Below are 56,480 nucleotides of genomic sequence, written 5' to 3'. Positions count from 1 at the left end.
ACACAGGTCAAGGACGTCTCATGGGACAAGGACAACCTGCACGTAAAATGGTTTGCCGATGGCACGCTGAACGTCACTGAAAGCTGCCTGGACCGGCAGCTGGAGACCCGTGGCGACAAGCCGGCAATCATCTGGGAGGGCGATGAGGCCGAAGATGCCCACACGCTGACCTATCGCCAGCTTTACAAGGCGGTCTGCCGCTTCTCCAATGTCCTCAAGGACCTTGGCGTCAGGAAGGGTGACCGGGTCACGATCTACCTGCCGATGATCCCGGAAGCCGCCATGGCGATGTTGGCCTGCGCGCGTATCGGCGCCATACATTCAGTCGTGTTTGGCGGCTTCTCGCCTGAAGCGCTCGCAGGCCGGATCACTGATTGTGAATCCAAGTTCGTTATTACGGCTGACGAAGGCCTTCGCGGGGGGCGCAAGGTCCCGCTGAAGACAAACGCCGACAAGGCCTGTCAGCTGGCGAATGGCATGGTCGAGAAAATGCTGGTCGTGCAACGGACCGGCGGCGACGTCCACATGGAAGAGGGACGTGATTTCTGGCTGCATGAGGTCGGCGCCGAGGTCTCCGACGAATGCGCGCCAGAGCCGATGAATGCAGAGGACCCGCTCTTTATTCTTTATACATCCGGCTCGACCGGCAAACCGAAGGGCGTCCTGCACACCTGTGGCGGCTATCTTGTGTGGGCTTCGATGACGCATGAATACGTCTTCGACCTGAAGGAAAACGATGTCTTCTGGTGCTCTGCCGATGTCGGCTGGGTGACGGGGCACACCTACATCGTCTACGGGCCGCTCGCGAATGGCGCGACGAGCGTGATGTTCGAGGGCGTGCCGACTTATCCGGACGCTTCCCGCTTCTGGGAAGTCTGCGACCGTCACCAGGTCACGATCTTCTACACCGCACCGACGGCCATTCGCGCGCTGATGCGAGAAGGCAGCGACCCTGTCGACAAGACGAGCCGCAAGTCGATCCGGTTGCTCGGGACAGTGGGCGAGCCGATCAATCCCGAGGCCTGGGAATGGTATTTCCACGTCGTCGGCGAAGGATGCTGCCCCATCGTCGATACCTGGTGGCAGACGGAAACCGGCGGCACGATGATTGTGCCGCTTCCGGGCACCACGGACATGAAGCCGGGTGCGGGCTCGCACCCCTTCTTTGGTGTAAAGCCCGAACTGGTGGATGCAGAGGGCAATATCCTGCAGGGCGAGACAGAGGGGAACCTGATCATTACCGATAGCTGGCCGGGCCAGATGCGGACCGTCTATGGCGATCACCAGCGCTTCGTGGACACCTATTTCTCAGCCTATCCGGGGAATTACTTCACGGGTGATGGCTGCCGGCGTGATGCCGATGGGTTCTACTGGATCACCGGCCGCGTCGATGATGTGATCAATGTATCGGGCCACCGTATGGGGACTGCGGAAGTCGAGAGTGCGTTGGTCTCGCACCATGCCGTCGCTGAAGCGGCTGTCGTTGGTTATCCGCACGACATCAAGGGGCAGGGCATCTACGCCTATGTCACCACGGTTGCTGGCGTCGAGATGGACGACGAACTGAAAAAGGACCTGATCAAGCATGTGCGTTACGAGATCGGGCCGATCGCAAGCCCGGACCTGATCCAGTTTGCACCGGGGCTGCCGAAGACGCGTTCAGGCAAGATCATGCGGCGCATTCTGCGGAAAATCGCCGAGGACAGTTTTGATGCTCTTGGCGATACGTCCACGCTCGCGGATCCGGAAGTGGTCGACCAGCTGATCGAGGGCCGGCAGAACCGGTCAGACTGATCGATGGAAACAAAAAAGAGCGCAGACCGGAAAGTCTGCGCTCTTTTCTGATGTGCGATCCTTCGCTCTGGAAGGATAAAGCCAGTTTCTATCCAAGCAGGGACAATTGCGTATGCGCCGGCTGCGCGGAAGGCTCTGCCTTCTGCTGCTTGTCAGCAGGCTCAGCCGAAACACCTAGCCAACCGATAAGAACGGCAATGAAAAAGTCCCGCAGGGCTACGAGAAGGGCAATCATGGTCAGACCCCTATTGAAAATCGATAAGGTTTTATACGCCTGACCGGTTAAGAAAGCAATTGCGTTGAATGCGAAGAATTCCGCGTTCGCCGGTATTTTAACGGCGGAGCAATGAGTTTGCCGCAAGAACATGCCCTGACAGGGATAGGGACGGACAAGCAGCCATGAGCACGGCGAGCGAAATCGACATTGATCACCTTCTCTCCATGACGGGAGGAGATATCGATCTCGCTGAAGAGGTGATCGACATTTTTCGCCAACAGGTCGACATCTGGTCCCGCATGCTGAATCCGGCCGCGCCAGCCTCGCAATGGGCCGATGCCGCGCATACGCTCAAGGGGGCCGCATTGAGTATCGGGGCTCATGAACTCGCCGAGCGCTGCCAGGCTGCCGAGACCGCTGGGCGGGACTTGCCGCCAAGCGCGGCGGGCGCAGCCCTGCTGCTCAACGACATAAAGGATGAAATCGCGGCGACACTCGAAGCGTGCAGCCGTGCCGTTCACACGCTGTCGCGACCGGGCTTGAGGGCGTCGAAGGCTTCAAACTCGTAGGCGATGCAGCGATCGATCAGTTTGCGCCAAACGGGTTCGGCGATGGACGGGGAAAGGCCTTGGCGTGCGGCTTCCTCGACAACTTTGGCAATGACATCCTCGATCCGCTCACGATCGTGAATGCGTGAGCGATCGCCCTTGATGCGCGCAGCGGCGTCCATGAATGACTGCCGCTCGACAAGAAGAGCGACCAGCGCCCGGTCGAGGCGGTCAACCTCGTAGCGGACATCGTCCATCGTCTTTGCCGTCTCGGCCGAGTGGCGTCGGGTATCGGGCGCGACCGCGTCAGTCATGATTGGCTTTCCAGGGTTGCTGCAGGCCTGCCCTATATGGACCAGCCTGCGCCGACAAGGCGTGTGGCGGCTCGTCGCGGATAGCCGCCTTCTCGGCCTATTTCTCGATCAGCAGTGGGCCGCGCGCCTGAACGGGTGAGGATTGCAGCATGCTGCCGCGCTCGATCAGGGCCTGGATGCGGGAATCCTCAAGGATTTCGGCTGCCCGAGCCAGCGTGCCAAGGTCCTCGGCGGACGCTTCTGCCATCGGACCAAAGCCCGGAATGCCGCCCTGCGGGACAGGGTAGAACATGATGCGGGATTTCTCGTCAGCAGGGATGTCGGCGAGATCACGGGCTTTCGAGATCGCATCGACGAGGCCGCCGATCTGGTCGACCAGGCCAACCTCCAGGGCATCCTCACCTGTCCAGACCCGTCCGCGGGCAATCTTGTCGACGTTTTCGACGCTCATGCCGCGTCCTTCTGCGACAAGGCTGGTGAAGCGGTCATAGCCACGTTTCAGCCAGGCATGCAGCATTTCCCGTTCGGTATCGGAGAAGGTGTCGATCGTCGTCATCGCGCCGGCAAACGGACCGCCAACCGAGATTTCGGACGTGTTGATGCCGATCTGGCGAAGTCCGTCTGCGATGGCCAGCTTGCCGCCAAAGATGCCGATCGAACCGGTCAGGGTTCCCTTGTTTGCGATGATCCAGTCGGCGCCGGTCGAGACATAGTAGCCACCGGAAGCGGCGTACGTGCCCATCGAAACGACGACGGGCTTGTCCATTTCCTGCACCATCTTCACGGCGTTCCAGATCTGGTCGGAAGCTGTCGGCGAACCGCCAGGGCTGTCGACACGAAAGACGATCGCCTTGACGCGCTCGTTGCGGCCCGCCTCGAGCAGGGCAGCAGCAATCGTGTCTGATGCGAACTCGGCCGAGCTTGAGAAAAAGTCGCCAGAGCCACCGCCGGTCACGATCGGGCCTTCACCGCCGACAATTGCAATGGCGGGCGCGCCGAGCGGCGCAGACGGGGGGTGATAGGACAGGACGTCTACGAATTCAGCGTCTTCGCCGGCGCGTTCCTTCAGCGATTCCTTTACGGCTTCCGGCCAGTTGATCGAATCGGCAAGTCCGGCCTCGACGAGCGCCTCAGGGCTGAGCGGCCCAGAGGTGAGGGCGGCTTCAACATCGGAAACATCCATCTGCCGGTCCTGAGCGATGTCGGCCAGCGACGTCTGCCAGATCGATTCGGCCAGCGCAGTCATCGCTTCGCGGTGTGCGGCTGTGTAGTCGGTTTCCTTGTAGACATTCGGCGCATTCTTGTACTCGTAGAACTGCTCGATCTCTGCCGACACGCTGAGGCGGTCCAGCAGGCCCTTGAAAAACATGGTCTCGAATGTCACGCCGCCGCCGAGATAGTCGCCGGCGGGCTGAATCACGATTTCATCTGCCGCGGCAATGGCTCGCAGGGAAGACGGGCCGCCGCCATAGGTACCTTGCGAATGGACAACAACAAACTTCCCGGCGTCGCGCAGACCCCGAATGGCGTTGCGCAGCTCTTCGGCCCGCGCTGACCCGACGGAGAATTCGCTGGCGCGAACGAAGACGCCTTTTACGCGCTCATCCGTCCGGGCCGCATCGAGGCGGGTGATGACGTTCACGAATCCCTTCTGGCCGAACAGGGCAGCGATGCCGCTGGTCGGCGGCTGATCGCTGAGGTCCTGGCGCAGGTCGAGGGTCAACACCATGGTCTCGGGATTCTCGCCTCCCGATAGCTGGGACCCGGCAGACTGCATGAACCCGCTGATCGCCATTGACGCGATGAAGAAGAGCAGGACAGCGCCGAGTATGGTGCCGAGAATCGCGCCGCCAAGCGCAGTAAAGAACGTTTTCACGACCGTTTGGCCTCCGAACCGGAATTTTTATCAATAAACGATATGACCCTTATCGAATAAAAGTAAAGGGCTGATGTGAGCCGCACCGATGATTCTCAACAATGCCAACGCATCGGAGAAACATGGGAATCGCTGCGAGCCCAGGGGGAGGTGCCTGTAGCAATCCTGCAAAAATGGAAATGGTCGGAACAGGAGGATTCGAACCTCCGACCCCCGCCTCCCGAAGACGGTGCTCTACCAGGCTGAGCTATGTTCCGAGCCAGAGCGGGCGCCTATATCTCAGCGGCTCCAGCCTGACAAGCGTCAGCCACCGATCTTGTGCAGATGCACCGGCACTGTGATTGACGCAGAACAGGAGTTGCAAGCCGCAAGCGGATTGAGTATGTCCCGGCCTTCCTCGCAGTTGGGGTGTCGCCAAGTGGTAAGGCATCGGTTTTTGGTACCGACATTCCCAGGTTCGAATCCTGGCACCCCAGCCACCTTCCTGTTTCAGTTTATCTTGGGCCATTCGCCCCGGGGCCTGTTCCGCTCGTTGCGGTTGCAGACTGACCGCATTTTGGTCGCTCTGCGGCCTGATCGAACCGTTCGGGCCGCAAACTGTGATGCGTCATTGTGCTTGCACATCAAAACGGTAAGCTTTTTAAACTGTTACCGGTCGGCCATTGATCAGCGAGGTTGCTACTGCTAGCGTCCCGCGCGATGGCTGCCTCGGCGGCCTTCAGGCTCTGCCGGGAAAAACAAGAGAGTGCCATAGAGCATTCCGTAAAATCAGGGAGGCGATGGGTGACAAACTCCGCCAGCCTCCATACTGACGCCCTGTGTGTGACGGGCATGACTGAGAGAGCAGCGGCTCGCCATTTCAGGGGGCATGGCCGCGTTGGAGTTTCACCGTGCTGTCCAAGGCACGACCATTCGGAGAGTAAGAGGCAAACCTCATGAAGAAAGTACTGACACCGGCGCGGGGTGCCATTGCGGCAGCGCTTGTTGCCGGCCTGGCCATGCCAGCTGTTGCACAAAGCCAGCTGCGCCAGGCACTCGATATCGGCGAAGACGCAACCCGCAAGGCTGAGCAGGTACAGGAGCGGATCAACCAGTTGGATGATCAACGCTCCGACATGGTCGCCGAATTCCGTACGCTTCTTCAGCGTACCCAGGCAGCGCAGCTTTACGCGCGCCAGCAGGAGAAAGTCGTCGAAAGCCAGCGCCGTGAGCTGGAATCGCTCCAGGGCCAGCTTGAGCGCGTCGATGAAATCACCGCACAGACCACGCCGATGCTGATCGACATGGTTTCCGATCTCGAAGCGTTCGTTTCGGCCGACCTGCCATTCAAGCTGGAAGACCGTCAGAACCGCATCGATACGCTGCGCGCGGCGATGGAAAACCCGCAGGTTCCGATCGTCGAGCAGTACCGCCTGATCATCGAGGCCTACAAGTCTGAGATGGAATATGGCCGGACGATCCAGACCTGGCCGGAAGTTATCGACATCGACGGCAGCCCCGTCATGGTCGATATGTTCCTCTACGGCCGCGTCGCGCTCGTCTATCTGTCGCCGGATCGCCGTTACGCCGCGCGTTACGATCGTGCCCAGGGTGCCTGGGTCCCGGTCGAGAACCGCTTCAAGGAAAACATCGCTAAGGCCATCAAGGTCGCCAAGGGCACGACGACGCCGAGCGTTCTCTACGCTCCGGCAACGCGTCTTTCCGTGACCGCACCCTAAGCGCCAAGTTCCAGAGGATTATCGAAATGAACCCGATCAAGAAATCTCTGCAGGCCTTCGGCGCAGCCGCGCTGGTCATGGGCTCTGCAATGGCTATTACCGCCCCCGCTGTGGCACAGGATGTGTCGCTGTCCGACATTCTCCGCCGCGTCCAGCAGGACTCCCAGCAAATGTCGGCTGAGGACCAGCGTCGTCTCCAGGAGTTCCGCTCCGACGCCGCCACTCAGCAGCAGAAAATGCAGCAGGCCCGTGCCGACCTGAATGCCGCTGAAGCTCGCGGCCGCCAGCTGTCTGCCGAATTCGACCAGAATGAGCGTCAGATCTCGCAGCTATCTGCTGAACTGGAAACCCAGGCTGGCGATTTCGGCGAACTGCTCGGTCAGTTCCGCAGCGCTGCGGGCGAGACCATGCCGATCATTCGCGAGTCGCTGTCGAACTACGAATACAGCGGCCGTGCCGAAAAGCTCGCCGAAGTGTCCGAAGCCCGTTCGCTTCCGACCCGTGAGGATCTCGACGCGCTGCCGAAGGCAATGCTTCGGGAAATGATTGCTCAGTCCGAAGTGAAGACCTTCACTGCAGATGTGGCTGGTGCAGGCCCGGAAGGCGAGGTGGTTAACACCGAGCTGATGCGCGTCGGTATCTTCACCGCTGCGACGACGGACGACGCCCGCTTCGTCGAAGTCATCACCGACAACACTGACGAACCGTATCTGCGCGTTCTCAAGGCGCAGCCGAGCGGTGACTTCCAGTCGGCCATGAAGAAGCTGATCAATGCTTCCGAAGGCGACGTCGTGATCACGCCGGTCGACCCGACCAAGGGCGACCTGTTCGCCGTTCAGGGTGAAATGCCCGGTATCGGCGAGCGTATCGGTCAGGGCGGTGTCGTTGGTGCCGTGATCCTGGTCCTGCTGGCGATCGGTGCTGCGTTCGCGATCTTCAAGATTGCCACGCTCTTCCTGATGGGCAGCGCGATGCGCAAGACCGCCAAGACCCGCCAGGCCGGTACGGGTAACCCGCTGGCCCGCGTTTTCGAGCAATACGAGAACAACAAGAACCAGGACCTGGAATCGCTTGAGCTGAAGCTCGACGAGCAGATTCTTCGTGAAACGCCGAAGATCGAGCGCTTCAACGATATCGTTAAGGTTCTTGCGGCTGTTGCGCCGCTGCTCGGCCTGCTCGGTACGGTTATCGGTATGATCATCACCTTTACCGCCATCACCAATTTCGGTGCGGGCGATCCGAAGCTGATGGCCGGCGGTATTTCGGTCGCGCTCATGACGACGGTGCTCGGTCTGGTGGCGGCAATCCCGCTGCTTCTCCTGCACGCCGTCGCTGCATCGCTCGCCCGCGGCAACCAGCAGATCCTCGATGAGCAGGCTGCCGGTCTCGTTGCCGAGCGTGCAGAGTCCAACACGGGAGCAGCCTAAGCGCTGCTCCCTCCTTCGGGAGGTGCTGCAATGGATCTAGGACTGAATGATCTTCAGGCCTTTCTTGAGCGCGGCGGACCCGTTCTCCTGGTCATCATGGTTGCCACATTCGTCATGTGGGCCCTGATCCTGGAGCGCCTGTTCTACTTCCGCTTCGCTCACCAATCGGTCGCCGATGAAGCGATTGCCGAATGGAATGCCCGGTCTGACCGCAAGTCGGTGCTGGCGCATTGGGTTCGCGACAAGCTTATATCGGAAGTCCGCGCCAAGGCTGAAGCCAATGTCAGCATGACCAAGGCGATGGTGGCGCTTGCGCCGCTACTTGGTCTGCTCGGCACGGTGACAGGCATGGTGACGGTGTTCGACGTCATGGCCATCACGGACGGTGCCGACGCCAAAGCCATGTCGGGCGGCGTGTCTCGCGCCACCATCCCGACCATGGCCGGCATGGTGGCGTCCATCTCGGGCATCATCTTCACGTCCGGCATGGACAGCAAGGTGAACCGGCTGGTCCAGAAAGTCGAAGACGAGATGGAGATTCGCTGATGCGAGGACGCCAACACAACGCGCCTGAAGAGGCGAGTGTCGACCTCACCCCGATGCTGGATGTGGTGTTCATTCTCCTCATCTTCTTCATCGTGACGTCGACCTTTATCCAGGAGAGGGCGCTTGGCCTCGAGCCACCGCCCCCGCCATCAAACGCGCCGACTGATCCGGACACCCAGGCGATCCTCGTCTATGTGGGTGCCGACAATCTGATCACGGTGAATGGCCGCTTCACCGACCTGAGTGGTGTGCGCGCCAACATGGAGCGGCTTCGGGCGGAAAACCCGGAGAGCTCGCTGATCATCCAGGCCCATCCGCGCGCCCGCACCGGCACGATCATCAAGATCCGTGACGAGGCGTACAATGCGAAGATGGAACGGGTGAACGTCGTCCAGAGTCAGGAATAGGAGGCAGGAATGGCACGAAAAAAACGCAAACTCGCCTCACAAAATTCTGCTGAGGATGATGTAAACCTCACACCGATGCTCGATGTTGTCTTTATCCTGCTGATCTTTTTCATCGTGACGGCCCAGTTCATCAAAGAGCCGGGCGTGGAAATAGAGCGGACTGAAGTTGATAATCTCGACAAGCAGAACCCGCTCGGCATCCTGATCGCGATTGATGAGAACAGCGATATCTACATCGACAAGCAGCAGGTGACGCTGCAGGAAATCGGTTTCCGTATCCGGGAGCTGCGCGAGGAAAACCCGAAGGGCAAACTCGTTCTGCAAGCGGACAAGGACTCGGAAGCGGGGGTGCTTATCTCCCTGCTTGAGACGATCAACAAGGAAGACGGTCTGACCGCTGTTCCTGTGTCGGTCGAGCAGGAATAGGAGGACTGATCCATGTTTAGCAATCCGATTATCCGGCTGGTTATCGGCGTCCCGCTTGCAGCGATCGTTGTCTATGCCCTCTTCACCTTCATGTACTCCATGATCAATCAGGACTACGAACAGCCTGAAGTTGAAGAGCAGCGTGTGCTGGAACGGATCACGCCGTCTGAAGAAGATACGGAAGTCCGGACCCGCAGCCGCAACAAGGCCCAGCGGATCGACTCGGCTGACAAGCCGCCGCCACCGCCAAAAATGTCGGCGTCCCGGTCGGATATCGATCTGCCCACGCCGAACATCCAGGGTGCGGCACCGACGGAACTCAACGTCGACCGTCTCGACTCGCTCGCGATCGATCCGGTCGCTATCTCCGACCGGGATGCGCAGCCGATCCGTCCGCCGGTTCCGACCTATCCGTCCCGCGCAGCCGAGCGCGGTATTGAAGGGTCATGCGACGTCCGCTTCGACGTGGACACGCGGGGCCGCCCTTACAATGTGCAAGCCGATTGCACCGACAGCATCTTCAAGCGTGAAGCCGAACGTGCCGTGAGCCGGGTGGAATTTGCGCCGAAGATTGTCCGGGGGCAGCCGGCCGAACGCCGCAACGTGGTGTATCCGCTGGAGTTCACTCTGCAGGATTGATCCTGAAACAGGCAATTGAAAATCAGAGATGGGCCCCCTTTCGGGGCCCATTTTTTTTGCCGGTAAGCGGGTATGGGGCAGGGGTGGAACCTATCTGCCCAGTCGCCAGGGCGGTCTTGAAGACGGGCCGCATGAGCTTCCGCTTTACAGTCGAAAATGCGCCAACAGAAAGCTTTATGGGCTGCGGAGCCTTTCCTTCGCGCGAGCACTCCGCCCCGCTTAAGCGACAAATTTCGCCCTTTGCTAGAAAACGGTCTTGACGCAGCGGAAAGAAAAATGCAATGATATAACATAAATATATATGGGAGAGTGCTATGTTCCATCACCTATTCATGCGCTCCGGCGTCGGTTTGCCGCTTGCGGCCGGGATCGTCTGGGGCTTGTTCGCGTTCATGACCGCTATGATCCGGGACGATTTCGCACCACCTCCTGCGAGCCCGCAGCCCGAGCTCAGTCCCTTCATCATGCCGCCAGTCGACGCAGAGCCCCCACGGCCGGAGCCTGACTTGCCGATGGAAACAAGGATTGTTCCTCCGCCTGCCATGCCGGCGATTGCGAGCGTCGCGGCCGATGTCGGCCTGCCCGATGTGAACTTCGGCGGGGCGGTGCCGATGACCATCTCAGGCAATCTGGGTGATATCCTGAATGTGACGCCAGTCGCCATTGGTGAGCGGGTGGCCGAGCCACTGGCGCCGCCAGTCGTGGTTTACCCCCAGAGGATGGCGAAGCTGGGCATAGAAGGGCGCTGCGATGTGCGCTTCAGCCTCGACACGATGGGCCGTCCCTTCGACGTCGAAGCCGAATGCACCCATGCCGGATTTTCGGGTGAGGCCGAACGCGCGATCCGCAAGGTCCAGTTCGTGCCAGAAATCGTCGATGGACGCCCGAAAATACGGCAGAATGTCGTGTATCCGCTGGAATTTGAATTGAACGAAGATTGATGCAGTCCGGGGCGAGCAAAGCGTTGACGCCACTCGCTCAACCGCTCATATCTTATTAGTGATTTTTCATGCGATGACGCGCCGTGAATAATAATAGCGACGACGCGGCGGATTCGTAGTTCAGTGTGGGGCAGGTCCGGTGCGATCTCCCCAAGCCAACAATCCGCCGTCACGGCGAAAGGAGTGAGACACCATGGGACTTAGGCCAATCCTGAAAGGCGCGATCTTTGCCGGCGCGATGACAGTTTTCGGCGCATCGGCTGCGATGGCCCAGAACGCGACCTGTGAAGAGACTCAGTTCAGCTCGAAGACGGGTGAAGTCTACCTCAAGGCTGAAACCGAGCTTCTCCAGAACGACAATCCGCAGGCAGCGCTGCAGCACATCAACAAGCTGCGCAGCATGGAACTGAACTGTTACGAGCAGGGCGCCGTCCTGAAGCTTGGCGCTGCTATCAAGATCCAGGCGAATGATTATGCCGGCGCCGCTCGCGACCTTCAGGCAGCCATCGACCAAGGCTATGTGCCGGAAGCCGAAAAGGCGAAAACCTATTACCAGATTTTCCAGATCTATCTCAGCCAGAACGATCTTCAGCGCGCGCTCGATTATTCCAAGCGCTGGATGAATGCAGGTGGCACGCCGGACCGTGATGACATGTGGCGCCTGGCTGTCATGAACCAGAAGCTGGACAATAATCAGGAGTCCCTGAAATGGGCTGAGCGCGTCTTCGAGATCGACGGATCGAATGCGGAACGCGAAGTGTATGACTTCCTGATCTATCTCTATGATGCGACCGGTCAGCGCGCCAAGAAGGCCGCTCTGCTCGAACAGCTGCTCGCCAAGAATCCCAACGAGCGCCGTCTCTGGGATGCGATTGCAGGTGACTACTTCCAGGCCAATGAAGAGCGCAAGGCGTTCGAGGTCCAGAAGGCGATGTATCTTGGTGGTATCCTGCAGAAGGAAGATGAGCTGATGCGCGTCGTGAACTTCTATAACCGGTTCAACGTGCCATATCACGCTGCTCGCGTTCTCGAGAAAGAGATGAACGCCGGACGTATTTCCAAGACTTATGACCGGATGGAGCTACTGGCGAACCTCTATCAGGTGGCCCGCGAATTCGACAAGGCGATCCCGGTCATCGAGGAAGCGGCCCGCATGAACGACAGCGGCGCCATGTATGAGCGTCTTGGCCGCTCCTATGCCGAGCTCCAGAACTGGGAGAAGACCGAAGATGCCATGGTCAAGGCCCTGAACGCTGGCGGTGTGAAGGATCGTGGCCTGGTCTGGGTCCTGATCGGCCAATCCCGCTATGAGCGCGGCGACCGTGATGGCGCCCGCGAGGCTTTCCGCAATGCCAATAATCGTGGCGGCCGCGGCTGGCTCCAGTTCATGGATTCCGAAGAGCGCACGGAAGCAGCGCTTGTGCGGTTCGAGGCCGAGAGCCTCGTACAGGATACCAAGAACGAGAAAGAGCGTTGTGATCGACTTTCGGTTCTTGGCGACGAAGGCCTGCCGGAAGCCTGCAACACGGTGGAGCAGCGCCTGAAAGACGCTCAGGAAGCGGTCAAGGCGCTTGGCAACAGCTAGGCAACCCTTCCAGAAGTATTCAATTCGAAGGAACCCCGGTCGCTTGGCCGGGGTTTTTTCATGCACGGCAAGCGGCACAAGGTTGCTTCGCTCGCGCAAATGGTTTCATTTGAAACCAATTAAAAGAAGGATCCTGACATGAGCAAGCCGAGCAAGCCCTATCGCAAGCGCAAGATTGGCGATCACGTCCTCAAGCCGGAATCCCTCGTCATGGGGTACGGGTTCGACCCGGCCATGTCGGAAGGGTCGATCAAGCCGCCAATCTTCATGACCTCGACCTTCGTCTTCAAATCCGCCCGCGATGGAGAGGCGCTCTTCAGGCGCCTTGCTGGCAAGCAGGAGGAGGGCGATCCTGAAGAGGCGGACCTGATCTATACCCGTTTCAACAACCCCAACATGGAGGTGCTTGAAGACCGGTTGACGCTCTATGATGCGGGCGACCACGCGCTTGTCTTCTCGTCCGGCATGGGCGCGATCACGACAGCACTGTTGGCCTGTGCCGGTGCAGGGACGAGCATTCTGCACTCCAGCCCGCTTTATGGCGGCACGGAAGTTTTCATGCGGACTTTCATGCCCGACTTCGGTGTTACCCCGTTCGAAATGGATGCCTGGGCTACCGAAGAGCAAATCCTGGCAAAGGCGCGCGAAGCCGCGAAGTCCGGCCCGCTCAGCGTCATCTTCACCGAGTCGCCGGCCAATCCCACCTGTGCCCTGGTCGACATCGAAGCCTGTGCGCGCGTTGCCGATACGATCGAGAAGGAGACCGGCCATCGCCCGATCATCATGTGCGACAATACGATGATGGGGCCGATCGGTCATGTGCCGCTCAAGCATGGGGCAGACCTCGCGCTGTATTCGCTCACAAAATACATCGGTGGTCATTCTGACCTCGTGGCAGGGGCGGCCATTGGCAATGAAGATGTCATCGCCAAGATCCGCCGCGTGCGTAACTATCTCGGTACAACGCTTGACGCCCATACCTGCTGGCTGGTGACGCGGTCGCTGGAAACGGTTCGTCTCCGGATGGAGAAGGCCTTCGACAATGCAAGGATCTGCGCGGAATTCCTGCGCGACCATTCGAAGATCGGAAAGGTCATGTATCCGGCCTTTCTCGAAGCGGACGACCCCCAGCGCAAGGTCTATGACGAGCAGTGTGAGGCTGCCGGCTCGACCTTCTCGTTCGATGTGAAGGGCGGAAAGGACGCCGCCTTCCGGATGCTCGACAACCTTCAGCTCATCAAGCTCGCGGTTTCTCTGGGCGGCACGGAAAGCCTGATGTGCCATCCCGGCTCGACAACCCATTCAGGTGTTGACGAGGAGATCCGTAAGCGGATCGGTTTCACCGATGGCCTTATCCGGTTCTCTGTCGGCATTGAGGCAGCTGAGGACCTGCTCGTCGATCTCGAACAGGCCCTTGAAAAGGTCTAGCCGTCCTTCTTGCCGAATGTGTAGACGACCGATGCACGCGTTACGGTGTCGGTCGCCTCGAAACCGGGCGGCGGGTTCGTGTCGTGGCGAACCTCAAAGGAAAAGCGGGCCGACAGCGTATTCGTCAGCGATGCGGTCAGCGCCGAGACGTTGCCGATCTGCGTTGACTCCTCAGCGTAGAGGATATCGGTATCGTTGGAAAAGCGCACTGAATCGTTGAACTGGTGCCTGAATTCCGAGCCGCCGACGAGCGAGAAGGATTCTTCGGTCGACGCCGGCGTCGTGACTGGTGTGCCGTTCACAGTGACGGTGGTTTCCTTCACTTCATCGATTTTCAGGCCCGGGCCGCCTTGGACAGACCAGGTCGTCTTCTCGCCGTCCAGGATCTCGTAGCCGAGACCGCCGCCGACGAACAGACGCGAATCGAAACCGGAAAACTCGTCGCTTTCATAGGAGGAGCGGACAAAGCCGAACAGACGGTCGCCCAGCTGGCGGTCGATCTCGCCGGCGAGAAACCAGCGATTCTTCGTTTCGACTTCGTCGGTCTCGCCATAATCGGCCGCCGCCTCCGCCGAATAGGTCCACAAGCCGGCTTCGCGGTCGAGCTTTACGGCGAGGCCAAGGTCGGTGGTTTCGGTGTTGCCTGTGGTATAACCGGCGCTGAAAGAGCCTTCACCGGACCAGCCATCCTGGGCCGACGCAACCAGGGCGCTACCCGAAAGGCACAGTGCGAGGGTCGCTGTGCTGCGAATCATCATTTCAAATCTCCTGAATGTCCCGGCCCTCATGGCAAAACGGAACGTTCGAGTCGATATGGTACATGGCTCTGAAAATAGGTGCGTCAAACTCGTGAGGCGGGCTTGCAGGAACACAATTCCCATGAAACCAAGAGACATGGCAGACCTGACACTCAAGACCTCTGAAGACGAGGCCATCTGCGAGCGGATCGCTGATGCCGAAGAACGCATGCAGTCGCGAACACTGGACTGGGCGCGGATTAACACAGGAAGCTGGAATCGCGCCGGGCTCGATGCGCTAGCGCCGAAGCTTGCCGATGCCTTTTCCGCGCTCGATGCCGACATCAAGCTGGATGCCTCGCAGCCTTTTGAGAAAGTCAACGCCAAGGGCGAGGCCGAGGATTTCGAGACCGGGCCGATCATCCGCGTTTCATCGCGTCCGGATGCGCCGGTCCAGGTTATCATGAGCGGGCATTATGATACGGTCTTTCCCGAGGGTACTTTTACCGACATCAAGGATCTCGGTGACGGTCGGCTGAACGGGCCGGGCCTCGCTGACATGAAAGGTGGTCTCTCGATCATGCTCGGCGCGCTGGAAGCGTTCGAGGCAGGGCCGCTCAAGGACAAGCTGGGCTATCAGATCGTCATCTCCCCTGACGAGGAGATCGGCAATTTTGCCAGCGCGCCTGTCCTGAAACAGGCCGCCCAGTCCGGTGCGATGATCGGGATGACCTATGAACCGTGCATGGAAACGGGCGCCATGTCCGGTGGGCGCAAAGGCTCGGCCGTGTTTGATGTGGTCCTGCATGGCCGCTCCTCACATGCGGGCCGGGCGAAAGAGGAAGGGCGCAGCGCCATCGAGGCGGCCGCGCACATGGTCGTCGATCTCGAAGCGCTGAACAATCGCCGCGAAGGCGTGTCGTTCAATGTCGGGGCGATCGAGGGTGGCGGGCCGGTCAACATCGTGCCCGATCTCGCCATCGTCCGGTTCGGGGCCCGCGCACCGGACGCCGACGCAGCGCAGTGGGCGACCTGGGAAGTCGAGCGCATCTTCCGAGAGGCCAAGGCGCGCGACGGGATTTCAGGCCACCTGCATGGCGGTTTCTACCGCCCGCCAAAGCCGCGCAACGAGGCACAGCAGGCGCTCTTCACGGCCGTTGCCGAAACCGGTCGCGCGATTGACCTTGCGCTGGAATTCGTCGACACGGGCGGCGTCTGTGAGGGAAACAACATCTTCGCAGCCGGTGTTCCCAATGTGGATACGCTGGGCGTGATGGGCGGGCGCATCCATTCAAATGAGGAATATGTCGTCATGTCGAGCTTCGTCCAGCGTGCAAGCCTTTCAGGGCTGTTGCTGAACCGCCTGGCGGATGGGCGTATTGACGCCAGAAAAATCAAGGCTCTGATGGAATGAGTTCGTCCTATGTCATGCGTCCGGCGCGGCTGGACGATTTCGACATTCTGATGCAATTGGCCGAGGAGTCAGGCCCCGGTTTTACCAGCTTGCCCGTGCACGAGCCGATCATCCGCGAACGGCTTGAAAAGTCAGAGAAGGCTTTTGCCGGCAAGCTTCCGCAGCCGCAATACGGCAAGTACCTCATGATGATGGTCGATCACGAGACCGGCGAGGTTGGCGGCTGCAGTGCCGTCAAGGCAGGTGTCGGCATCGACCAGCCTTTCTTTAATTATCGCGTGATCACAATAGCCCAGGCGAGCCAGGCCGCTGACCGGCGCTTTGACATGGACGCGCTGGTGTTGACGAACGAGTTCGTCGGCTACACCGAAGTCGGTACGCTTTTCCTGCGCAAGGCCCATCGGGGCGGTGGGGCAGGGCGGCTGCTGGCGCAGTCCCGCTACCTGCTCATGGCTGCTGGGCCAGAGCGCTTTGGCGATATGGTTCTGGCCGAGCTTCGCGGCGTCGTCGATCCAGAGGGACGGACCCCGTTCTGGGACGCGATGGGCGCGCACTTCTTCCGCATGGAATTCACCGAAGCAGACATCCTGTCGGCGACCACGGACAACCAGTTCATCCTCGACCTGATGCCGAAATACCCGATTTATGTGGATCTCCTGCCGCCGGAAGCGCGCGAGGTGATTGGCCGGGTGCATGCGGATGGTGTGGGTGCGCTGAAACTGCTTGAATGGGAAGGCTTCCGGTTCGAGCGCACGGTCGATATTTTCGATGGCGGTCCGCTGGTGGCGGCACCGCGCAGCCTTATCCGGACGATCCGGGAAAGCCGCCTTGTGACCCTGCAGGTCGGTGAGGCCAATACTGCAAGCGGGCTTGTATCGAACGACAAGGCCTCCGACATCCGCGTCACCATGGCGGATGGCGAGCTACGCGATGGCGCCGTCTTCGTGACGTCGCCGGATGTGCTCGACCGCCTGAAACTGTCACCGGGTGACACGGCAAGAATCTGGTTGAGGAGCTGATCGATGGCGAAGGGCGCCTACATCGCAGGAAAATGGGCCGCAGGCGACGGAGACTGGTTCGAGAAGACCTGCCCGGCCACGGGAGACACAAGCTGGGAAGGCCAGGCGGCGAGCGCGGCGCAGGTCAATCAGGCCGTCGAGAATGCCCGTGAGGCCGGCAAGTCCTGGCGCCACATGCCACAGCATGACCGGACCCGGATCCTCGAAGTGTATGCTGAGGAGGTCGGCGCGCGGGCGGAACGAATATCCGAAGCGATCAGCCGCGATATGGGGAAGGTGAAATGGGATTCGCTCGGCGAGGCCGCAGCGATGAAAGGCAAGATCGCGGTGTCCATCCAGGCGCAGGTTGAGCGCGCTGGCGGCAAATCCGGCGACACGGCGTTCGGCTCAGCGCACCTGACCCATCGTCCGCATGGCGTGATGGCTGTCTTCGGCCCGTTCAACTTTCCGGGCCACCTTCCCAATGGGCACATCGTCCCGGCGCTCCTGGCGGGCAATACCTGCGTATTCAAACCCTCTGAGTTGGCGCCGGCCGTTGCCGAGATCATGGTCGAATGTTTCGAGGCTGCTGGTCTGCCGCCCGGCGTTGTGAACGTTGTCCATGGTGGGCGCCATACCGGGGCAGCGCTGCTCGAAGCGGATATCAACGGGCTGCTCTTTACCGGCTCCGCCGGAACCGGAACAGCCTTTCACCGTCACTTTGCGGGTCGGCCAGATGTCATCCTCGCGCTCGAAATGGGCGGGAACAATCCGCTGATTGTCTGGGATCCGGCAGATGTCGATGCCGCTGCCGACATTGCCGCCCAGTCTGCCTATCTGACGACGGGCCAGCGCTGCACCTGCGCGCGCCGCATCTTCGTGCCGGACAATGGTTTCGGTGGAAAAGTGATTGATGCGCTGGTCGAGCGGGCCCGCGGTCTCAAGATCGGGGCATGGAATGAAGACGATGTCTTCATGGGGCCGCTCGTCTCCGAAAAGGCGGTTGAGGCGGCTGTCGACTTCCAGACCATGCTGTCCAAGGCTGGCGGCAAGCCGTTGCGCCGGCTCAAGCGGATGGACCGCGGCGGGGGCTTCGTTACCGCTGGCGTCATTGATGTCACTGATGCCTCAAGCATTCCGGATGAAGAGCTGTTCGGACCGCTGGTCCAGGTCACCCGCGTGAAGGATTTCGACACCGCGCTGGCCATGGCCAATGACACCCGGTTCGGCCTCTCGGGCGGCCTTGTGAGTGATGATGATGCGCTCTGGTTGAAGGTGCACAACGAAATGCGTGCGGGCATCCTGAACCGGAACCGGCCGACCGTGGGCGCGGCGGGCAATATGCCATTTGGCGGTCCGGGCCTGTCGGGCAACTCAAGGCCCGGCGCCTACTATGCCGCCGATTATTGTGCCTGGCCGCAGGCAAGCCAGGTCTCCGACAAGGCCGAGCGGCTGGAAGCAAAAGGATTTCCGAAATGACGCGACAGAACGCCAGCAATGCCGACCAGATCGAATACTGGAATGGCAAAGCCGGTGAGAACTGGGCCGCTCAGGCTGACCGTCTCGATGCGATGCTGTCGCCTTACATCGACATCGTCCTCAGTGCGGCGCAGATTGCCTCGGGGCAGCGTGTCCTCGATGTTGGATGCGGCTCCGGGGCACTCAGCCGGGCCGCGCTCGCAGCTGGCGCCGGGCATGTAACGGGTGTCGACGTATCAGGGCCGATGCTCGCGCTCGCCCGCAAACGCGCCGAAGGCCGCAGCGATGCCGAATTCATCCAGGCCGACGCTTCGGTCTGGCAGGCGGACGGCAAGTTCGACCGGCTCATCTCCCGCTTCGGCGTGATGTTCTTTGCTGACCCTCAGGCCGCCTTTGCCAATTTGCGGGCACAGATGGCTCCAGATGGGCGGCTGGCCTTCGTCTGCTGGCAGCCCCTTTCCAGGAATGACTGGGCAGTCGAGCCGCTCAAGGCTGCGCTGTCGCTGACCGATGAAGCGCCAACCCGGCCTGAGCCGGGTGCGCCCGGGCCATTCGCATTCGAGGATGCTGATCGCACAGTGGGCCTGCTGAGTGGTGCTGGGTGGAAAGATGCCACGGCCGCATCCTGGACCGGGAAGATGCGGCTGCCGGGCGATACGGTGGACGAGGCCGCTGCCTTTGCGGTCCGGATGGGACCGGCCGCCAGACTGATCGCCGAGAAGGAGCTCGATTCCGACAAGGTGTTCCAAGTCGTGCGCTCGGCACTGGCGGCGAAAGCGGATACTGACGGCCATGTCAGACTGGATGCCGCCGTCTGGATTGTCACCGCACAAGCCTAGAACGGATTGAGAAAGCGATCGCATGAGCAAAGCACGCGAAGTCAATTTTGATGGCCTGATCGGCCCAAGCCACAACTATGGGGGCATGTCCGAAGGCAATCTAGCGAGTGCGTCGAATGCGGGCGATGTCTCCAATCCCCGCGAAGCTGCGCTGCAAGGTCTGGAGAAAATGCGGTTGCTGGTGAAGGCCGGGCTGACCCAGGCGATCCTTCCGCCCTTGCCGCGACCGAATTTCGACCTGCTCGTCTCGGCCGGCTTTGGCGGGTCGGATGCCGATATTATCGAGAAAGCGGCAAAGACAGCGCCGCAGCTGCTGAAGGCGGCTTACAGCGCCAGCTCGATGTGGGCGGCGAACGCAGCGACGGTTTCGCCATCTGCCGATGCGGCCGACGGACGCTTGCATCTGACCGCCGCGAACCTTTCGACCATGCTGCACCGCTCGACAGAGCATCCCGATACAACCGCAAGCCTCGCGGCGATCTTCGAGGACGAGTCGCGATTTGCCGTTCACGGTGCCCTGCCTTGTCATGCGGACTTTGCCGATGAGGGGGCGGCCAATCATGTCCGTCTGTGTGCTGAGCATGGTGGGCCGGGTGTCGAGCTGTTTGTCTTTGGCCGCGAGGCTGGCGAGAGTCTGATCGGCTTCCCGGCGCGCCAGACAAGGCTCGCAAGCGAGAGCATTGCCCGAGCGCACCGGTTGAAGGACAACCGGACGGTTCTGTCGCGGCAGGCCAGGGCTGCCATCGATGCTGGCGCTTTCCACAATGATGTCGTCTGCGTGGGCGCGCTCGATACGCTGTTCTTCCATGAACTTGCCTTTGAAGACACGACGGGCACTTTAGATCAGATCCGCAAGGCGGCGGATGGATTGTTCGAGCTGAAGCCTGTGATGGTGCCTGAGGCCGAGGTGCCAATTGGCGATGCGATCCGGTCCTACCTCTTCAACTCACAGCTCCTGCAATGGCCAGGTGAAGACAGGCTTGTCCTGCTCGCACCGCTTGAGACGCAGGAGACAGACAGCACGCGGACATTCTGTGAGCGGATGGTGTCGGGAAATGGGCCGATCGGGCGCGTGCAGTACGTCGATGTGCGCCAGTCCATGCGCAATGGCGGTGGTCCGGCCTGCCTGCGCCTTCGGGTCGTGATGACCGATGAAGAGATCGCGGCGGCCCATCAGGGCGTGTTCCTCGACGACGACAGGATCGACGCCTTGCAGGATATTGTACGGCGAACCTATCGCGACCGGGTTGCGCCGGCTGATCTGGCCGATCCACAATTCGCCAGCGAGTGCCAGATCGCCCGTGAGGCGCTGCTTGAAGCGCTGGGTCTGACTGGACTGGTCTAGGAACTAGCTCGCGTCTGCAAATCGCCCGCCGGCTTTTGCATAGGCCTGCGTGCCGCGCGTGATCACCTCGTCGCTGTCCAGCACATCCTCAGGTCCATGGGCAAATTTGCCCTGCAGGCGCTCATAGATGGGCGCAAAGTCAGTATCGACCGTGGCGCGGAAAAGCTGGTCATAGGAATCGATGACAAAATAGGTCTGCTGGAAATCATCGATCCGGTAGTCGGTGCGCATCAGGCGCTCGAGGTCGAAACCGATCCGGTTGGGAGACGGGTCTTCGAGCGCAAAAATGCTTTCGGTCTTCGACGAGACGATGCCCGCGCCATAGATGCGAAGGCCCTCATCGGTACGGATGAGTCCGAATTCGACCGTATACCAGTACAGGGCGGCCAGATTCTTCAGGGCCGCATAGTTCAGGCTGCGAAGGCCGCCCTTGCCGTATGCTTCCATATAGTCGGCGAACACCGGATTGGTCAGCATCGGCACGTGGCCGAACACATCGTGGAAGACGTCAGGTTCCTGAAGATAGTCCAGCTCATTCCGTTTGCGGATGAACTGCCCGGCCGGAAACCGGCGATTGGCGAGATGGTCGAAAAAGACGTCATCAGGCACAAGGCCGGGCACCGCGACGACGCGCCAGCCCGTCAGCGCTTCCAGCTCGTCTGATATAACCTCGAAATTCGGAATGCCGCCTCGACCAAGATCAAGCGCCTTCAGCCCGTCGAGGAACTCCGGTGCAGCCCGTCCGGGCAATACTTCCATCTGCCGCTTGTAAAGCAGGTCCCAGACGGCATGTTCTTCATCGGTATAACGAGACCAGTCCTGATCAATCGTCCAGTCCGCGCGGGCATGATCGGGTTTTTCGAAATGGTTGCTCATGAAACTAATATAACGCAAAACGCGCTGAATGAAATGAAAAGCCGCTCGCAGCGTGGCGGAAAACATCAGAGAAAAGGACGCGCACCCCATGAAACTTGCCAGTCTGAAACAGGGCCGTGATGGACGGCTCGTCGTCGTCTCGAAAGACCTTACCCGCTACACCGATGCAGGCCATGTTGCGCCGACTCTGCAGGCGGCGCTCGATACGTGGGACCTGACAGCACCGAAACTCGCCCAGCTGGCCGAGGAGCTTGAGGTCGGGTCTGTGCCGAGTGAGCGCTTCCACGAGCATGACTGCGCCTCGCCGCTGCCGCGGGCCTATCAGTGGGCCGACGGCTCGGCCTATATCAATCACGTCGAACTGGTGAGAAAGGCGCGCGGCGCCGAAGTGCCAGAGAGCTTCTATTCCGACCCACTGATGTATCAGGGTGGCTCTGACAGTTTCCTGGGGCCGCGCGATTCGATCCCGCTCGGCGATCCGGCCTGGGGGCTGGATTTCGAAGCCGAGGTCTGCGTCATTACTGGGGATGTGCCGATGGGCGCGAACCGAGAGGCCGCTCTCGACCAGATCAGGCTTATCCTGATCTGCAATGATGTGAGCCTGCGCGGCCTGATCCCGGGAGAGCTGGCCAAAGGCTTCGGTTTCTTCCAGTCCAAGCCGTCCTCCGCCTTTTCGCCGGTTGCCGTCACGCCAGACGAATTGGGCGATACCTGGTCCGGCGGAAAGCTGCACCTGCCCATGCTCTCGACCTATAACGGCAAACCCTTCGGCAAGCCCGAATGCGATGTCGACATGACCTTCGATTTCGGCACGCTCGTTGCCCATGCGGCGAAGACGCGTCCGCTGGGCGCCGGCTCGATCATCGGCTCGGGCACCATCTCCAACCGAGACCCGGATGGCGGGGCAGGCAAGCCGGTCGCCGATGGCGGGCTTGGCTACTCCTGCATTGCCGAAATCCGCATGATCGAGACGATCCGCGACGGCGAGCCGAAAACCGGCTTCATGCAGGTGGGAGACACGATCCGCATCGAGGTGAAGGACAAGTCCGGGCATACGGTGTTCGGTGCAATCGAGCAGGACGTCGTGAAGGCATGAGCGCGCTGAAACTATACGATTTCTGGCGCTCGTCGGCGGCTTACCGCCTGCGAATCGCCTTCAATCTGAAAGGGGTCGCGTACACATCGGAAACGGTCAACATTGCGCCGGGCGCCGATGAGCAGTACGCGGAGGCCTACAAGGCAGTGAATCCGCAGATGCGCGTGCCCTCGATCGATGTGAACGGGAAGATTGCGAGCCAGTCCATGGCGATCCTCGAATGGCTCGATGAAACTCATCCAGAGCCGCCGCTGCTGCCAGCCGATCCGTGGGAGCGCCTCCGGGTCCGGGCATTTGCGGACCTGATTGCCTGCGACATCCATCCGCTGAACAATCTGGCTGTGCTCACCAAGCTGCGGACGGAGTTCTCAGCCGATGCCGAAACGGTTTCTGCCTGGTATCAGGACTGGATTATCCGGGGATTCACGGCGCTTGAGGCGCAGGCCGCGAGTGCACCTGCCAAGCCCTTTCTTTTCGGTGACAGGCCCACGCTGGCGGAGGTCTGTCTGGTGCCGCAAATGTACAATGCCCGCCGTTTCGACACGCCTCTGGGCGCGTTTCCACGCCTGGTGGAGGTCGATGCAAAGTGTAACGAGATTGACGCTTTCAGGCGGGCCTCGCCCGATGTGGTCAAGCCCGGCTGACCGCTTCTGTCAGTTGGAATGCATCGTCTTCAGCGCATAGCCTTCCGGCGTGCGTTCGAAGAAATGCGGAATGTCCGGGTGCGTGACCGGGTCATCGCTGTCATCGGGGACAAGATTGCCCTCCGATACATAGGCGACATAGTGGGTTTTGTCGTTCTCCGCGAAGAGATGATAGTAAGGCTGGTCCTTCGAGGGACGCATGTCCTCGGGGATGGCCTCATACCACTCATCGGTGTTGGCAAAGAGCGGGTCAACGTCGAAAATGACGCCGCGAAAGTCGAAGATCCGATGCTGGACAACCTGGCCGATCTGGAATTTGGCGCGCCGGTGGTCAATCGCATTGTGGAGGACATCCTCGTCCTCGTGGGGGGCTTCCGCACGCAATGGCTCATCGCTCGCAGGCTCGGCTGGCTGATGAGACTCCTCATGGCCTGCCTTGTTGCGGCGAAACAGTGCGGCGATCCGCTTTCCTATGCCCTGTCCATGGCTCATTAACGCCCAATGTGATAAACCTTTCGGCAACCGACAAGATTTGGGCCGCACATGGCTGAAAAAAAATCGCGCAGGCCGCGGTCGAATGGCCGCCCGCCGCGCAACAGGCAGGGGCCACCGCTTTATGCGGCGGTGGACCTCGGCACGAATAATTGCCGACTTCTGATCGCCGCGCCATCGCGCGATGGCTTCAACGTGGTCGATTCGCATTCCCAGATTGCGAGGCTTGGCGAAGGTCTAGCCCAGAGCGGCCAGCTCTCGGATGTCGCGATGAACCGCGCCTTCGATGCGCTTGAGACAATCTCGCGGAAGCTCAAGGCAAAACGGGTCGGTCGGATTCGCTGCATTGCCACCGAAGCCTGTCGCAAGGCCACGAATGGGCCGGACTTTATCCGCGAAATCCGTGAAAGGACCGGACTGACCTTCAAGATCATCGGTGCGCAGGAAGAGGCGAGGCTGGCCTTGATCGGCTGCCATAACCTGATTGACCCGGACGCATCCCATATCCTGGTCCTCGATATTGGCGGCGGCTCGACCGAGCTTTCGCTCGTCGATGCGGCGAAGGCACGCGAAGGCGGCCTGAACGGCATGCTGAAACGCCCGCCGATCAAGGCGTGGACCAGCATTCCCTATGGGGTCGTCACGCTTACGGAGCGGTTTGGTGACCTTAGCGAAGCTGAAGCCTATCCGAAAATGCGGGAATTGCTGGCCGAATACATTGAGCCGTGGGCCGCAAAGCATGGTGTTCGTGAGGCGCTGGCCGACAAGGCGTCCCACATCGTCGGAACATCGGGTACAGTGACCTGCGTTGCCGGTGTCCATTTCGGTCTGGCGCGCTATCGCCGCGACTTGGTCGACGGCAAGTGGATGGAGTGGGAAGGCTGTCAGGAGACGATGCACGAACTGATCCAGGCCGGGCCGGAAAGGCGCGCTGAATATCCGACTATCGGAGAAGAGCGCGCTGGGCTCATGGTTGCTGGGTGTGCCCTTATGGAAGCCGTCTGGGAACTGGCGCCGACGGCCCGGATGCGCGTCGCTGACCGGGGACTTCGCGAAGGGCTTCTGTTGTCGATGATGCGCGGACCCAAGAAACGCCGGCGCAGTCGCGGTGGCCGGAGCCGAAAGCCGAAACCGGCAGGCGACAATCGGATGGAGGCTGACGGATGAGCGATGACGGAAAACGCCGCTGGAAAGGCCCCCCCAAGAATGACAAGGGTTCGTCCGGCCGGCGCATGGGCGAGCGAAAGATCATCGCCTACAATGCCAAGGACGAAAGTTCCAAGCGCTGGATCGAGCGTCAGCTTTCGGACCCTTATGTCCAGCGGGCCAAGGCCGATGATTTTCGCGCGCGGGCTGCCTACAAGCTGATCGAGATCGACGAGAAGACCGGCGTGCTGAAAGGCGCGACGCGCGTAGTTGATCTTGGCTCTGCGCCCGGCGGCTGGCTGCAGGTCTGTCTGCGCCGCGGGGTGAAGGAAATTGTCGGGATCGACCTCCTGCCGGTCGACCCCATTCCAGGTGCCCACATTGTCCAGGGCGACATCAACGATCCCGACGATGTCGCTGCGATGATGGAAGGACTCTCGGGCCCGCCAGATCTTGTCCTGTCCGACATGGCCGCCAATACGACCGGCCACAAACAGACTGACAGCCTTCGCACCGCGGCCCTGGCCGAGATGGCGCTCTGGTTTGCTGGGGAGCATCTCGCGCCCGGCGGCAATTTCTGTTCGAAGGTCTTCCAGGGCGGGGCAACGCCCGACATGATGAACCAGCTCAAGCAGATGTTTCGGACGGTGAAACACGTCAAACCGCCCGCCAGCCGGGCCGGATCGCCGGAGCTGTTTGTGGTCGCGCAGGGTTTTCGCGGCAAACCGGAATGAGCATTTCCCGCATCGTCCTGAATGAGGCACCCGGCGAAATACGCGCCGCCGCATTCGACGAGGCCGGGCAGGCGGTCCGGCTTTTCCTGCAGCGCTGGTCCGGCGATGGGCAGCCGGTGCGGGCCGGGGAAATTGTCAGCGCGCGGCTGCGCCAGAGTGATGCCAAGGATGGCGGCGCCTTTTTCGAAACAGCTAGCGGCGAGCGCATTTTCGTGCGCGGTGACGTACCGAAAGGGCTGAGCGAAGGCGCTGAAACAACGCTGGAAATCCGCGCCGAAGCCCGCCATGGCAAACTTGCAAGAGGAGCCTTCTCCAAACAGGACCCCACGCCCGCCTTCGACGCGTTCGCGGCCTGGCTGGACGAGTTGCCCGGCAAGCCGCCCAAGCCCGAAACCGCTGCCGACGCCGAAGATCTCGACGCGATCGAGGCAGCCTTTGACGAGGCGCTTGCGCCGGCCGTCGGCCTTGCGCGCGGCGGGCTGATCCGGCTGGACCGGACCGCCGCCCTGATTGCCATCGATATCGACAGCGCCGGGCGCAACCGCAAGGGCAGCGCGGCGGCCCGGGCACTTAGCATCAACAAGGAGGCGGTCGAGACGGCCGCCCGCCAGGTCGCCCTCCGGGACTGGGGCGGCCTGCTGGTCATCGACTGCCTTGCCCCGCTGACCGCCGAGGCTCGCACCCAGCTGCGCGATGCTTTCCTGGCGGCCTTCCAGTCTGTATCCGCGCGCAAGGTCGAGGCGCTGAATCCATCCCGCTTCGGCTTGCTCGAAGCCAAGATCGCCTGGGGCGCATCGCCCATCGAGGACCGGCTGCTGGACGAGACGGGGCAAAAAACTGCCGACACCGAATTGCTCGATCTCTTCCGCGACGCCGCCCGGCAGGCCGCGGCCGATCGCACCGCTTTTTTCAGACTGACCCTGTCACCCCGCGCCCTCAAGGCCTATAACGCGCGCCGGAATGACTGCGACGCGATCCTGAACTCGGCCTGTTCCGGCAGGGTTTCGATTGCCAGCGGTACAGGCGAGCAATCTGTTGTGAGGCGCGCATGAGCAAGGCCAAATGTCCCGTTTGCGAGAAGCAACCCGCCGATCCGGCCTTCCGGCCGTTCTGCTCGAAGCGCTGCGCGGATGTGGATCTTTCGCGCTGGCTGAAGGGCTCCTACGCCATTCCGGGGCGCCCGGCCGACCAGGCCGATGAAGCGCCAAGCTACAAGGAAGAGCGCGACGAATAGGCCTGCGCCTTCATCCGCAAACCGGCCCGGCTTGCGGCATTTTATTCCACATTATCAAGGGCTTCAGCCAGTATCGTACCAAGTCGGCATGACCTCGCTGACAAGGCCCGGCAGGGCGGCCGCGATCAGGCCGAATTCGGCATCGAAGCGGTAGAGCCGCTCCTGCGGCACGCAGATCGGCTTCAGGGCACCCGCTTGCTTTTCGCGGGCCAGCAGGCGCGCCATGCGGCGGGCGGCGCGGGCGGGATCTTCGATCACCGCGCGGAGGGTATGGAAACGGTCCAGAAGGAGTCTGATTCCGGTATGATTCCGGTCTGGCGCGTGAGCGGGAGTTGCGGCCATCCGCTGGAAGGCTTCCGGGTCGAATGTCGCCAGTGGCATCAACTCGAAAACACGGGCACGCCGAACGGGCAATGGCGCCGGGCTCTGGCGGTCTCGCGCGGGGCTTGCCGGGCCTTTTCGGTCTTCCAGCTCAAGCGAGGCAGCGATCAGGACCAGCAGGCGGCGGACCAGCGTCTCGATGGCACGAAGACTCGAATGAAGGCGCCGAGCGGCAGTGCGGGTCAGCGTGTCCGGTGCAAGGTGCAGGCCCGCCCGGTCGCCCGCCGCCTGAAGCGCACGCCCTGCTGTGGCAAGGCCCGTTTCGACAAATCCCTGCATCCGGTCCATGCGGCACACCATAAGTCTACCGCTTGCCCTGTTGGAAAATCGGACCGCTTTCCGCCTGCCGGATCGTCCGGCCAGGTCCGGGTCATGGGGGCGCTCGGCGCCCAACCGGGAACATGTAACTGGATTTCACAAAGGGGCTTTTCGAAGGGCCGCGACTCCCTTATTAGGCCGAAAAGGGAGCTCCCCACATGAAAATCCGACAAGCCATCACCTTCGACGACGTGCTTCTCCAGCCCGGCCCGAGCGAGGTCATGCCCGCCAATGTCAGCACCTCGACCTGGCTGACGAAGTCGATTCCGCTGAACATCCCGCTGCTCTCATCGGCCATGGATACGGTGACCGAGGCGCGGCTCGCCATTGCCATGGCGCAGGCTGGCGGTATCGGCGTCATCCACCGCAATCTCACCTTCGAGGAGCAGGCCGGCCAGGTCACGCAGGTAAAGAAGTACGAGAGCGGCGTGGTGATGAACCCGATCACCATTGCCCCGACCGCCACCCTCAGCGACCTTCAGGCGATCAAGTCGCGCACCGGCTTTTCCGGCATTCCCGTGGTCGAGGAAGACGGCAAGGTTGTCGGTATCATCACCAATCGCGACACCCGCTTTGTCGACGATCCGACGGCGAAAGTGGCCGAGCTGATGACCAGGCAGGTCGTCTCCGTCACCATGGCGACGCCCATCGAGGAAGCCCGCCAGCTCCTGCACAAGCACCGCATCGAGCGGCTCGTCATCGTGGACGATGCCGGCAAGTGCGTCGGCCTGCTGACCGTCAAGGACATGGAGAAGGCGCAGCTCAACCCGAACGCCGCCAAGGACGATCAGGGGCGCCTTCGCGTCGCGGCGGCGTCGACGGTCGGCGATGCGGGTTTCGAGCGTTCGCAGGCGCTGATCGATGCCGGGGTCGACGCGATCGTGATCGACACCGCGCACGGCCATTCGAAATCGGTCCTCGATGCGGTCACGCGGGTGAAGAAGCTCTCCAATTCGGTGCAGGTCATCGCGGGCAATGTCGCTACGGGCGATGCGACCAAGGCGCTGATCGATGCCGGGGCGGACTGTGTGAAGGTCGGCATCGGGCCGGGCTCGATCTGCACGACGCGGATCGTCGCGGGCGTCGGCGTTCCGCAGCTGACGGCCATCGAGGATTGCGCCGAGGCCGCGCAGGCGTCGGGTACGCCGATCATCGCCGATGGCGGCATCAAGTTCTCCGGCGATTTTGCCAAGGCCATGGCGGCTGGTGCGTCTACAGCCATGATGGGCTCGGCCTTTGCCGGCACCGAAGAGGCCCCGGGCGAGGTGTTCCTGTTCCAGGGGCGCAGCTACAAGGCCTATCGCGGCATGGGGTCACTCGGCGCGATGTCGCGCGGCTCGGCGGATCGCTACTTCCAGAAAGAGGTGGAGAGCGACAAGCTCGTGCCGGAAGGCATTGAAGGCCAGGTGCCGTTCAAGGGCCCGGTCGGCAATATCATCCACCAGATGGTTGGCGGGCTTCGGGCCGCGATGGGCTATGTCGGCGCCAGGGATATCAAGGAGCTGCACGAAAAGGCGCAGTTCATCCAGATCACCGGCGCGGGCCTGTCGGAAAGCCACGTGCACGATGTGACCATGACACGCGAGGCGCCGAACTATTCGATCGGACGGTAGTGTAGTACGCTGCCCGAATGTGGGAACAAACCCTAGCTATAATGATCGCAACGATTGTTGGGCCATTGGCTGCAGTCGGGATCACCCTTTGGTATCAAGGGGCGACAAAGAAGCGCGAGCAACAACTCGTCTTGTTGAGAATGCTTTCAGCGACTCGCGGCCTTCCTGGTGATCTAAATCATTCTGCCGCTCTCACCCTCGTTCCAGTCGAATTCGCTGACTCGCCGATCGTCATGGCGAGGCACAAAGCCTATCTGGAAGCCATTTCAAAAAAGGATTCCGACGGTAACTTGGAGAACCCGACAGAAACCGTGAACAAATACCATGATCTTTTGCAGTCGATATTTGAATTCCTAGGATACAAATTTGATCACGAAGCCGTTCGAAATCAGGGTGTGCTCACCAAAGGCTTTATCGACAGAGACAACTTGTATTTAGATTCTCTAAGAGCGAGCATTCATTTAGCGGAGAGCGCCCGAGTTTCGGCCATAGCTAGCGCGAGAATGGCCAATCACGTTGCCGGTCCTCCTGAAGACGATCTGCCCGAAATTTCTGAAAGCAGATCGGACGATCCCGAATAGCAGCCGGGTTCCCTTCTGTATCGGGCGGTAGCTGACCCGTTTGGGCCTTGGGCTGCGCCTCTTGAGTCGGGATACTCGAGATGGCGCAGCATGCAGACTTTCACATTCCGGCGGGGGGCGGCGGGCGCAGCCGTAGAGGTTGCGGTCGACGATCACAATCTCACCGTGACGCGCGGACGGCGGACATCCGTCGTCAACTATGCTGAGCTGACAGGCGTGCGCTGGCTCCATACGGCCAGCCCGCAGCGGGTGGATTTTGGGCTCGTCCTGAAAACCCCCAGGGCCAAGACTGTCATCAATAGCAATAGCCGGGCATCCATGGCCGACCAGGACGCGCTGGCCGATGCGGCCGCGGCCGCCCTGATCGCCATCGAGCATAAACGGCCGGACCTTGAGCTGACCGTTGCCCCGAGCCCAGCTTTTGCCTGGGGGATATTTGCCTGCTTTGCGGTGCCCACCCTGCTGGGCCTTCTCTTCGGCCTGATGTTGATTGCAGAGCCGGGCGGCCTTCTCTATGGCGTTTTTGGGCTTCTCGTCGGCGGGCTTTCCTTGATTTCGGCGTGGAGTGCACGGCCCTGGCGAAAGCCGGCGCGATATTCCCTCGCCGAGTTCGCAAAACGGCTGGCCGCGCCAGCTGCACCAGGCTGAGCGCACAGCTTCCATTCAGCCGGGCGGTAGATCCGGTACGGGCGATGGTTCCAGCGCCACTGGCCCGAGCACGCTGCGCCGGATGAGGATCATCGCTACAAAACCCATACACGCCAGCCCCACGGCCGCCGGGAAGAGGGCCGTTGTCCATGAATAGTGCTCCAGCGCCAGGACGACAAAGCCGTTGCGGATCGCCCCTAGCGTGAAGAAGAGAGCGTTCTCCTCATGCGGCAGGGTCCAGGCCTTGCGGATGGACGGGCCGAAGCCGAGCAGGTCCACGCTGGTGAGGATCAACACAGCGGCGAGCGGATCATTGGTCAGCCACCAGAGCGGCAGCGCCGTTGCGGCCAGGGCGAGGAAAATCCAGTCGGCGCGGTGGATCGAGGTGTCGGCTGATTTCGACAGGGCGAGCAGCGCCACGCCGCCCGTGATCAGCCCAGACACCGCGATGGGCCAGGCGCCGACGCCCGCGCCACCCGCCAGCTGGGCGGTGGCCACCGTGAAGGTCACCGCCGCCCAGATGAACCAGGAGAAGACGTGCGGGCGCGTTTTCCCTTTCAGGATGGCGCGGATATAGGGATAGAAGGCGACAAAGGTCAGCCCCATGGCGATGGCGCTGAAGACCTCATTCGAGAGAAGTGCGCTCATTTTGGCTCACGCCACATTGGGGCCATGAGTGGGCCATCTGGGCCCACCTCGAATTCGGCCACCTTTTCGAAGCCGAACGAAGTGTAGAAGCCGTGATTGGCAGGATTGGAGTTTTCGAGATAGGCGGGCGTGCCAGTGCGGTCGCAGGCGTCCAGCATGGGCCGCATCAGCGCCTTGCCGACACCCTTGCCGCGGGCGGCGACCGTGGTGCCAATAGCGAAGAGGTACATGTGCGGTTCGCCCGGGTGGTGTTTCTCCATAAGGCTCGCGAGGTGAAGGGCCCGCTTCATCGCGCCTCTCTTGCCATGGCGCAGCTGGCCGAGCGCGAAGACGATCTGCGGCCAGGGGCCGAATTTCGGCGCGGCGCCGGGCGGCAGCCACATGGTCGCGCCCTTGTCGTCGAGCAGGTAGCTCTCCCCCACCGGCACATAGACATGATGGGCGAGCACCATCATCGCCGAGCGGACGCCTTCAGCCGTGCCGAAGAGGTAGCGGTTCACCGGATCGTCGCGAAACGCTTCGCCGATGATCTCGCCCACGGCGCGCCAGTCCTGTCTGGCGGCGCGGCGCATGGCGGGAGGAAGGTCGATCTTCATTGCGGGCTCCCGCTGAGAGGCGCTCTTGCTTCGATTTCGCTCAGCATGAGCGCGGGACGGCTTGCAGGGGTCATGTGGGCAGGCCGCTCAGAAGCGCGATGCTGCCGGTGGAGGCGGCAAGGCGGTGTTGCATCAGGGTCTGGTAGTCATCCGACCTGTACCAGGCGAGGGCGCTTTCCCGGTCGGGAAATTCGGCGACGATTGTGCGGGTGCAGTCCCAGTCGCCTTCGAGAACCATCGGTGCTTCCTCGACGGCGAGAAGTTTGCCGCCATGAGGCGCGAAGATGTCCATGAATCCGGCCTCGTATTTGCTATAGGTCTCGCGGTCATGGATGGTGATCTGCGCGGTGATATAGGCGCTCATGGTGTGTCCTCCCTCAAAGACTGGCTTGCATTTAAGGGATTGTCTGCCAGCAAGTAAATCGATGTGGCGTGGCGGACTCCGGCGGTTAGTCGCTACAAAGCCATTCGTTGCTACCCGTTGATCGCCTGCAGGTCGTGAAAAGGGTGGACTCAAACCAGACGATACAGCCATCGAGACGGAAAGAGCATGCTCGCAAGATTGGCGTGGGAAGCTGCTGTCCCTCTCCCAGCACTTGTTCCAGACTGGCCGGGCAATAGCCGTTGGCCTCTTCATACGCGGCAACTTGTTTCACAAGCGTGTCCCCGATCCTCATTGAGTATCGTTCGCTGAAGCGGTCTATCTGAAGCCCGATGAACAGGCACAACAGGAAGATGGCGGGCGCGATGGCATGCAGCAACAAGGCGGCACCTGAGAGAAGACCGGCTCGGGAGGACACCCGCACGGCCTGAAAGACCAGAAAGGCAAGATGGCCAATCGCCAGAAGAGCGAAGGGCGCGATAAGATAGCGGGGCGCTCCCATGCCTTCGGCGCGGCCCGAAAAGGCGACAAAGACAAAGCCGGCAATCAGGTAGAATGCGATAAGCGGCTTGATGCGCATGTCATCTCCATTCAGAACCCCGGCAAGCTGAACAAGAAATAGGGCGATAGTACGCATGCGCGACGGCGGACGAATAGCAGCAGCCATCGATGTCCTCACAGACGTCCTCAACCGGCATCAGCCGGTGAAGTCGGCGGCGCGCGATTGGGGCAAGCGGGCGCGCTATGCCGGCTCCAAGGACCGGGCCTGGGTGTCCGGCCTGGTGCTCGATGCGCTGCGCAAGAAGAACTCGATCGCCCATGCCATGGGCTCGGACGAGCCGCGCGCGCTGGTGCTCGGCGCGCTGGCGCACGCCTGGAAGTGGGACATCATGCGCATCGACTCGGCCATGGATGAGGAGCATGCGCCCTCGAAGCTGACGCTGGATGAGCGCGAGCGGCTGGTCATGGCCCCGGACGTAACGGCCGAACCCTGGGTGTCGGGCGACTATCCGGACTGGATGGAGCCGATGATGGAGCGCGTCTTCGGTGAGGAGAAGGTCGTCGAGGCGCAGGCCATGGCGGTGCGCGCCGATGTCGATATCCGGGTGAACACGCTGAAGGTGGATGCCGAAAAGGCCGGCGGGCCGATGCGCTCGGCCAATGCGGAAGTTTCACCGCTGCTGAAGAATGCCTACCACATCCCGGCGCGAGACCCGTCAGAACGGGAGGCCTCGCTCGAAAGCATTCCGGCCTATTCCAAGGGCTGGGTCGAAGTGCAGGATGCCGGCTCGCAGATCGCGGCGGCCGCGGCCAATGCCCGGCCCGGAGAGCAGGTGCTCGATTACTGCGCGGGCGGGGGCGGCAAGACGCTGGCGCTCGCGGCGATGATGGAGGGCAAGGGCCAGATCCACGCCTACGACATTGACGGGCGCCGGCTGAGCGCGCTGATCCCGCGGCTGAAACGCTCCGGCGCGCACAATGTCCAGCTCGTCCATCCCAGTGAGCCGGAGGCGCTCGAGGCGCTGAAAGGGCAGATGGATCTCGTCTTCGTTGACGCGCCCTGCACGGGCACGGGGACCTGGCGCCGGCGCCCGGATGCCAAGTGGCGCCTGAAGGACAAACAGCTTGCCAAGCGCATCGAGGAGCAGACTGAAATCCTTGAAAAAGCGTCGGAATTCGTAAAGCCCGGCGGGCGGCTGCTCTATGCGACCTGCTCCTTCCTCAAGGAAGAGGATGAGGACCGCGTCGCCGCATTCCTGTCGGCCCATCCCGAATTCACCGAGCAGAACGCCGCCGAATCCGCCATCGCCTCGGGCCTGCTGACCGATGAGGGCGCCGCCAAGGTCCGGGCCGGCTGCAGGACCGGCTCATCGGTCCGCCTGACCCCGCGCACCGCCGCCACGGACGGCTTCTTCTTCTCCGTCATGGTGCGCACTGGCTGAGCGGCGTATGCTCCCTCCAGCTGGAGAGATTCGCATGGATGAACCCCTGAAAGACGAGATGCACTTCGAGGCGAGCAATCGCCAGTACATTGTGCTCGGCGCTGTCAGCGCGCTGCTGGTGGTCCTGTTGACGGCGGTTCGCGAAGTCGACGATGTCGCCACCTATGATGTGAATGTCTGGCTGACTGTCTTCTTTGCCATCGTCACGCTGATTGCCGCTTCAGCGGCGCTGTTCAAGCGCAGCTGGCTGAAGCTCGACCGGGAAGGCTTTTCCTCCAGTGAGTTCAAGGCGCTCGGTCATATTCCCTGGCGTGATGTCTCCGACTTCAAGCTCTATCGCCAGCGCGTCGGCAGGGTACCGGGCACCCACCAGGTTGCCTTCAAACTGACCGCGAGGGACAGGCAGGTCGCCGGTCGTCTGTCCGGTCTGATGACGGCTGGTACGATCCGTATCACGGAGCATTACAGGCTCAAGGGATCCCGGCTCGTCGAGATACTGAATGCCTTCCGGGACCGCGCGCTCAGTGAAAAGGGAGCGGCGTCATAGACTGGGCGGTCATCTTCATTGTCCTGTCCTTCCCGTTATTTTTCGGCGTGCTGTGGTTCGCGATTGTCGGGTTTCTCGCCTGGGTCGGCGGCTGGCGGACACTGGCGAAAACTTATGGGGCGCAGCTTCCAGACGACTTCGAAGGGCGCCGCCTTCGCACGGTGACACTCGGGCATGGGCGGTTTCCACGCGTGCACTATCGCGGCGTTCTCTGGGCGGCGTTCGAGCCGGACCGGCTATTGCTGAAGCCGCATATCCTTTTCCGCTGGGCACAGCCGCCGCTGGTCATCCCACGGTCGGACATTAAGGCGGCTGAGCGGAAGGGCCTTCTGCGGCGGTTCTGCGAGATGCGCACAAGCGCCCATCCGGGCATCAGTTTCCACCTGCCGGTCAAGCATTTCGGCTGGCCGGAGGATATTGCGGGCAGGGCCTAGCGCCTTGCCAGTCCGCCCAGCTTGAACAGTTCGCTGACGAGGTGGCGCTGGCGCGCCGACAGTTCCGGGCGCCAGATCTCGAAGATCAGGACATAGCGCGGCTCATCGCTTTCATTCCAGGCTTCGTGCTCGATCGTGTCGTCGAAAATGAAGACCTCGCCATCCTTCCAGGCGCGTGTCTCATTGCCGACCCGCAAGGCGCACTGGCCCGGCAGGATGACGGGCAGGTGGCAGATCAGGCGCGTATTCAGCATGCCATGATGCGGCGGGATGCGCGCGCCAGCTTCCAGGCGCGAGAACAGGACGGAGAGCGCCGGGGCCGGGGCAGCGTCGTCGCCGATCGCATCGATGGCCGCCATGGTGCGCGGGCAGAGAGCGATATTCTCTTCGACCCGCTCGCCCTGCTTGATGAGGTAGAAGGCGCTCCAGTCGGGATTGTCGAGCAGCGGATGGGAGACGCCCGCGCCTTCGCGGCCCGCCTTCTCGACATAGGGGGCGAACGCCGACGCCTCGAGCGACTGGCGGGCCAGGAGCTCGTCCAGCTCGGCGCGGATTTCCGGCGTCTTCGCGGCGAGCGCGCTGGTCCAGTCGAAGTCTTCGGGCCGATAGAACTGCCGGCTGGGCAGGCCGGGATAGAGATAGCGTGTCGGGCGCGAGACGTAGGAGAGAGCCCGGCCGGCCAGAAGGTCAAGCGACTGCTGGAAGAGGTCGTCCTCGGGATCGTCGCCGACGCCATGGGCGCGGGCGAACTCGTCCACCGGATGCGGGTCCGGCTCGCTGGCCATGCCGACGAAATCGCTGGCGGCGCGGATCAGTTGTTCGATCTCGGCATTGCGATGCTCCAGGGCGCGGGCGCCTTCAAGGCCTTCGAGGAAATGCGGTTCGGCTTCTTCCTGGCGGCCTGCACCGACCAGGGCCTGGCCATAGTGCAGGCGGGCCCGCACGCTGGCCGGGTCCACTTCCAGGGCCTTCTCAAGGGCGCCAAGACGGGCCTCCATGTCACCCAGCAGGGAGTGGGCAAAGGAGCGCGCGATCCAGACATCGGCGCCCGGCCAGCCCATGTCGATGGCGCGGCTGAAAGCCTGCAGCGCAGCCATCCCGTCGGCGCGTTGTAGCGCCTGCATGCCTTCGGCGGCGAGTGATCTTGCCTTCGCAAGGCGCTCGTCCATCGATTCCTCCCTGAAAGCGCATCTGTGGCTCTTCCAGCCTTGGAAATTAGCGGTTAGGAGGCGTCATGGCCAGCACTCCCGATTCCATTGCCGACAAGCACGAACACGTCCTGATTATCGACTTCGGTTCGCAGGTGACGCAGCTGATCGCGCGCAGGCTGCGTGAAAGCGGCGTCTATTGCGAGATCCATCCTTTCAACAAGGTCGATGCGGGTTTCCTCGACCGGTTCGACCCGAAGGCGATCATCCTTTCGGGCGGGCCGTCGAGCGTGACCTGGGACGACAGCCCGCGCGCCGATGAGGCCGTCTTTACGCGCGGCGTGCCGGTGCTCGGCATCTGCTACGGCCAACAGGTGATGATGGAGCAGCTCGGCGGCAAGGTCGAAAGCGGGACCAGCCGCGAATTCGGCCGCGCCTTCATCGAGAAGGTCACGGACAGCGAATTGCTGGACGGGCTGTTCGAGGGCGAGGACCATCGCGAGCAGGTCTGGATGAGCCATGGCGACCATGTCGCCGAACTCGCGCCGGGCTTTGGCGTGATCGCGAGGTCTCCGGGCGCTCCGCTCGCCATCATCGCTGACCTCGAGCGCCGCTTCTATGGCACGCAGTTCCACCCGGAAGTCGTCCACACGGTCCATGGCCGCGACATGCTGCGCAACTTCACCCACAGGATTGCCGGCCTGTCCGGCGACTGGACGATGGCGGCCTATCGCGCCGAGGCCATCGAGAAGATCCGCGCGCAGGTCGGCGATGCGAAGGTTATTTGCGGGCTGTCGGGCGGGGTGGATTCCTCGGTCGCGGCCGTCCTGATCCACGAGGCGATCGGCGACCAGCTGACCTGCGTCTATGTCGATCATGGCCTGATGCGCATGAATGAAAGCGAGCAGGTCGTCGGCCTCTTCCGGGACCATTACAACATCCCGCTTGTGCATGTGGATGCCTCTGATCTTTTCCTCGGCGAGCTGGCGGGCGTCAGTGACCCGGAGAAGAAGCGCAAGACCATCGGCAAGCTGTTCATCGACGTTTTCGAGGAAGAGGCAAAGAAGATTGGCGGCGCCGACTTCCTTGCCCAGGGCACGCTCTATCCGGATGTCATCGAAAGCGTCAGCGCGACGGGCGGGCCGTCCGTCACGATCAAGTCGCACCACAATGTCGGCGGCCTGCCGGAGCGGATGAACATGAAGCTGGTCGAGCCGCTGCGCGACCTGTTCAAGGACGAAGTCCGCGCGCTTGGCCGCGAGCTCGGCCTGCCGGAGGCCTTTGTCGGGCGCCATCCCTTTCCGGGGCCGGGGCTCGCCATCCGCATCCCGGGCGAGATCACGCGCGAAAAGGCCGACACGCTTCGCAAGGCGGACGCGATCTATATCGAGGAGATCCGGAATGCCGGGCTCTATGACGAGATCTGGCAGGCCTTTTCGGTGCTGCTGCCGGTCAACACGGTCGGCGTGATGGGCGACGAGCGCACCTATGAGGCCGTGCTGGCGCTGCGGGCGGTGACGTCCACCGACGGCATGACCGCGGACTACTACCCCTTCGATCACGCCTTCCTCGGCCGTGTCGCCACGCGCATCATCAACGAGGTGAAAGGCGTCAACCGCGTCGTCTATGACGTGACCTCGAAGCCCCCCGGCACGATCGAGTGGGAATGATTCCGCGTCTCTCGCGGACTATCGCGAACGATCAATTAATCAAACAAATACAATAACTTGATACCGATTTTCGTTCGGTGTCTATCGCCTTCTATCGCGGGCCAACGGAACTTTCTGACGGTATCGCCTGACGGTATACAAATTGCCTCTTCCTGCCTAAAGTCAAAATACCGTCAGCCCATTTTGGCGGCCTGACGGTATTTTTTCGGCATAACGCATTGAAAAACAAGTGTTTTGTTGTCGAAAAATGGCCATTTTGGCCTGACGGTAAAATTGGTAGGAAGGAGGCGCAACATGCTGACCGATATTGCAATCAAGTCGTTGAAATCAAAGGATAAACCCTACAAGGTCGCAGACCGGGACGGTCTCTATGTGTCCGTCGCGCCGACGGGCACCAAGACCTTCCGCTACGATTACCGTGTGAACGGGCGCCGGGAGACGCTGACCATTGGGCGTTATGGCAAGTACGGGATCACGCTGGCGGCTGCGCGCGAGAAGCTGATCGATGCGAAGAAGCTCGTGGATGAGGGTGTCTCACCCGCCAAGGAAAAGAAGCGGGCCAAGGCCAAGGCGAAATCCGAAGGGACATTCGGGGAGCTTGCTCAGCGCTGGCTCGCTGAGAGCGAGATGTCGGACTCGACCCGCGACATGCGTCGTCACATTGTCGATCGTGACCTGATCCCGGCGCTGGGCAATTACACCTTGCGCGAAGTGACGAGCGAGGATGTCCGTCAGCTTTGCGACAAGATCAAGAAGCGGGGCGCGCCTTCAACGGCGCTCCACGCCCGTGAGTTCATCAAGCTCATCTTCGCCTACGCCAACCTGCACGGCATCCGCGTCGAGAATCCCGCCGAAGAGGTCGATCCCCGTTCGATCGCGCGTGTCCGGCCCCGCGACCGCTCGCTCACGCCACTAGAGATCAGGGTCCTCTATCGCGTTCTCGAAGAGATCACCGCCAATCCGACGTTGAAGCTCGGCGTGAAATTCATCCTGCTGACGATGAAGCGCAAGACCGAGGTTGCCCATGCGACCTGGGATGAAGTCAGCTTTCAGGATGCGGTCTGGACCATCCCGAAGAAGCGGATGAAGACGGGCCTCGATCACAATGTCTATCTGTCGAACCAGGCGCTCGATATTCTGGTGGCGCTGAAAACATGCGCAGGCGGATCAAAATACGTCTTCCCGTCGCGCTACGACACGTTCCGCCCGATCTCGAATGCGACCTTCAACCGAATCACCGACAGCGCCCACAAGCTGGCCAGTGAGATGGAGCTGCCGCTGGAGCCGTTCACGGTTCATGACCTGCGGCGCACGGGCTCGACGCTGCTCAATGAACTCGGCTTCAACCGCGACTGGATCGAAAAGAGCCTCGCCCATGAAGACCGGCGCTCATCGCGCGGGGTCTACAACAAGGCCGAATATGCCGACCAGCGCCGCCACATGATGCAGGAATGGGCCGACATGATCGACGCCTGGGCCGCCGGCGAAAGCCGCAAGCCGAACATCATCCCGGAGAGCATGGCGGTCTACGCGGCTGATCCTAGGGTGGGGTGAGCTTCAGTCCTCCAGCGGCGCGAAAGAAGACAGTATGTCTTTGGCCGCTGATTAGCGTTAAAATCCAACGGCGCACATTTGCTGCGCCTGTTTGACATTCTGAAACTAGCTTTGTGCGTTGATAGGTAATTTTTTGGCCAAGAAAAAACTATTACAAAAACGACCGCGAACTGGAGCGTCTCATGATCTTACGCACTCGTCGCCAAAACCTGCTTCTCGATCAGGTTCAAATGCAGGCAGAGGCTTTCGCTACCAGGACGCCGTGTCTGCTTGGTTAGCGGTAGAAATATGGGCTGGTCAGCGAGCGCCCGCCATCGTGATCCCGGAAGGTGGTGACGATATCGAGCTGCGCGGCGAAGCAACGAGCTTTCTTCAGGTCAAGAGTCGGCGGGAACACCTTGGGGACTATACAGAAGGCGAGACTGTCGGACACATTCAGGATCTGTGGAACCGGTCACTTGGCTCCGCACTGCGGCCGCAGCGACTGGAACTCGTTCTTGAGCGGGAGGTGGCGGGCCTCAGTCCCCTCGATGACCACCCCGCAGTCCGCCCAATCGAAGGTCCGATCGGCACCAGACTTTCAAAGTTCAGTGGGGCCTCTGATCTTCTCCCAAGAACATCGATTATCGTGGCGACCTCACCGCAGGAATGGGGGATCAGCCTAATAGTAGATCGGTTGAACTGCGCCCCGATTGCGGCCCAGCTGTGCTTTGCCGAACTGCTTGTTCGCGTGGGCTCTTTGGCAGACGCCAATGGCCGGTTGGCGTCGGAGAACTATCGTGGCCTTTCGATCTCTGACACCGAAACGTCAATCCGCGATGTCGTGGCCACCATCGACATTGACGTGATCGAACGCGCCCTCAGGGATGGCGTCTGCGAACCGGTCGATTTTCTCACGCCTCTCAACGATCCGAACTTCTATCTCGGGGTCGATGTAGAACCCGGTCACATCGCGGCAGGTTTGGTGGCCGAACGTCCCCGAAGCAGGTCGGCTTTGGTGGAAGGTATTGAACAACGCCGGGCCGCGTTGATCGTCGGACCGTCGGGGGCCGGGAAATCCGCTTTGATGTGGGAAGCTGCCAACACGCTGCGTCATACGGTGCGGTGGTTTCGTATCCGTCGTTTGAGCGCGGCGGATATTCCATCTCTGCGCCAGTTGGTCCGGACGTTTCGCGCTTCAGAAGACAGTCCCTTGGGCTTTGTCATGGATGATGTCGGCCGGAATGGGCCGGAAAGCTGGGGCGCCTTGCTCAAAGAGGCGATGTCTGTGCCCGGCGTCGTCCTGCTCGGTTCGGTCCGGGAAGAAGATGTGGCCTTGATTGCCGAGCGCGCGCGCGCAGCCGAAATACGCGCCGATCCCGATGACGAACTCGCAGAACGACTCTGGCGAGAACTGCGCGAAGCCGGAAAGACGAACTGGGCGGGTTGGTACGAGCCGTGGAAGATGAGCGATGGTCTTCTTCTCGAATATGTCCATATCCTGACGCGCGGACAGAGGATGCACGAACTCCTCGCCGACCAAGTTGCGGCCAGGATTTCAGATCCGAAGCGTTCCCTTGAACTGGATATTCTGCGATCCGGCGCCTGGGCAGGCACGGCGAATGCTGAAGTCGATGCATCGCGATTGGCGCGCGCGCTTTCGGTCAGTGAGGCCGATCTGTCACGCGCCTTACAGCGCCTCATCCAGGAACATCTGGTTCGTTCACCTGCTCCGGGCGCGGTCACCGGCCTGCACAAGCTGCGATCCGAAAAATTGTTGCAGCTCACACACCAGACAACATTGCCGACCCTCGAAACGAGTTTCGTAAGGACAGTTGCAAGTGTGCCCGCCACCGATCTCGCGCCCTTGGTCGCGGACACGCTATCTGAGCGGCGCTTACCTATTCCGGCGGTGCTCAATGGCTTAATTGCCCGCTTGGAGGGTGAACAGGATGCGCGAGCGTTGGCTTCAGCGCTCCGGGGTCTGGGTTCGGGCCGCGTTTCTTCGGGCGTCGACGAATGGCTGGACACGCCTGAAGCGCGTGCATTGCCGCGAACGCAAGTCGGAAGCGCCGCAATGTTCGGGATCGCGGGTATTGATCTGAGTGGTCTCAGCATCATCCCGAAGGTCCAGGCCGCGGCGAATCGACTTTCGCAGATCAAAGGTTCACCGGAAGATGACCCTCGCCGTCTGTTGATAGAACATTTGGCTCCATCCACTTTGTCCAACTTAGGCAAAAGCGCCGATTTGATAGGTCTTGATGAGCTCCTCAAGGCATTAGTTGGCGTATTCATACCGGAGGTGATGAAGTCCGCTATAGCCCTCCCTCCGTCGGATTTTCTCGTTGCCGATCTGAATCTTGTCGGGTCGATTATGGCTACTCTAGCCGCACTTGACCGTGAAACTGCAACTCGTTGGGTTGAGGAACTGGGGCAAGAAGCACTCTTTGCAAAGATCGAGGAAGAGAGGGCTTGGGCGGGCCCCGTCTCGATTGAATCTGCTGATGATGGAGTGATCGTCCATTGTGATTTTTGGTATGTCGCCGGCTCCGTGCAGGAGAATCCGCATGACGCAGTTGTGAGCTTGTGCGAGTTGATCTTAGCGCTGTGTCCATCAGCTGAAATTGCGGTGTCCAACGCCATTACGGCAAGCGGTGAGCTGGCAGGCCTTGCCCAGTTGCCGCTCGCCACAAAACGAATACCTCGAGAAAATCTCCCGCCAGCCTCTGTACCGCAGTGGAACAAGCAATGGGGAGATCTGATTTCCCGCCGCATCGCTGCTGCTAACTATAGCGACTATCTCGCAAGAGGCGTGGCCGTTCTCGATGCCCTTGTGCCGACGTTGGAGAAGGTCTTCGACGCACATTTTCGAGGAAAGGATGCACTCGGCAACCTCGCCGACAAGCTGAATTCACTCAATGCGGAAACTGAAGCACTGACGCCTCCCGCTGTTTCATCATTGGAAGCGTCAGGCGCGGGGCGCGGAGAGGCCAACACCGCCGTCACCAAGTTCCAGAACCTCCTACACAGCGCAAGCGTCAATCTCGTCAAGAGGTTCGCAATACTGCCCGACCAAGCTGGTGCATACATTGCCTGGTTGAGCGATCTCATCACCGATGTCGACACTGCAATTGCCGAAGAGCCTTGGCATCTCGTCGCCGACGGTCCTCCACCGATGCTTACCCGGCTCAAGACGCTATTGGAGACGTTGCGCGTTCTGGCCGGAGAAGCCCATGAAAGGAAGCGAGCGCCAGCGGTAACTTGGGTCACGCGTGGCAAAGGCGCGCGAGTAGGCAACTCCGTTCGGCTCGTATCCCTCTCTGCCAAAGCTGCCGGGGAAAGACGACTAGCTCAGCGAAAGGCAGAAATTGAGCGCCTGGCAGAGGGAGCCGGGATCGTCGCGCAGTTCCACCTTCGTATTAACGCCAAGGGTATTTTACCGTGGCCGCCAGCAGACGTTCTCGCGCTGTTACCCGCGCCCGACATTGCATATGCGGTGGTCACGCTCGCTGAACAAGCCGAACCCGTGCGGTCATTGGTGGACTCGTCGATCCACCTGACGATCATGCCCAACATTGAGGGTGTCGCGTTCCCGGCGCTCGCAAAGTCTGGTTACCAGACCCTCCTTCCTGACGTTGAGGGCGCTGCCTTCTGGGCTGAACAACTCGGATTGCCACAAGCCCCATCTGCTTTGGCAAGCATGTTCGGGGAAGTGCTGAGCCTTGCCAGCGAACTTGGAGCAATGGATCAAAAACGGCTCGGCAATGAGACTCGTCCCGAAGAAGAGGTTGCTGCCCGTCGGAGCTTGGAGGCCACCTTCGCAAGAAAGTACGAAGAACTGACCCGACGGCTCAATGCGTTTGACCAAGCCGTGCAATCGGATGTGTCCGAATTGATCGAGCATCTGCGAACTGGGGACGTCGAATTCGCTGCAGAAGCGCAGGCTGCGATTGGCGGAACTTCAAGCAATATCGCCGAGGCAGCGGGGTATGTGTCTCTGCTTTTGTTGTCTGCAGAGATCGAAAGTATTCCAGCCGAAGGGCAACCGTCCGAGCGTGTCCAAACGACCTCACCCGAGCGAGCCGGCAATGGCCAAGAGTAAGAACAGAGACGAGTTTTCGCCCGCAACCAAACGGGCCATTGAGCGGCAAGCGCGCGGCCATTGCTCCAACCCGGCATGCCGCCGTTTGACCCACGCCGCCACATCCGATGGCGCGGGTGAAATCAATATCGGCCAAGCCTCGCACATCTGCGCTGCCGCGCCTGGCGGTCCCCGCTACGACGCGCAGATGACGTCTGAAGAGCGCGCGGCTGCTGACAACGGCATCTGGCTTTGCGACGTACACGGACGTGCGGTCGACGCCAAGGATTCAAAATTCACTGTCGAGGAATTGCGCAGGTGGAAGCGACAGACCAACGAAGATTCGTGGCGCAGCGTGATGCACAACGTGCCGTACGGGCCCGGCATGCAAGCTTCCACGCCGGACGAGCTGGGCCGCCGCCTGCGAGCAGCGGCCTCAGCCGACCTGGCCGTGTTCCGTCGAACACCCAAATGGCCGGGCACGAACGTAGCGCTCACGCTGACGTTAAAGGTGAAGCACGTGGACGAGGCGCTCAGCACGCGTGCGCTTGCCAACGCAGTGACCACGCTGGATGACCTGATCCTTGTCGCCGCACCCGGAATGGGAAAGACGACAACCCTCTTTCAGGTCGCCGATGGGCTGTTGGAAATCGGCAACGGCACGCCGCTTATCGTGCCGTTGGGAGATTGGGCCACCGAAGGCGACGCATTGCTCGTATCCATCCTCAAACGCCCCGCATTCAACGGAATTTCCGAGCAGGATTTCCGCGCCGTCGCGGCGAACCCTGGCGTCGTGCTGCTCCTTGACGGCTGGAACGAACTGAATGCCGCCGCACGCGAACGCGCGCGCGTGCAAATCACTGCTCTCAAGGCTGAATTGCCGGAGCTCGGTTTTGTCATTTCCACACGCAAGCAGGCTCTCGACATTCCGTTCGGCGGGACGCGGGTCGACTTACTGCCGCTTGATGACGATCAGCAAATGGAGATCACGCGCGGCATGCGGGGTGACGCTGGCGCACAGCTCGTCGATCAGGCGTGGCGGACAGCGGGTGTCCGGGATCTTGTGACCATCCCACTCTACCTCACGGCACTTCTTTCGCTGCCAGCGGGCGCGCCTTTTCCGACAACAAAGGAAGAAGTGCTACGGCGCTTCATTGCCGCACACGAGCAGGAAGCCCGCCGTGCGGCGGCGCTTCATGCCGTGGCTCTCGGCTTCCAGCAGGATTATTTGGGTGACCTCGCCGTGTTTGCTACGACAACGGCCAACACGGCGATCACGGACAGCAACGCGCGCAAATCGGTCGCCAGCACCGCGCGGGTGCTTGTGGACGACGGACAAATCAGCAACTCCACACAGCCCGACACGTTGCTCGAAACACTTGTTAGCAATCACGTTCTGACGCGCTCCGGCGACACGCCGGGCTACTCGTTCCAGCACCAGCAATTTCAGGAATGGTACGCCTCGCACTACGTTGAACGACTGATGCTACAGGCCGTCAGCGATCCGGCAACACGCGAGAAACTGAAGTTCGACGTGCTCGATCAGCGCCCGTGGGAAGAAGCAGTTCTGTTCGCAGTCGAACGGAGCGCACGCGGAGACGCCATATATAAGACCGCATGCAGCGCCGCCATCCGCGCAGCTTTTGAAGTCGATCCTGTCCTCGCGGGCGAGATGATCTTCCGCGCCACCGACGAGGTATGGGCGCCAATCGGCGCCGAAATGCGGAGCCTCGCCGAGCAGTGGCACGCGCCAGGCAAGGTGGATCGCGCGGTGCGTTTCATGATCACGTCCGGCAGGCCGGAATTCGCCGATTTTCTTTGGCCGCTTATTTCGCACGCAAACACCCAAGTGCACCTGCCCGCCCTCCGGGCGGCGAAGCGATTTCGCTCATCCGTGCTTGGGAACGACGCGCCGGTGCGCATCGCAGCGCTGCCAACGGAAATCCGCAAGAACGTACTGCATGAAATCGCATCGCATGGCGGGATCGACGGCCTCGACCTTGCGACCGCAATCGCGAAAACTGACAGCGACCCGGACGTGAAGGCGACAGTGGTTGATGCGCTCTCATTTCGACGGGCGGATCGCCACGTCGCCGACTTGCTCGCGGACGCGGGCGACGCGACCTACGATATCCTCGCCGAAAAGGGTCACCTCGACGACATTGCAGTCGATGCCGTCCAGCAGGAACTTCGGCGAGCGCGCGAACGGCGCAAGGTTGCTGGAATTTCGCACTTTCAGCGCCTGCGCACGCTCGTTCACGCGCCGGTCGAAGATGACCACGATACCGAGATTACTGAGATTGTTGCCGAAATGGAGATCGACCGGAAACGCGATGGCGAAATGCACTTGTTGTATGAAGCGCGAAAGCGATATCCGGAGGCTATCGCTGAGGGACTACTGCGCCGCGTGCGCGAGCACCGAAATCTCTTCTACGGCGCGGACGATATTCTTGCGGCCGCCGGGTTTGTCCTTGAGGACGACGCGCTGCTCGGGATCGCCGTCGAAGAAACAAGCCGGCACGACGACCGCGCCGAGGCCGCCGCTTCAGTGCTCGGACCAAACGCAGTTGGCCGGCTGATCGACGCGTATCTTGCAGCTGGGAAAGTCGTGCGCGACGCCAGCGGGAAGTACAACCAGGCGGCTGGTGATCGCTATCACGATCTGCGCGCCCGTATCGGCCACACGCCGGGCGCAAGTTTGGTGGCCGCCGTTCAGGCGCGGGCGGTAAGCGCTGACAATGAGGAAATCGTCCAACTGGCCGAGCTGTTTTCCCGTGAGACCTACGGCGACGAAGAGCGGGCGCGACCCTTCAATGTGGAAGGCTTGGCCGCAATCGGAGTGCTGGCGCGCGAATGGGCAGAGCGCATGCTCGCCGCCGGGGATGAGAAGCGTTGGCGAGTGGCTACCATTGCAACGATGATGAGCCACGCACCGTCCGTCGCGCATCTTCCACTCTTGAAGAGCATGCTTGACGACAATTTACGTCGCTATCGGGCTTTCCGCGAGAAAGCTACCGCGAGCGGTTGGAAGGATCGCGACGCGGTGCACGAAGCGCAGCATCCACACATGCATGAGTACCAACGTGCGTTCTTGGCGATCAATGCGCCGGAGACCGCTGCGCTGATGCGTGAATACCTGACGGATGAGCATTTTGGCGAGTTGGCTGCGCGTGTGCTGGCCTCCCAGTGGTTCGAGGCCAACGAACCCAAGGACGACAAGAAATTCCGGAGCGGCGAAGATTTCTCGCGCGTGGAAGAGCGCCGCGAGGCCCGCGCCGTCGATCCCGCAGCGACATCAGCCGAGGCGGAGGCGATCTTCGACGCAATCGACACATTGATTGTCGATGGTTCGACGGATGCGCAGATGAAGCTGGGGGTTGCGCTCGGCGTTGTCGGATCACGGCTCCCCCACGGCCAGCGTGACGTGACGATCCAGAAGCTCATTTCTCTCGCGCCGAGGCAGACGCGCGCAGCGTTGCTGTTGTCGCTGATCCTCTCTGGCGAGGACATCGACATCAAGCTCGTGGCCGACGGCATAGCTGAGACCTTTGAGGCGGCCAAGAAGGAGACCTGGATTCTGACTCAGAGCGACGCGTATCAGCTACGTGCTTGGTGGCGCCTTTTGCCGTTCGCCACGCCTGTCACCGATCTGCCCGCCATCGTGCGCGGTATGCCGGACGCGCAGCGCGACCCACGAATGCTCGAAGAGATGGTCGGCGGGCTCAACAGTTCGTGCTCGGACGACGCAGAAGGCGTGACTTTCACGCTCGCAGAAGAAGACCCGCGTCTCTACCAGAACCATCAGTGGCGCGCGACCGCGTTGAGGTTCGGGACCGTATCCGCCGCGCGCCGCCTTATTGACTTGACGATCAGCGGCGCGCTCGACGGCAAGTCATACGACGGATGGCATTGGCAACGCGAATTGGGTGGATTGATTTCGGAGTTCTCCGAGGTCCGCGCCTATGTCTACGACCTCCTGAAGGATGGGCCGGCAACGAAGCAGCTAGCCTTGCTATCTAGCGCAGTTGCTGAAGACCCTGGCACGGACGGCGTACTGATGCTGATCGATTTTGAAATGACAGCCGGACGTTCGTTCATGACGTGGCAGTCGATCCAAAGCGCGGTCACGGAGCACGTCCCGGCAGAGAACTGGGAGGGTGCTTACAATGTCGTGCCCGTCCCGGCGGCCGAACTGCGCCGGAAGCTGCTGGCGATGACGAGCAGCGGCGGCAAGGATGACCCCGCCGCTCGCTGTCTCAACGTCATAGATAGGCTCCGGGACGAGTACGGTGCTCCAGAATCGGAACCACGCCATCCTGATCTTGCGTCGGGGCGCCCTTGGCCGATTTTGACGCCCGATCCCTTCGCTCAATGGAACTGAATGGGAGAAGCGTAATCGTGGCTAATGTTCGCTTGGACGATAGGCTCTGCTTCGCTCGCTGTCGCTATAGCGTTACGTCCGATTTTGGGATTCTTGATCCCACTCACCGCATCCGATAATCAGGATGCGGTCCGCAGCCTTCGCGACCTTTACGCCGTTGCGCGTCGATCCACTCGAGAACTTCGGCGAGGGGCCAGACGACGCAACGGGGGGTCAGATAGAAGCGCTGTGGGAATTCGCCCTTCTGTTCAAGTTCGTAGATCGTCGTATCAGAGAGCGGCACGAGCTTGCGGAGCTCGGGCCGCCTGACGGTTCGGCGCCTGAAGATATCGGCAGGCGTGATCCGTTCGGGATCGGTTGAAGTGACGGGGGCGGGGGCCTTTGGGGGCGGGTTCAGGTCCCGCGCGAAATCCCTAAGCCCAGTGCGACCGCCCTCCTTTACGCGATGCAACATGACGCACTCCGACTATCCCGTCTTCGCCCTGTTCCAGACCATGACGCCTGTGCCGTCCTTCTCGTTCTCGAAGAAGGCCGCGCGCATGGGGCTGGCAAAGCTCGGATCATCGAGCTTCACGGCGAAATACGGGGTTTCGCCGTCCTTGCTTTCCTGACGCCAGGCCGCGCCGAGTTCGGCGCCGCCGGCATAGAGCCGGAAATCGGGTGCGCCGTCTGATGCTTTGTCCGAGTTGGGAACAAGCTGGGCTTTGACGTTGATGGTCATGGTGCGGATGGTGCCGGTATAGCTGCCATCTTTGAGGGTGAACGTGCCGATCTGTGCCATGGGATTACCTTTCGTTGCTGGCGTTGGAATGAAGGGCGCGGCGCGCCCGCTTGAACCCGGCGTCTGAGGCCAGGAAGCTTTCGATCATGGCGGGGATGAGCGCTTCGGGCTTTTCCTCCGCGCCATAGGTCTGTCGGTAGATTTCGGCATAGTCGCTGAGCGCGCTGGCGAGGTCGGGATCGACCGAAAGGCTCATTCGCACCGGCGTGCGGTCAGGTAATTGTCCAAGACGAAGGGTCATCGTGTGGCTCCTTGGGGGTGGGGTCTGAGAATGAGGTCGCGGGTGACGACCACGCGCACCGGCCAGCCGGGCCGCACGCGGATGGTTGGCTGGATGCCAAGATTACGCTCGACGACGCGCTGACCGGCCTGGTTCACAGTGTCGGTGGTGCCGCGACGGATGGCACGTTCGAGATCGCCGTCGCCGTCTGCACCAAGCTCGGCCCCGACGCCCAGAATGGTCGCCAATCCGGCTGCCACGAACACACGGTCCCAGTGATGGTCGGTGCGGTCAGACAGACCCGCAAAGCCCTGGGCATCAGCACCCGGCGCGGAGATGACGATGGAGGATCCGTCCGGGAAGATGATCCTGTCCCAGGTGACGAGCGCGCGGTCCTGACCGAACGAGACTTCCGACCGGTAGCGCCCGATCAGCCGCGAGCCTTGCGGGATAAGCAAATACTGCCCGGTGACCGTGTCATAGACGGGCTGGGTGACCTGCGCGACGATCGTGCCGGGGAGGTCCGAGTTGATGCCGGTGACCAGCGAGGCCGGGATCAGCGTGCCCGCCATGACCTGATAAGGTGAGGCCGGGTCCTCGACGCCGTGCGGATTGTAGATCTCGCTTTCCGTACCTTCCGCGGCAAAGGCGAGCTTGCGCGACTGGAGATTGGTATCGTTTGGCTGACCGAACGCGGACGGCGCGCCTTGCGGCAGGGCGGCGAGCGCGAGCAGTTCCGAACCAAGATCAAGCGCGGGGTCGCGATAGGCTGGGCGCGTGTCGGTGGCGCTTGCCGTGCCGCTCTGAGAATCGAGCCGGAAGAAGACCGGTGCGCGGGCCGCTTCATCGGCAAGCGCCGCCTCGCGCATGCGTCTTGCGCGTTCGGCCTCATCGGCGGGGTTCGGGTGGAAATCGTCCTCGAACCGGGTCACATATTCGGGTTCGATCCCAAGCTCGCGTTCAGCCCGAAGCATGGTCGCGCCGAGATCGCCGGAGAGTGGCGGGCCAAGGCGCGCAATGCGGTCTTCGACCGGCGCGATGTCGCTATAGCTGGCAGGAAGCGTGGAGAGACCTTCGGGCTTGCGCGTGTTGGTCGTGTTGTAAAGCTCACGCCTTGCATCCGGATCGACAGCGGTCGGCGGCTTGAGCGCAATGCTCATCGCCGCGAACAGGGCGAGCACGCCAAGGCCTGCGCCGACCATCAGGACCTTGCGGTTGATCCGCGTGACCGGCTTCGGGCTGGAACGGATCTTCAGCCGTTCGGCATGCTCATCGAAGGGAATGGGCTCGGACATGGGCTTAGTTCCCGAACAGGCCAGCCAGAGGCGAACGGCGCTCGGTGCGACTGATGCGGACAACGGTCTGGTTCCGCTCGCCGAGGCGCAGTTCCGCCGCGCGGAACAGCCGGTCGACGACATAATAATTGCCGCGCACCCGGTAGTTGACGAGTTCGGCGTCGCCGTCCGCGCCCAGAACAAAGAGCGGCGGCATGTCGGTGGTGGCAATGTCCTCCGGCATCTGGATGAACACCTGCCGTCCATCATCGAACACGCGCACCGGTTTCCAGTCCGGACTGTCGCCGGAGAGGCGATAGTCGAAGTTCAGGCCCTCAAGGGTCAGGCCGCGCTCAATGCTGCCAGCATCCCTTGCGATGGCGCGTTCATTGCGGGCGGTCAGGCCTGCCAGTTCATCTGCCGGATAGCGCCAGGAGAGCGCGGCCATGTATCCGCCGTCGGTGCTCTCCAGTTCCAGATGATAGGTGCGCCGGTCGGTGGCGATCATCAGATTGGTGCGGATGCCGGAGCTGATCGGTTTGACCAGCACATGGGCGCGGGCGGTGTTGCCAGAACCCGAGACCGTGTCGCCAACCACCCAGCGCACCGTGTCGCCGGCCGAGACCGAGACCAGTTCCTCTCCGGGCTGCAGGGCAATGTCGCTGACCTGGCCGGGGCTGGCATAGAGCCGGTAGAGCGCGCCTTCTGTATAGGGATAGACCTGGATCGCGTTCACATAGCCATCGACCGAAGGTTCGATCAGCGCGCTGGTGCGGCCCTGCCTTATCGCCTCAGTGGGAGAAACGGATGGCGCGCTGACGGTTCTCGTATAAGTCCGCGTGACGCTGCCATCGGGATTGGTGGTGACGCGCGCGCCGACCGGCATCATCTGGCCGGGCAGCGGAAGCGCCACGGCGGTCTCGACAATCTCGACGGGATAGTCGGTCTTGTCCTCGACCGGCGTCGCGGCGACGAAGGCGCTGGCATCGATCGGTTCGAGTTCCGTGGTGGCGCAGGCCGAGAGCAAAGCCAGTGCGGAAGCGGCGGTGAGGATACGAAGCATGGGGATCATTCTCCTGTGACAAGGTCCTGACCCCAGTTCAGGGCATGGACATAAAGGCCGAGCGGATTGGCGCGCAGGGTCTCTGCGTCCGTCGGCGGTTGCGTGATGAGGGTAAAATTGCCGGTGAAGCGCTGGGCACGGACCAGCGCGCCATTCTCATAGGTCTTCTCGATCCAGCGGGCCTGGAAACTGTCATCCGAGACGCGCACCACGCTGACCACATCCACCGTGCGCGACCTGCGGCCCACATCGGCAAACGGATCATTGGCCGAGGCGTATTCGTTGAGGGTCGTGGCAGCGCGGTCGGTCACGAAGTCATAGGCGCGCAGCCAGTTCGCGCGCACGACGACGGGATCGACGCTAAGGCCTCTGACATGTTCGATGAAGTTTGCAAGGTGATGGGCGATCTGCGCATCGGTCGGGGTATAGCGCTCCGTTGCCGGAGCAATAGCTCTTGCCGCGCCTGTCTCATCGACCTCGACCACATAGGGCGTGACCGTCGATTGCATCGAGCGCCAGACCAGTGCGCCGGACGTGACAAAACAAAGCCCGAGACAGCCAAGCGCCATGAGCCGCCAGTTCTTCGCCTGCACGCGGGCGGAACCGATACGCTCGTCCCAGATTTGACCCGCCTTCTGGTAAGGCGTTTCAGGGAACGGGCTTGGCCCATAGCTGGAGGAGGATCGCCTGAAAGCCATCGTCTAGTCGTCCTTGTCTTTGAGGGTGGGGTTCGCGCCCGAAGCGCCGCGATCGCCGTCGCGGATCGAATGGGCGGCCATCTGGCCTGCCTGACCCATGCGTTGACTGGTCTGCATACGCCGCGCCCAGCCGGGGCTTTGGGATGAGGATGATCCCGAGCCTGAACTTTCCATAGACGCGGTCGGCGAGCCGCCTGTGGCGCGCCAGGCGCCCTGACTGCCTCGGGCATAGGCCTCGCGCATGGACTGGGCAGGACGGCTTGCAGCCCGGCGCATCGCGTCCCCGCCTGCGCGCGCGACACCCGCAAGGCCTGCGGCCACACCCGCTGCGCCTGATGCGCCGGAGGCGACCGATCCCAGCGTATAGGAGGTGCGCGCCGCGCCGGCCATGCTGGCGCCGGCTTTGACAGCGCTTGATGCACCGCCTGCCACAGCGCCGACAGCAGCGCGGCCGCCCATGCCGGCGACATAAGTCCCCGCCGCGACACCAGCCGTCGCACCCACTGCTGAGCCTGCGCCAAGCTGCGGCGCGCCGGTGATAAGGCCGGAGGCAATGCCGGGCGCAAAGATGCCCATCCAGAAAAAGACAATCGCGGCGAGCACGGTGCCCATGACCTGAGCGAGCGTCACATCATCGCCGGTGCGGAACGCATCGGTCACAGACGAGAAGAGCGTCGAGCCAATGCCGATGATGACGGCCAGCACCATGAGCTTGATGCCCGAGGTGATGACATTGCCGAGCACGCGTTCAGCAAGGAAGGTCGTCTTGTTCCAGAGGGCAAACGGCACGAGCACGAACCCGGCGAGCGTCGTCAGCTTGAACTCCAGGATCGTGATGAAGAGCTGCACGGCGAGGACGAAGAAGGCGACCATGATGATCGCCCAGGCGATGAACATCACCGCGATCAGGATGAAGTTGTGGAAGAAACTGATCGGCCCGAGCATGTCGCCGATCTCTTCCAGCAGCGGCTGACCGGCATCGAGGCCGACGCCCGCAATAAAGCCGGGACGCAGGAGATCATCGGCGGTCATGGTGCCGCCGCCAGCGGTCACGCCGAGCTCGGCGAAACTGTCGAAGACGATATTGGCGAGCAGAGAGAAGTTGCCGATGATGAAGGCGAAGAAGCCGACATAAAGCACTTTCTTGAGGAGCCCGGCGATGACGTCGGTGTTCTGGGACAGCGCCCAGAACAGGCCCGCCAGCGTGATGTCGATGGCAATGAGCGTGGTCGACAGATAGGCGACATCGCCCGCCAGCAGGCCGAACCCGCTGTCAATGTAGGCAATGAACGTTGCCAGGAAGGTGTCGATCACGTCCATGGCGCGCTACTCTCCGAGGAAGGCCCGGGTGCGGGCGCGGCCACGTTCGGCTTCGGCCAGCTGGCGGGCGCGCTCCAGCGCTTCGGCGCGGTAATGGGCCGCCATCATGGCTTCCATCTGCATCAGCTGCTCGGTCTGCAGGGCCTCGATCTGGTTGCCGGCCTGGGTCGCCTGAAGCGCGCCCGCTGCCGACTGGCTGAGATCGACAAGTCCTGCAATTGCAGCCGCATCGGTCTCATTGTCTTCCAGCGCGGTTGCAACCGTCACCAGCGTGTCGCGATAGGCCGAACGGGACTGACGCCAGCGTGCGCGAGCCTCTTCAACCAGCACCGCTTCGCGCGGCGGCGTCTCGCCATAGCTTTCGGGATAGAGGACTTCATACTCGCGCTCGACCTCCTCGACGCCGTAACCGATGCCTTCGGCTTCGCGCATCAGCTCGTGGATGCGCCGGATACGGTCGGCGATGATCGCTTCGGCGACATTGACGGGCAGGGTTTCAAGGTTGCGGGCCATGTTCTCCAGCATCTCGATCTCGTGGGTGAGTTGCTGGATCTGCTGGTTGATTTCCTGAAGCGTTCGGATGCCCTGCAGGATGTTCTGCACATGGTTGACCGGATCATAGACGGCGATCTGCGCTGAAGCCGGTGCGGGCAGTGCCAGACTGAGCGGCGCGGCGCAGATGAGGACAGAGGAGAGAAGACGTTTCATCGGGGGCTCCTATTCGGCAGCGAGGAATTGTGCGGGATGGAAGGGCGTGTGCGGCTCTTCGTCCGGCGCATGGCCGGGCCAGCGGGTGAGCAGCTCAGCCGCCCAGGGCAGGCCTTTTTCGATCAGCCAGCAGGCGGCAAACCCGTCGCCTTCCGTCTCGGCCCAGATGCGGTCCATGCGGGCCTGATCTTCGGGCGAGGACGCGCCGCAGACGGACAATGCAATCGGCCCCAGGCCGAGGTCGAAGACGCGCGCACCGAGCGGTGACTGATAGTAATAGTCGCGTTTCGGCGTGGCTCTGGAGATCAGTTCGATCTGGCGGGCATTGAGGCCAAAGCGCTGATAGGTCTCGCGGGATTGCGGTTCCTGCGCGCGTTCATTCGGCAGGAAGATGCGTGTCGGGCAGGACTCGACCAGGGCTGGCGCGATGCTTGAGTTCGCGATGTCGGCAAGGCTTTGCGTCGCAAACACGACCGACACGTTTTTCTTGCGAAGAGTTTTGAGCCATTCGCGGATGCGCGCGGCGAACATGGGATCATCGAGGAAGAGCCAGGCCTCATCGAGAATGAGCAGCGTTGGTTTGCCGGTGAAGCGTGCTTCGAGCCGGTGGAAGAGATAGGTGATGACAGGCGCGACTGCGCCCTTGGCGTGCATCAGCTCTTCCATCTCGAAGCAGACGGTGTCGGTGAGCGCGAGGCTTTCATGATCAGCATCCAGAAGCCGTCCATGCGGGCCTTCCAGCGTGAACGGATGCAGAGCGGATTTGAGCGTCTCGTCCTGCAGCATCAGGCTGAGGCCTGTCAGCGTCCGCTCGGACTCAGGCGCTGAGCTGAGAGACTGGATCGCTTCCCAGAGCCGGGCCTTGAGCTCCGGCGTCATGGCCACGCCTTCATGGGTGCACAGGCCCGCCAGCCAGTCGGCGGCAAAGCTCGCCCCGTGTCCGGTGTCGATGTCCTTCAGCGGCTGAAGGCTCGGGGCGCGGGCACCGCCGAGATCGATATGTGCGCCGCCCATGGCGAGCGTTGCGGCGCGGGCCGAACGGCCCTTTTCAAAGAGGAAGACCTGCGCGCCTTCATAGCGCTTCCATTGCAGGGCAAGCAGCGACAGGAGCACCGACTTCCCCGCGCCGGTCGGGCCGACCACAAGCGTATGCCCGACATCGCCGATATGCAGGTTCAGCCGGACCGGCGTCGTGCCATCGGTCTGCGCCTGGATCAGCGCCGGGGCGTTGAGATGGCGATTGGTCTCCTCGCCCGCCCAGACCGCCGAGAGCGGCACCATATGGGCAAGGTTCAGCGTGTGCAGGATCGGCTGGCGGACATTGGCGTATGGATGGCCGGGCAATGAGCCGAGCCAGGCATCGACGGCGTTCAGCGTCTCGCGGATCGCGGTAAAGCCGCGGCCATTCACGATGCGCTCGGCAATTCGGATATGGTCATCGACGGTGCGCCGGTCGGGATCGGCAACGGTGATGGTCGTGGTGACATAGCCATAGGAGACAAGATCGGAGCCAAGCTCTTGCAAAGCCGCATCGGCGTCGGCAGCCTTGTTGTCGGCGTCATTGTCAACGAGGGCGGCTTGTTCATTGAACAGGGTCTCGCGCAGGACCGCGCCGATCGATTTGCGCTTGGCGAACCAGTGCCGGCGTTTTTTGCCGAGGACTTTCTCGGCCTCGGCTTTGTCCATCGCGATGAACCGCGTCGCCCAGCGATAGGCAAAGCCCTGCCGGTTGAGCTCATCGAGAATGCCGGGAAGCGTTGAGGCCGGAAAGCCGAGAATGGTCAGCGTGCGCAAATGCGCGTCACCGATCATGGGTTCGAGGCCACCGGCGAAGGGTTCATCGGCGAGAATGGCGTCCAGGAAGACGGGCAACTCGGGCCTCACGACCGGATGGCGCTTCGTGGAAATCGTCGAATGCAGATAAGTCAGCGTCTCGTCATCGGTGAGCTTTGCGATTTCGGCGAGACAGGTGGAGAGGAGATCGAAGACGCGGGCGGCATGTTGCTGGAAGGTCTCCAGGCGATGACGCCAGGTCGCCGCGTCTTCGGTCTCGGCGCGCTGGATCAGGGCTTTCTCGGCCCGGCCCGTGGCATCGGCGGGTGGGAGCCAGAGCAGGGTCAGATAGTAGGCACTTTCGAACCGGGTTCCGGCTTCTTCGGCTTGTAATGCCCGTTCCTGATCGACGAGCCATGACAGCGCGTCGGGGAACTCAGCCTCCGGATAATCATGCACTTCATGGCGCTGCGCTTCGAAGAACAGCGCCCAGCCCGAGCCGAACCGGCGCAGCACATTATTGACCCGCGCCATCACGGAAACGAGTTCTTCGTCTGTCGAGCTTTCGAGGTCAGGGCCGCGATAGCGGAACGTGGTCTGGAAGCTGCCATCCTTGTTGAGGACGACGCCCGGCGCGACGAGACAGGCCCAGGGCAGGTAGTCGGCCAGTAGGACCAGGGTCTCTGCGTATTCTTTCAGGTTCAGCATGTCAGATGCTCCTTGTGCCGCGTGCTCCGGCCGGCAACGGCCATGAAATCCGGATCAGAGCGCGCCATGAACACCGCTGCCGAATGCCCGACCGCCCAGAGAACAAGGCCCGGTATCCAGAGCTGGAGGCC

At 61.6% G+C, this 56,480-nt stretch carries 52 protein-coding genes, 2 tRNA genes and 1 pseudogene (1 of these 55 running past the window's edge); 33 read left to right on the top strand and 22 right to left on the bottom strand.

Going from position 1 to position 56,480, the window contains the following annotated elements; all coding sequences use genetic code 11:
• Both acs and D1227_RS07695 read left to right on the top strand, forming a co-directional pair.
• Positions 1-1,794, top strand: partial view of an acetate--CoA ligase gene (gene acs, locus D1227_RS07705; protein ID WP_119404434.1) — the 3' portion only. The gene continues 159 nt to the left of window position 1, outside the view; the window shows 1,794 of its 1,953 coding nt (coding positions 160-1,953); the start codon falls outside the window, past its left edge; it ends in the stop codon at positions 1,792-1,794.
• A gap of 399 nt (positions 1,795-2,193) precedes the next feature.
• Positions 2,194-2,580 carry an Hpt domain-containing protein gene (locus D1227_RS07695; RefSeq protein WP_119376368.1) on the top strand — a complete coding sequence of 129 codons (387 nt, stop codon included), beginning with the start codon at positions 2,194-2,196 and terminating at the stop codon, positions 2,578-2,580.
• Here D1227_RS07695 and D1227_RS07690 read toward each other — a convergent pair.
• The 3 genes from D1227_RS07690 to D1227_RS07680 form a co-directional block, all read right to left on the bottom strand.
• Entirely contained in the window at positions 2,529-2,873 is a 345-nt protein-coding gene (locus D1227_RS07690; protein ID WP_119376367.1) for a chorismate mutase, read from the bottom strand. The genes D1227_RS07695 and D1227_RS07690 overlap by 52 nt on opposite strands.
• Positions 2,874-2,970: 97 nt before the next feature.
• Entirely contained in the window at positions 2,971-4,749 is a 1,779-nt protein-coding gene (gene sppA, locus D1227_RS07685; protein WP_119404432.1) for a signal peptide peptidase SppA, read from the bottom strand.
• A gap of 180 nt (positions 4,750-4,929) precedes the next feature.
• Positions 4,930-5,006, bottom strand: a tRNA-Pro gene (locus tag D1227_RS07680).
• A 147-nt stretch (positions 5,007-5,153) separates the two neighbouring features.
• Here D1227_RS07680 and D1227_RS07675 point away from each other — a divergent pair.
• From D1227_RS07675 to D1227_RS07630, 10 genes are all read left to right on the top strand, one after another.
• Positions 5,154-5,228 (top strand) — tRNA-Gln (locus tag D1227_RS07675).
• A 456-nt stretch (positions 5,229-5,684) separates the two neighbouring features.
• Entirely contained in the window at positions 5,685-6,467 is a 783-nt protein-coding gene (locus D1227_RS07670; RefSeq protein ID WP_119376365.1) for a DUF3450 domain-containing protein, read from the top strand.
• Between the two features lie 26 nt (positions 6,468-6,493).
• Positions 6,494-7,894: a MotA/TolQ/ExbB proton channel family protein gene (locus tag D1227_RS07665; RefSeq protein ID WP_119376364.1), complete on the top strand. Its 1,401-nt coding sequence runs from the start codon at positions 6,494-6,496 to the stop codon at positions 7,892-7,894.
• A 30-nt stretch (positions 7,895-7,924) separates the two neighbouring features.
• Positions 7,925-8,440: a MotA/TolQ/ExbB proton channel family protein gene (locus D1227_RS07660; RefSeq protein ID WP_119376363.1), complete on the top strand. Its 516-nt coding sequence runs from the start codon at positions 7,925-7,927 to the stop codon at positions 8,438-8,440.
• Positions 8,440-8,847 carry an ExbD/TolR family protein gene (locus tag D1227_RS07655; protein WP_119376362.1) on the top strand — a complete coding sequence of 136 codons (408 nt, stop codon included), beginning with the start codon at positions 8,440-8,442 and terminating at the stop codon, positions 8,845-8,847. The genes D1227_RS07660 and D1227_RS07655 overlap by 1 nt, the downstream gene beginning before the upstream one ends.
• 9 nt (positions 8,848-8,856) lie before the next feature.
• Positions 8,857-9,273 carry an ExbD/TolR family protein gene (locus D1227_RS07650; RefSeq protein ID WP_119376361.1) on the top strand — a complete coding sequence of 139 codons (417 nt, stop codon included), beginning with the start codon at positions 8,857-8,859 and terminating at the stop codon, positions 9,271-9,273.
• Between the two features lie 12 nt (positions 9,274-9,285).
• Entirely contained in the window at positions 9,286-9,912 is a 627-nt protein-coding gene (locus D1227_RS07645; protein ID WP_119376360.1) for an energy transducer TonB, read from the top strand.
• Positions 9,913-10,226: 314 nt separating this feature from the next.
• A complete protein-coding gene (locus tag D1227_RS07640) occupies positions 10,227-10,853 on the top strand; it encodes a TonB family protein (protein ID WP_119404431.1) in 627 nt (208 codons plus the stop codon).
• A 193-nt stretch (positions 10,854-11,046) separates the two neighbouring features.
• Entirely contained in the window at positions 11,047-12,438 is a 1,392-nt protein-coding gene (locus tag D1227_RS07635; protein WP_119376358.1) for a tetratricopeptide repeat protein, read from the top strand.
• A gap of 138 nt (positions 12,439-12,576) precedes the next feature.
• Complete coding sequence (locus D1227_RS07630) at positions 12,577-13,866, top strand: cystathionine gamma-synthase family protein (protein WP_119404430.1); 1,290 nt, start codon at positions 12,577-12,579, stop codon at positions 13,864-13,866.
• Here D1227_RS07630 and D1227_RS07625 read toward each other — a convergent pair.
• On the bottom strand, positions 13,863-14,624 hold the full coding sequence (locus tag D1227_RS07625) for a DUF481 domain-containing protein (RefSeq protein WP_119404429.1): 762 nt from the start codon (positions 14,622-14,624) through the stop codon (positions 13,863-13,865). The two genes, D1227_RS07630 and D1227_RS07625, sit on opposite strands and share 4 nt — an antisense overlap.
• Before the next feature lie 121 nt (positions 14,625-14,745).
• On the opposite strand from D1227_RS07625, the gene D1227_RS07620 reads away from it, so the two are divergent.
• From D1227_RS07620 to D1227_RS07600, 5 genes are read left to right on the top strand one after another with little or no spacing between them, the layout of a single operon-like run.
• Positions 14,746-16,017 (top strand): hydrolase, encoded by a 1,272-nt coding sequence (locus D1227_RS07620; protein WP_233349741.1) that lies wholly within the window; start codon positions 14,746-14,748, stop codon positions 16,015-16,017.
• On the top strand, positions 16,014-17,036 hold the full coding sequence (locus D1227_RS07615) for an arginine N-succinyltransferase (RefSeq protein ID WP_119376354.1): 1,023 nt from the start codon (positions 16,014-16,016) through the stop codon (positions 17,034-17,036). The genes D1227_RS07620 and D1227_RS07615 overlap by 4 nt, the downstream gene beginning before the upstream one ends.
• 3 nt (positions 17,037-17,039) lie before the next feature.
• Complete coding sequence (gene astD / locus D1227_RS07610) at positions 17,040-18,494, top strand: succinylglutamate-semialdehyde dehydrogenase (protein WP_119404427.1); 1,455 nt, start codon at positions 17,040-17,042, stop codon at positions 18,492-18,494.
• Entirely contained in the window at positions 18,491-19,333 is an 843-nt protein-coding gene (locus D1227_RS07605) for a class I SAM-dependent methyltransferase (RefSeq protein WP_119404426.1), read from the top strand. The genes astD and D1227_RS07605 overlap by 4 nt, the downstream gene beginning before the upstream one ends.
• 22 nt (positions 19,334-19,355) lie before the next feature.
• On the top strand, positions 19,356-20,678 hold the full coding sequence (locus D1227_RS07600; RefSeq protein WP_119404425.1) for an N-succinylarginine dihydrolase: 1,323 nt from the start codon (positions 19,356-19,358) through the stop codon (positions 20,676-20,678).
• Between the two features lie 3 nt (positions 20,679-20,681).
• On the opposite strand, the gene phhA is transcribed toward D1227_RS07600, so the two are convergent.
• Positions 20,682-21,554, bottom strand: a complete 873-nt coding sequence (gene phhA / locus D1227_RS07595; RefSeq protein ID WP_119404439.1) for a phenylalanine 4-monooxygenase — start codon at positions 21,552-21,554, stop codon at positions 20,682-20,684.
• 88 nt (positions 21,555-21,642) lie between these two features.
• Here phhA and D1227_RS07590 point away from each other — a divergent pair, with 88 nt between their 5' ends.
• Positions 21,643-22,650, top strand: a complete 1,008-nt coding sequence (locus tag D1227_RS07590; protein WP_119404424.1) for a fumarylacetoacetate hydrolase family protein — start codon at positions 21,643-21,645, stop codon at positions 22,648-22,650.
• A complete protein-coding gene (maiA, locus tag D1227_RS07585; protein WP_119404423.1) occupies positions 22,647-23,294 on the top strand; it encodes a maleylacetoacetate isomerase in 648 nt (215 codons plus the stop codon). Before D1227_RS07590 ends, maiA begins: the two co-directional genes overlap by 4 nt.
• Before the next feature lie 9 nt (positions 23,295-23,303).
• On the opposite strand, the gene hspQ is transcribed toward maiA, so the two are convergent.
• Entirely contained in the window at positions 23,304-23,630 is a 327-nt protein-coding gene (hspQ, locus tag D1227_RS07580; RefSeq protein WP_411710417.1) for a heat shock protein HspQ, read from the bottom strand.
• A gap of 207 nt (positions 23,631-23,837) precedes the next feature.
• On the opposite strand from hspQ, the gene D1227_RS07575 reads away from it, so the two are divergent.
• The 4 genes from D1227_RS07575 to D1227_RS07560 are packed head-to-tail and all read left to right on the top strand — an operon-like array spanning position 23,838 to position 26,900.
• Complete coding sequence (locus D1227_RS07575) at positions 23,838-24,953, top strand: Ppx/GppA phosphatase family protein (protein ID WP_119404421.1); 1,116 nt, start codon at positions 23,838-23,840, stop codon at positions 24,951-24,953.
• On the top strand, positions 24,950-25,666 hold the full coding sequence (locus D1227_RS07570) for an RlmE family RNA methyltransferase (RefSeq protein ID WP_119404420.1): 717 nt from the start codon (positions 24,950-24,952) through the stop codon (positions 25,664-25,666). The genes D1227_RS07575 and D1227_RS07570 overlap by 4 nt, the downstream gene beginning before the upstream one ends.
• Positions 25,663-26,718 carry a ribonuclease E/G gene (locus D1227_RS07565; RefSeq protein WP_119404419.1) on the top strand — a complete coding sequence of 352 codons (1,056 nt, stop codon included), beginning with the start codon at positions 25,663-25,665 and terminating at the stop codon, positions 26,716-26,718. Before D1227_RS07570 ends, D1227_RS07565 begins: the two co-directional genes overlap by 4 nt.
• The gene (locus tag D1227_RS07560) at positions 26,715-26,900 is read left to right on the top strand and encodes a DNA gyrase inhibitor YacG (RefSeq protein WP_119376344.1); all 186 of its coding nucleotides are present in this window, start codon (positions 26,715-26,717) and stop codon (positions 26,898-26,900) included. Before D1227_RS07565 ends, D1227_RS07560 begins: the two co-directional genes overlap by 4 nt.
• A gap of 63 nt (positions 26,901-26,963) precedes the next feature.
• Here the strand turns inward: D1227_RS07560 and D1227_RS07555 are convergent, their stop codons facing one another.
• On the bottom strand, positions 26,964-27,569 hold the full coding sequence (locus D1227_RS07555) for a hypothetical protein (RefSeq protein ID WP_119404418.1): 606 nt from the start codon (positions 27,567-27,569) through the stop codon (positions 26,964-26,966).
• 188 nt (positions 27,570-27,757) lie between these two features.
• Between D1227_RS07555 and guaB the strand changes: the two genes are divergently transcribed.
• The 3 genes from guaB (at position 27,758) to D1227_RS07540 (ending at position 30,441) form a co-directional block, all read left to right on the top strand.
• Positions 27,758-29,212: an IMP dehydrogenase gene (gene guaB / locus D1227_RS07550; RefSeq protein WP_119404417.1), complete on the top strand. Its 1,455-nt coding sequence runs from the start codon at positions 27,758-27,760 to the stop codon at positions 29,210-29,212.
• A 41-nt stretch (positions 29,213-29,253) separates the two neighbouring features.
• The gene (locus D1227_RS07545; RefSeq protein WP_119404416.1) at positions 29,254-29,793 is read left to right on the top strand and encodes a DUF6680 family protein; all 540 of its coding nucleotides are present in this window, start codon (positions 29,254-29,256) and stop codon (positions 29,791-29,793) included.
• A 90-nt stretch (positions 29,794-29,883) separates the two neighbouring features.
• On the top strand, positions 29,884-30,441 hold the full coding sequence (locus D1227_RS07540; RefSeq protein WP_119404415.1) for a hypothetical protein: 558 nt from the start codon (positions 29,884-29,886) through the stop codon (positions 30,439-30,441).
• A 15-nt stretch (positions 30,442-30,456) separates the two neighbouring features.
• Here D1227_RS07540 and D1227_RS07535 read toward each other — a convergent pair whose 3' ends face one another.
• The 4 genes from D1227_RS07535 to D1227_RS07520 form a co-directional block, all read right to left on the bottom strand.
• Positions 30,457-31,089 carry a hypothetical protein gene (locus D1227_RS07535; protein WP_119404414.1) on the bottom strand — a complete coding sequence of 211 codons (633 nt, stop codon included), beginning with the start codon at positions 31,087-31,089 and terminating at the stop codon, positions 30,457-30,459.
• A complete protein-coding gene (locus tag D1227_RS07530; protein ID WP_119404413.1) occupies positions 31,086-31,685 on the bottom strand; it encodes a GNAT family N-acetyltransferase in 600 nt (199 codons plus the stop codon). Before D1227_RS07530 ends, D1227_RS07535 begins: the two co-directional genes overlap by 4 nt.
• Positions 31,686-31,755: 70 nt before the next feature.
• Positions 31,756-32,049 carry a DUF1330 domain-containing protein gene (locus D1227_RS07525; protein WP_119404412.1) on the bottom strand — a complete coding sequence of 98 codons (294 nt, stop codon included), beginning with the start codon at positions 32,047-32,049 and terminating at the stop codon, positions 31,756-31,758.
• An 85-nt stretch (positions 32,050-32,134) separates the two neighbouring features.
• Positions 32,135-32,734, bottom strand: a complete 600-nt coding sequence (locus tag D1227_RS07520) for a hypothetical protein (RefSeq protein ID WP_119455247.1) — start codon at positions 32,732-32,734, stop codon at positions 32,135-32,137.
• Here D1227_RS07520 and D1227_RS07515 point away from each other — a divergent pair.
• The 3 genes from D1227_RS07515 to D1227_RS07505 are packed head-to-tail and all read left to right on the top strand — an operon-like array spanning position 32,703 to position 34,991.
• Positions 32,703-34,010, top strand: coding sequence for an RsmB/NOP family class I SAM-dependent RNA methyltransferase (locus tag D1227_RS07515; protein ID WP_119404410.1), 1,308 nt, complete (start codon positions 32,703-32,705; stop codon positions 34,008-34,010). The two genes, D1227_RS07520 and D1227_RS07515, sit on opposite strands and share 32 nt — an antisense overlap.
• Positions 34,011-34,044: 34 nt before the next feature.
• Entirely contained in the window at positions 34,045-34,557 is a 513-nt protein-coding gene (locus tag D1227_RS07510; RefSeq protein ID WP_119404409.1) for a hypothetical protein, read from the top strand.
• 47 nt (positions 34,558-34,604) lie between these two features.
• On the top strand, positions 34,605-34,991 hold the full coding sequence (locus tag D1227_RS07505) for a hypothetical protein (RefSeq protein ID WP_119404408.1): 387 nt from the start codon (positions 34,605-34,607) through the stop codon (positions 34,989-34,991).
• Here D1227_RS07505 and D1227_RS07500 read toward each other — a convergent pair.
• Complete coding sequence (locus tag D1227_RS07500; protein WP_119404407.1) at positions 34,988-36,160, bottom strand: aspartyl/asparaginyl beta-hydroxylase domain-containing protein; 1,173 nt, start codon at positions 36,158-36,160, stop codon at positions 34,988-34,990. The two genes, D1227_RS07505 and D1227_RS07500, sit on opposite strands and share 4 nt — an antisense overlap.
• Before the next feature lie 65 nt (positions 36,161-36,225).
• Here D1227_RS07500 and guaA point away from each other — a divergent pair, with 65 nt between their 5' ends.
• The 4 genes from guaA to D1227_RS07480 all read left to right on the top strand — a co-directional run bounded on the left by guaA (position 36,226) and on the right by D1227_RS07480 (position 47,804).
• Positions 36,226-37,809, top strand: a complete 1,584-nt coding sequence (guaA, locus tag D1227_RS07495) for a glutamine-hydrolyzing GMP synthase (protein ID WP_119376332.1) — start codon at positions 36,226-36,228, stop codon at positions 37,807-37,809.
• Positions 37,810-38,103: 294 nt separating this feature from the next.
• Positions 38,104-39,363, top strand: a complete 1,260-nt coding sequence (locus tag D1227_RS07490; RefSeq protein ID WP_119404406.1) for a tyrosine-type recombinase/integrase — start codon at positions 38,104-38,106, stop codon at positions 39,361-39,363.
• 316 nt (positions 39,364-39,679) lie between these two features.
• On the top strand, positions 39,680-43,444 hold the full coding sequence (locus tag D1227_RS07485; RefSeq protein WP_233349743.1) for a hypothetical protein: 3,765 nt from the start codon (positions 39,680-39,682) through the stop codon (positions 43,442-43,444).
• On the top strand, positions 43,431-47,804 hold the full coding sequence (locus tag D1227_RS07480) for an NACHT domain-containing protein (protein ID WP_119404405.1): 4,374 nt from the start codon (positions 43,431-43,433) through the stop codon (positions 47,802-47,804). The genes D1227_RS07485 and D1227_RS07480 overlap by 14 nt, the downstream gene beginning before the upstream one ends.
• Positions 47,805-47,907: 103 nt before the next feature.
• Here the strand turns inward: D1227_RS07480 and D1227_RS07475 are convergent, their stop codons facing one another.
• The 10 genes and pseudogenes from D1227_RS07475 to D1227_RS20175 form a co-directional block, all read right to left on the bottom strand.
• Positions 47,908-48,258: a helix-turn-helix transcriptional regulator gene (locus D1227_RS07475; protein WP_081812989.1), complete on the bottom strand. Its 351-nt coding sequence runs from the start codon at positions 48,256-48,258 to the stop codon at positions 47,908-47,910.
• Between the two features lie 12 nt (positions 48,259-48,270).
• Positions 48,271-48,585 (bottom strand): DUF736 domain-containing protein, encoded by a 315-nt coding sequence (locus tag D1227_RS07470; protein WP_119404404.1) that lies wholly within the window; start codon positions 48,583-48,585, stop codon positions 48,271-48,273.
• A gap of 4 nt (positions 48,586-48,589) precedes the next feature.
• Positions 48,590-48,826, bottom strand: a complete 237-nt coding sequence (locus tag D1227_RS07465; protein ID WP_119404403.1) for a DUF2274 domain-containing protein — start codon at positions 48,824-48,826, stop codon at positions 48,590-48,592.
• Positions 48,823-50,100, bottom strand: coding sequence for a TraB/TrbI/VirB10 family type IV secretion system protein (locus D1227_RS07460; RefSeq protein WP_119376331.1), 1,278 nt, complete (start codon positions 50,098-50,100; stop codon positions 48,823-48,825). The genes D1227_RS07465 and D1227_RS07460 overlap by 4 nt, the downstream gene beginning before the upstream one ends.
• A gap of 4 nt (positions 50,101-50,104) precedes the next feature.
• A complete protein-coding gene (trbG, locus tag D1227_RS07455) occupies positions 50,105-51,142 on the bottom strand; it encodes a P-type conjugative transfer protein TrbG (protein ID WP_119404402.1) in 1,038 nt (345 codons plus the stop codon).
• A 5-nt stretch (positions 51,143-51,147) separates the two neighbouring features.
• Positions 51,148-51,840, bottom strand: a complete 693-nt coding sequence (trbF, locus tag D1227_RS07450; protein WP_119404401.1) for a conjugal transfer protein TrbF — start codon at positions 51,838-51,840, stop codon at positions 51,148-51,150.
• 3 nt (positions 51,841-51,843) lie between these two features.
• Complete coding sequence (gene trbL / locus D1227_RS07445) at positions 51,844-53,160, bottom strand: P-type conjugative transfer protein TrbL (RefSeq protein ID WP_119404400.1); 1,317 nt, start codon at positions 53,158-53,160, stop codon at positions 51,844-51,846.
• Positions 53,161-53,166: 6 nt separating this feature from the next.
• Complete coding sequence (gene trbJ, locus D1227_RS07440; RefSeq protein ID WP_119404399.1) at positions 53,167-53,868, bottom strand: P-type conjugative transfer protein TrbJ; 702 nt, start codon at positions 53,866-53,868, stop codon at positions 53,167-53,169.
• 9 nt (positions 53,869-53,877) lie between these two features.
• The gene (trbE, locus tag D1227_RS07435; protein ID WP_119404398.1) at positions 53,878-56,349 is read right to left on the bottom strand and encodes a conjugal transfer protein TrbE; all 2,472 of its coding nucleotides are present in this window, start codon (positions 56,347-56,349) and stop codon (positions 53,878-53,880) included.
• Positions 56,343-56,480 (bottom strand): annotated as a pseudogene (locus tag D1227_RS20175) (VirB3 family type IV secretion system protein); the annotation flags it as partial. The gene trbE and the pseudogene D1227_RS20175, both read right to left, overlap by 7 nt.

Source organism: Henriciella mobilis, assembly GCF_003576315.1.
Classification (GTDB): Bacteria; Pseudomonadota; Alphaproteobacteria; order Caulobacterales; family Hyphomonadaceae; genus Henriciella; species Henriciella mobilis.
This window is presented reverse-complemented; position numbering and strand designations above follow the sequence as displayed.

Bases quoted from the DNA above. Each gene is read 5' to 3' on its own strand.
- D1227_RS07695 (WP_119376368.1), top strand. From the start codon at position 2,194: ATGAGCACGGCGAGCGAAATCGACATTGATCACCTTCTCTCCATGACG.
- D1227_RS07690 (WP_119376367.1), bottom strand. From the start codon at position 2,873: ATGACTGACGCGGTCGCGCCCGATACCCGACGCCACTCGGCCGAGACG.
- D1227_RS07670 (WP_119376365.1), top strand. From the start codon at position 5,685: ATGAAGAAAGTACTGACACCGGCGCGGGGTGCCATTGCGGCAGCGCTT.
- D1227_RS07665 (WP_119376364.1), top strand. From the start codon at position 6,494: ATGAACCCGATCAAGAAATCTCTGCAGGCCTTCGGCGCAGCCGCGCTG.
- D1227_RS07660 (WP_119376363.1), top strand. From the start codon at position 7,925: ATGGATCTAGGACTGAATGATCTTCAGGCCTTTCTTGAGCGCGGCGGA.
- D1227_RS07655 (WP_119376362.1), top strand. From the start codon at position 8,440: ATGCGAGGACGCCAACACAACGCGCCTGAAGAGGCGAGTGTCGACCTC.
- D1227_RS07650 (WP_119376361.1), top strand. From the start codon at position 8,857: ATGGCACGAAAAAAACGCAAACTCGCCTCACAAAATTCTGCTGAGGAT.
- D1227_RS07645 (WP_119376360.1), top strand. From the start codon at position 9,286: ATGTTTAGCAATCCGATTATCCGGCTGGTTATCGGCGTCCCGCTTGCA.
- D1227_RS07640 (WP_119404431.1), top strand. From the start codon at position 10,227: ATGTTCCATCACCTATTCATGCGCTCCGGCGTCGGTTTGCCGCTTGCG.
- D1227_RS07635 (WP_119376358.1), top strand. From the start codon at position 11,047: ATGGGACTTAGGCCAATCCTGAAAGGCGCGATCTTTGCCGGCGCGATG.
- D1227_RS07630 (WP_119404430.1), top strand. From the start codon at position 12,577: ATGAGCAAGCCGAGCAAGCCCTATCGCAAGCGCAAGATTGGCGATCAC.
- D1227_RS07625 (WP_119404429.1), bottom strand. From the start codon at position 14,624: ATGATGATTCGCAGCACAGCGACCCTCGCACTGTGCCTTTCGGGTAGC.
- D1227_RS07620 (WP_233349741.1), top strand. From the start codon at position 14,746: ATGAAACCAAGAGACATGGCAGACCTGACACTCAAGACCTCTGAAGAC.
- D1227_RS07615 (WP_119376354.1), top strand. From the start codon at position 16,014: ATGAGTTCGTCCTATGTCATGCGTCCGGCGCGGCTGGACGATTTCGAC.
- astD (WP_119404427.1), top strand. From the start codon at position 17,040: ATGGCGAAGGGCGCCTACATCGCAGGAAAATGGGCCGCAGGCGACGGA.
- D1227_RS07605 (WP_119404426.1), top strand. From the start codon at position 18,491: ATGACGCGACAGAACGCCAGCAATGCCGACCAGATCGAATACTGGAAT.
- D1227_RS07600 (WP_119404425.1), top strand. From the start codon at position 19,356: ATGAGCAAAGCACGCGAAGTCAATTTTGATGGCCTGATCGGCCCAAGC.
- phhA (WP_119404439.1), bottom strand. From the start codon at position 21,554: ATGAGCAACCATTTCGAAAAACCCGATCATGCCCGCGCGGACTGGACG.
- D1227_RS07590 (WP_119404424.1), top strand. From the start codon at position 21,643: ATGAAACTTGCCAGTCTGAAACAGGGCCGTGATGGACGGCTCGTCGTC.
- maiA (WP_119404423.1), top strand. From the start codon at position 22,647: ATGAGCGCGCTGAAACTATACGATTTCTGGCGCTCGTCGGCGGCTTAC.
- D1227_RS07575 (WP_119404421.1), top strand. From the start codon at position 23,838: ATGGCTGAAAAAAAATCGCGCAGGCCGCGGTCGAATGGCCGCCCGCCG.
- D1227_RS07570 (WP_119404420.1), top strand. From the start codon at position 24,950: ATGAGCGATGACGGAAAACGCCGCTGGAAAGGCCCCCCCAAGAATGAC.
- D1227_RS07565 (WP_119404419.1), top strand. From the start codon at position 25,663: ATGAGCATTTCCCGCATCGTCCTGAATGAGGCACCCGGCGAAATACGC.
- D1227_RS07560 (WP_119376344.1), top strand. From the start codon at position 26,715: ATGAGCAAGGCCAAATGTCCCGTTTGCGAGAAGCAACCCGCCGATCCG.
- D1227_RS07555 (WP_119404418.1), bottom strand. From the start codon at position 27,569: ATGGACCGGATGCAGGGATTTGTCGAAACGGGCCTTGCCACAGCAGGG.
- guaB (WP_119404417.1), top strand. From the start codon at position 27,758: ATGAAAATCCGACAAGCCATCACCTTCGACGACGTGCTTCTCCAGCCC.
- D1227_RS07545 (WP_119404416.1), top strand. From the start codon at position 29,254: ATGATCGCAACGATTGTTGGGCCATTGGCTGCAGTCGGGATCACCCTT.
- D1227_RS07540 (WP_119404415.1), top strand. From the start codon at position 29,884: ATGCAGACTTTCACATTCCGGCGGGGGGCGGCGGGCGCAGCCGTAGAG.
- D1227_RS07535 (WP_119404414.1), bottom strand. From the start codon at position 31,089: ATGAGCGCACTTCTCTCGAATGAGGTCTTCAGCGCCATCGCCATGGGG.
- D1227_RS07530 (WP_119404413.1), bottom strand. From the start codon at position 31,685: ATGAAGATCGACCTTCCTCCCGCCATGCGCCGCGCCGCCAGACAGGAC.
- D1227_RS07525 (WP_119404412.1), bottom strand. From the start codon at position 32,049: ATGAGCGCCTATATCACCGCGCAGATCACCATCCATGACCGCGAGACC.
- D1227_RS07515 (WP_119404410.1), top strand. From the start codon at position 32,703: ATGCGCGACGGCGGACGAATAGCAGCAGCCATCGATGTCCTCACAGAC.
- D1227_RS07520 (WP_119455247.1), bottom strand. From the start codon at position 32,734: ATGGCTGCTGCTATTCGTCCGCCGTCGCGCATGCGTACTATCGCCCTA.
- D1227_RS07510 (WP_119404409.1), top strand. From the start codon at position 34,045: ATGGATGAACCCCTGAAAGACGAGATGCACTTCGAGGCGAGCAATCGC.
- D1227_RS07500 (WP_119404407.1), bottom strand. From the start codon at position 36,160: ATGGACGAGCGCCTTGCGAAGGCAAGATCACTCGCCGCCGAAGGCATG.
- guaA (WP_119376332.1), top strand. From the start codon at position 36,226: ATGGCCAGCACTCCCGATTCCATTGCCGACAAGCACGAACACGTCCTG.
- D1227_RS07490 (WP_119404406.1), top strand. From the start codon at position 38,104: ATGCTGACCGATATTGCAATCAAGTCGTTGAAATCAAAGGATAAACCC.
- D1227_RS07480 (WP_119404405.1), top strand. From the start codon at position 43,431: ATGGCCAAGAGTAAGAACAGAGACGAGTTTTCGCCCGCAACCAAACGG.
- D1227_RS07475 (WP_081812989.1), bottom strand. From the start codon at position 48,258: ATGTTGCATCGCGTAAAGGAGGGCGGTCGCACTGGGCTTAGGGATTTC.
- D1227_RS07470 (WP_119404404.1), bottom strand. From the start codon at position 48,585: ATGGCACAGATCGGCACGTTCACCCTCAAAGATGGCAGCTATACCGGC.
- D1227_RS07465 (WP_119404403.1), bottom strand. From the start codon at position 48,826: ATGACCCTTCGTCTTGGACAATTACCTGACCGCACGCCGGTGCGAATG.
- D1227_RS07460 (WP_119376331.1), bottom strand. From the start codon at position 50,100: ATGTCCGAGCCCATTCCCTTCGATGAGCATGCCGAACGGCTGAAGATC.
- trbG (WP_119404402.1), bottom strand. From the start codon at position 51,142: ATGCTTCGTATCCTCACCGCCGCTTCCGCACTGGCTTTGCTCTCGGCC.
- trbF (WP_119404401.1), bottom strand. From the start codon at position 51,840: ATGGCTTTCAGGCGATCCTCCTCCAGCTATGGGCCAAGCCCGTTCCCT.
- trbL (WP_119404400.1), bottom strand. From the start codon at position 53,160: ATGGACGTGATCGACACCTTCCTGGCAACGTTCATTGCCTACATTGAC.
- trbJ (WP_119404399.1), bottom strand. From the start codon at position 53,868: ATGAAACGTCTTCTCTCCTCTGTCCTCATCTGCGCCGCGCCGCTCAGT.
- trbE (WP_119404398.1), bottom strand. From the start codon at position 56,349: ATGCTGAACCTGAAAGAATACGCAGAGACCCTGGTCCTACTGGCCGAC.